At 41.8% G+C, this 57671-nt stretch carries 49 protein-coding genes (1 of these 49 running past the window's edge); 21 read left to right on the forward strand and 28 right to left on the reverse strand.

Translation table 11 applies throughout. The features are described 5' to 3' along the window. Window positions 1-258: 258 nt before the first annotated feature. Together FE392_RS11850 and dkgB are read left to right on the forward strand one after the other, a co-directional pair. Entirely contained in the window at window positions 259-573 is a 315-nt protein-coding gene (locus FE392_RS11850; RefSeq protein ID WP_319930434.1) for an MFS transporter, read from the forward strand. Window positions 574-749: 176 nt separating this feature from the next. Next, window positions 750-1556 carry a 2,5-didehydrogluconate reductase DkgB gene (gene dkgB, locus FE392_RS11855; RefSeq protein WP_319930435.1) on the forward strand — a complete coding sequence of 269 codons (807 nt, stop codon included), beginning with the start codon at window positions 750-752 and terminating at the stop codon, window positions 1554-1556. A gap of 81 nt (window positions 1557-1637) precedes the next feature. Here dkgB and pntB read toward each other — a convergent pair whose 3' ends face one another. Next, on the reverse strand, window positions 1638-3026 hold the full coding sequence (gene pntB, locus FE392_RS11860) for a Re/Si-specific NAD(P)(+) transhydrogenase subunit beta (RefSeq protein ID WP_319930436.1): 1389 nt from the start codon (window positions 3024-3026) through the stop codon (window positions 1638-1640). A gap of 10 nt (window positions 3027-3036) precedes the next feature. Beyond that, on the reverse strand, window positions 3037-4569 hold the full coding sequence (gene pntA, locus FE392_RS11865; protein WP_319930437.1) for a Re/Si-specific NAD(P)(+) transhydrogenase subunit alpha: 1533 nt from the start codon (window positions 4567-4569) through the stop codon (window positions 3037-3039). 637 nt (window positions 4570-5206) lie between these two features. Here pntA and ydgH point away from each other — a divergent pair. The 6 genes from ydgH to FE392_RS11895 all read left to right on the forward strand — a co-directional run bounded on the left by ydgH (window position 5207) and on the right by FE392_RS11895 (window position 14008). Next, window positions 5207-6160 (forward strand): DUF1471 family protein YdgH, encoded by a 954-nt coding sequence (gene ydgH / locus FE392_RS11870; protein WP_319930438.1) that lies wholly within the window; start codon window positions 5207-5209, stop codon window positions 6158-6160. 320 nt (window positions 6161-6480) lie between these two features. Next, entirely contained in the window at window positions 6481-7872 is a 1392-nt protein-coding gene (locus FE392_RS11875; RefSeq protein WP_319930439.1) for a basic amino acid/polyamine antiporter, read from the forward strand. 1017 nt (window positions 7873-8889) lie between these two features. Beyond that, window positions 8890-9420, forward strand: a complete 531-nt coding sequence (locus FE392_RS11880) for a fimbrial protein (protein WP_319930440.1) — start codon at window positions 8890-8892, stop codon at window positions 9418-9420. Window positions 9421-9587: 167 nt separating this feature from the next. Then, the gene (locus tag FE392_RS11885; protein WP_319930441.1) at window positions 9588-10274 is read left to right on the forward strand and encodes a fimbrial biogenesis chaperone; all 687 of its coding nucleotides are present in this window, start codon (window positions 9588-9590) and stop codon (window positions 10272-10274) included. Between the two features lie 86 nt (window positions 10275-10360). Then, the gene (locus FE392_RS11890; protein WP_319930442.1) at window positions 10361-12946 is read left to right on the forward strand and encodes a fimbria/pilus outer membrane usher protein; all 2586 of its coding nucleotides are present in this window, start codon (window positions 10361-10363) and stop codon (window positions 12944-12946) included. Between the two features lie 60 nt (window positions 12947-13006). After that, a complete protein-coding gene (locus FE392_RS11895) occupies window positions 13007-14008 on the forward strand; it encodes a fimbrial protein (protein WP_319930443.1) in 1002 nt (333 codons plus the stop codon). A gap of 273 nt (window positions 14009-14281) precedes the next feature. Here FE392_RS11895 and FE392_RS11900 read toward each other — a convergent pair whose 3' ends face one another. Both FE392_RS11900 and FE392_RS11905 read right to left on the reverse strand, forming a co-directional pair. Next, window positions 14282-15658: an NAD(P)/FAD-dependent oxidoreductase gene (locus FE392_RS11900; RefSeq protein WP_319930444.1), complete on the reverse strand. Its 1377-nt coding sequence runs from the start codon at window positions 15656-15658 to the stop codon at window positions 14282-14284. 363 nt (window positions 15659-16021) lie between these two features. Then, window positions 16022-16861, reverse strand: coding sequence for a hypothetical protein (locus tag FE392_RS11905; RefSeq protein WP_319930445.1), 840 nt, complete (start codon window positions 16859-16861; stop codon window positions 16022-16024). A gap of 565 nt (window positions 16862-17426) precedes the next feature. Here FE392_RS11905 and FE392_RS11910 point away from each other — a divergent pair. The 3 genes from FE392_RS11910 (at window position 17427) to FE392_RS11920 (ending at window position 19908) form a co-directional block, all read left to right on the forward strand. Next, window positions 17427-17864 (forward strand): GNAT family N-acetyltransferase, encoded by a 438-nt coding sequence (locus tag FE392_RS11910; protein ID WP_319930446.1) that lies wholly within the window; start codon window positions 17427-17429, stop codon window positions 17862-17864. 291 nt (window positions 17865-18155) lie between these two features. Continuing rightward, window positions 18156-19145, forward strand: coding sequence for a GlxA family transcriptional regulator (locus tag FE392_RS11915; protein WP_319930447.1), 990 nt, complete (start codon window positions 18156-18158; stop codon window positions 19143-19145). A 28-nt stretch (window positions 19146-19173) separates the two neighbouring features. After that, window positions 19174-19908, forward strand: coding sequence for a DJ-1/PfpI family protein (locus FE392_RS11920; protein ID WP_319930448.1), 735 nt, complete (start codon window positions 19174-19176; stop codon window positions 19906-19908). A gap of 102 nt (window positions 19909-20010) precedes the next feature. On the opposite strand, the gene hrpA is transcribed toward FE392_RS11920, so the two are convergent. Next, a complete protein-coding gene (gene hrpA / locus FE392_RS11925; protein WP_439153483.1) occupies window positions 20011-23931 on the reverse strand; it encodes an ATP-dependent RNA helicase HrpA in 3921 nt (1306 codons plus the stop codon). A gap of 303 nt (window positions 23932-24234) precedes the next feature. Between hrpA and FE392_RS11930 the strand changes: the two genes are divergently transcribed. Then, window positions 24235-24873, forward strand: a complete 639-nt coding sequence (locus FE392_RS11930) for an FMN-dependent NADH-azoreductase (protein ID WP_319930449.1) — start codon at window positions 24235-24237, stop codon at window positions 24871-24873. Between the two features lie 57 nt (window positions 24874-24930). Here the strand turns inward: FE392_RS11930 and FE392_RS11935 are convergent, their stop codons facing one another. Genes FE392_RS11935 through FE392_RS11945 form a run of 3 tightly spaced genes read right to left on the reverse strand, consistent with a single transcriptional unit; the run spans window position 24931 to window position 28152 of the window. Next, complete coding sequence (locus FE392_RS11935) at window positions 24931-25251, reverse strand: YdbL family probable chaperone protein (RefSeq protein ID WP_319930450.1); 321 nt, start codon at window positions 25249-25251, stop codon at window positions 24931-24933. Window positions 25252-25261: 10 nt separating this feature from the next. Beyond that, on the reverse strand, window positions 25262-25447 hold the full coding sequence (locus tag FE392_RS11940) for a YnbE family lipoprotein (protein WP_319930498.1): 186 nt from the start codon (window positions 25445-25447) through the stop codon (window positions 25262-25264). 35 nt (window positions 25448-25482) lie between these two features. Then, window positions 25483-28152 carry a YdbH family protein gene (locus FE392_RS11945; RefSeq protein WP_319930451.1) on the reverse strand — a complete coding sequence of 890 codons (2670 nt, stop codon included), beginning with the start codon at window positions 28150-28152 and terminating at the stop codon, window positions 25483-25485. A 227-nt stretch (window positions 28153-28379) separates the two neighbouring features. Here FE392_RS11945 and FE392_RS11950 point away from each other — a divergent pair, with 227 nt between their 5' ends. Both FE392_RS11950 and FE392_RS11955 read left to right on the forward strand, forming a co-directional pair. After that, complete coding sequence (locus FE392_RS11950) at window positions 28380-29375, forward strand: 2-hydroxyacid dehydrogenase (RefSeq protein WP_319930452.1); 996 nt, start codon at window positions 28380-28382, stop codon at window positions 29373-29375. A gap of 24 nt (window positions 29376-29399) precedes the next feature. Continuing rightward, the gene (locus FE392_RS11955; RefSeq protein WP_319930453.1) at window positions 29400-29840 is read left to right on the forward strand and encodes an META domain-containing protein; all 441 of its coding nucleotides are present in this window, start codon (window positions 29400-29402) and stop codon (window positions 29838-29840) included. Window positions 29841-30487: 647 nt separating this feature from the next. On the opposite strand, the gene FE392_RS11960 is transcribed toward FE392_RS11955, so the two are convergent. From FE392_RS11960 to FE392_RS11990, 7 genes are all read right to left on the reverse strand, one after another. Then, window positions 30488-30799, reverse strand: a complete 312-nt coding sequence (locus FE392_RS11960) for a DUF2622 domain-containing protein (protein WP_319930454.1) — start codon at window positions 30797-30799, stop codon at window positions 30488-30490. Between the two features lie 180 nt (window positions 30800-30979). After that, complete coding sequence (locus tag FE392_RS11965; protein WP_319930455.1) at window positions 30980-31213, reverse strand: hypothetical protein; 234 nt, start codon at window positions 31211-31213, stop codon at window positions 30980-30982. 189 nt (window positions 31214-31402) lie between these two features. Further along, window positions 31403-31903: a DUF2569 domain-containing protein gene (locus tag FE392_RS11970; protein WP_319930456.1), complete on the reverse strand. Its 501-nt coding sequence runs from the start codon at window positions 31901-31903 to the stop codon at window positions 31403-31405. Window positions 31904-32109: 206 nt separating this feature from the next. Beyond that, window positions 32110-32547, reverse strand: a complete 438-nt coding sequence (gene ycgN / locus FE392_RS11975) for a cysteine cluster protein YcgN (protein ID WP_319930499.1) — start codon at window positions 32545-32547, stop codon at window positions 32110-32112. 18 nt (window positions 32548-32565) lie between these two features. Further along, on the reverse strand, window positions 32566-33222 hold the full coding sequence (locus FE392_RS11980; RefSeq protein WP_319930457.1) for a fumarylacetoacetate hydrolase family protein: 657 nt from the start codon (window positions 33220-33222) through the stop codon (window positions 32566-32568). Window positions 33223-33317: 95 nt separating this feature from the next. Then, window positions 33318-34403, reverse strand: coding sequence for a lytic murein transglycosylase (locus FE392_RS11985; RefSeq protein WP_319930458.1), 1086 nt, complete (start codon window positions 34401-34403; stop codon window positions 33318-33320). 47 nt (window positions 34404-34450) lie between these two features. Next, entirely contained in the window at window positions 34451-34720 is a 270-nt protein-coding gene (locus FE392_RS11990) for a YcgL domain-containing protein (protein WP_319930459.1), read from the reverse strand. Between the two features lie 157 nt (window positions 34721-34877). Between FE392_RS11990 and minC the strand changes: the two genes are divergently transcribed. Genes minC through minE form a run of 3 tightly spaced genes read left to right on the forward strand, consistent with a single transcriptional unit; the run spans window position 34878 to window position 36670 of the window. After that, complete coding sequence (gene minC / locus FE392_RS11995) at window positions 34878-35561, forward strand: septum site-determining protein MinC (RefSeq protein WP_319930460.1); 684 nt, start codon at window positions 34878-34880, stop codon at window positions 35559-35561. A gap of 23 nt (window positions 35562-35584) precedes the next feature. Next, a complete protein-coding gene (minD, locus tag FE392_RS12000; protein WP_319930461.1) occupies window positions 35585-36397 on the forward strand; it encodes a septum site-determining protein MinD in 813 nt (270 codons plus the stop codon). A 3-nt stretch (window positions 36398-36400) separates the two neighbouring features. Then, window positions 36401-36670, forward strand: coding sequence for a cell division topological specificity factor MinE (gene minE, locus FE392_RS12005; RefSeq protein WP_092508601.1), 270 nt, complete (start codon window positions 36401-36403; stop codon window positions 36668-36670). 157 nt (window positions 36671-36827) lie between these two features. Here the strand turns inward: minE and rnd are convergent, their stop codons facing one another. The 5 genes from rnd to yoaA form a co-directional block, all read right to left on the reverse strand. After that, complete coding sequence (rnd, locus tag FE392_RS12010) at window positions 36828-37979, reverse strand: ribonuclease D (RefSeq protein ID WP_319930462.1); 1152 nt, start codon at window positions 37977-37979, stop codon at window positions 36828-36830. Between the two features lie 261 nt (window positions 37980-38240). After that, window positions 38241-39950, reverse strand: coding sequence for a long-chain-fatty-acid--CoA ligase FadD (gene fadD, locus FE392_RS12015; RefSeq protein ID WP_319930463.1), 1710 nt, complete (start codon window positions 39948-39950; stop codon window positions 38241-38243). A 471-nt stretch (window positions 39951-40421) separates the two neighbouring features. Next, complete coding sequence (locus tag FE392_RS12020) at window positions 40422-41003, reverse strand: Slp family lipoprotein (protein WP_319930464.1); 582 nt, start codon at window positions 41001-41003, stop codon at window positions 40422-40424. Between the two features lie 278 nt (window positions 41004-41281). Then, window positions 41282-41977 (reverse strand): tRNA (adenosine(37)-N6)-threonylcarbamoyltransferase complex dimerization subunit type 1 TsaB, encoded by a 696-nt coding sequence (tsaB, locus tag FE392_RS12025; RefSeq protein ID WP_319930465.1) that lies wholly within the window; start codon window positions 41975-41977, stop codon window positions 41282-41284. Window positions 41978-42040: 63 nt separating this feature from the next. Further along, window positions 42041-43957, reverse strand: a complete 1917-nt coding sequence (gene yoaA, locus FE392_RS12030; RefSeq protein WP_319930466.1) for a DNA repair helicase YoaA — start codon at window positions 43955-43957, stop codon at window positions 42041-42043. Between the two features lie 302 nt (window positions 43958-44259). On the opposite strand from yoaA, the gene FE392_RS12035 reads away from it, so the two are divergent. After that, entirely contained in the window at window positions 44260-44604 is a 345-nt protein-coding gene (locus FE392_RS12035; protein ID WP_319930467.1) for a RidA family protein, read from the forward strand. Between the two features lie 159 nt (window positions 44605-44763). Here FE392_RS12035 and FE392_RS12040 read toward each other — a convergent pair whose 3' ends face one another. The 6 genes from FE392_RS12040 to zwf form a co-directional block, all read right to left on the reverse strand. Beyond that, entirely contained in the window at window positions 44764-45771 is a 1008-nt protein-coding gene (locus FE392_RS12040) for a radical SAM family protein (RefSeq protein WP_319930468.1), read from the reverse strand. Window position 45772: 1 nt separating this feature from the next. Continuing rightward, window positions 45773-46618 carry a TauD/TfdA dioxygenase family protein gene (locus tag FE392_RS12045; RefSeq protein ID WP_319930469.1) on the reverse strand — a complete coding sequence of 282 codons (846 nt, stop codon included), beginning with the start codon at window positions 46616-46618 and terminating at the stop codon, window positions 45773-45775. Window positions 46619-47388: 770 nt separating this feature from the next. After that, entirely contained in the window at window positions 47389-47721 is a 333-nt protein-coding gene (gene mdtI / locus FE392_RS12050; protein WP_319930470.1) for a multidrug/spermidine efflux SMR transporter subunit MdtI, read from the reverse strand. Next, the gene (gene mdtJ / locus FE392_RS12055) at window positions 47705-48121 is read right to left on the reverse strand and encodes a multidrug/spermidine efflux SMR transporter subunit MdtJ (RefSeq protein ID WP_319930471.1); all 417 of its coding nucleotides are present in this window, start codon (window positions 48119-48121) and stop codon (window positions 47705-47707) included. Before mdtJ ends, mdtI begins: the two co-directional genes overlap by 17 nt. A gap of 481 nt (window positions 48122-48602) precedes the next feature. Beyond that, window positions 48603-49403, reverse strand: a complete 801-nt coding sequence (locus FE392_RS12060; RefSeq protein ID WP_319930472.1) for a hypothetical protein — start codon at window positions 49401-49403, stop codon at window positions 48603-48605. A gap of 190 nt (window positions 49404-49593) precedes the next feature. Beyond that, window positions 49594-51069, reverse strand: coding sequence for a glucose-6-phosphate dehydrogenase (zwf, locus tag FE392_RS12065; RefSeq protein ID WP_319930473.1), 1476 nt, complete (start codon window positions 51067-51069; stop codon window positions 49594-49596). Window positions 51070-51471: 402 nt separating this feature from the next. Between zwf and FE392_RS12070 the strand changes: the two genes are divergently transcribed. Then, window positions 51472-52320, forward strand: a complete 849-nt coding sequence (locus FE392_RS12070) for a MurR/RpiR family transcriptional regulator (protein ID WP_319930474.1) — start codon at window positions 51472-51474, stop codon at window positions 52318-52320. A 284-nt stretch (window positions 52321-52604) separates the two neighbouring features. Further along, window positions 52605-54047 carry a pyruvate kinase gene (gene pyk, locus FE392_RS12075; RefSeq protein ID WP_319930475.1) on the forward strand — a complete coding sequence of 481 codons (1443 nt, stop codon included), beginning with the start codon at window positions 52605-52607 and terminating at the stop codon, window positions 54045-54047. A 300-nt stretch (window positions 54048-54347) separates the two neighbouring features. Here the strand turns inward: pyk and FE392_RS12080 are convergent, their stop codons facing one another. Together FE392_RS12080 and FE392_RS12085 are read right to left on the reverse strand one after the other, a co-directional pair. Further along, on the reverse strand, window positions 54348-55751 hold the full coding sequence (locus FE392_RS12080) for a coniferyl aldehyde dehydrogenase (protein WP_319930476.1): 1404 nt from the start codon (window positions 55749-55751) through the stop codon (window positions 54348-54350). Next, window positions 55748-56557, reverse strand: coding sequence for a lysoplasmalogenase (locus FE392_RS12085; protein ID WP_319930477.1), 810 nt, complete (start codon window positions 56555-56557; stop codon window positions 55748-55750). The genes FE392_RS12080 and FE392_RS12085 overlap by 4 nt, the downstream gene beginning before the upstream one ends. Before the next feature lie 609 nt (window positions 56558-57166). Here FE392_RS12085 and FE392_RS12090 point away from each other — a divergent pair. Beyond that, window positions 57167-57671 carry the 5' portion of a thiamine pyrophosphate-dependent enzyme gene (locus tag FE392_RS12090; RefSeq protein ID WP_319930478.1) on the forward strand. The gene runs 1223 nt beyond the window's last position, so only the first 505 of its 1728 coding nucleotides appear in the window; its start codon is at window positions 57167-57169; the stop codon falls past the right edge of the window.

Raw genomic sequence — 57671 nt, forward strand, 5'->3', positions numbered from 1 at the left:
CTGAATTGGGCGCAAACCCCCAAGAAAGAAATAATCGTTAACAGTATTCATGCGAGTAATTCATCCCGTTACTCGCATTGATCCTAACTTTAATTTAGGAGCCTGACTGATATTGGTGCCTGTCAAATATTGCAACAAAATAAATAACAAAGATAAAAATTTGAATATATTTTTTTTAGCTTGTTAATAGTTCCAAGCATAAATTTTTCACATACTGAAAACTTTTATCATCGCCTTATTTCATTATCTTGTAACGGATTGGGGCAAGGAATTGCCATTCCACTTGCATTCAATACAATTTTAGGTTCAGTGAAAGATGATATGGCCGGTATGGCATCTGGTGCTCTGAGTACTCTACAAATTGTAGGTACATCAACCGGTGTCACTATTGTTGGGACTATTTTGTTTTCAGTTTTATCTACATCAAGTGCTGATAACACCACTGAGCAGGCTTATGGTTATGCTCTGGCCATAGCAACTATCTATAACTCATTAGCGTCTTTGATAAGCCTGTTTTTATTTTCATATGCAACACGAGCAGCGACGTCCCCAAATGGGTTACAGAGAATGTGACAGAAAAAGTTGATAAAAACGTTTGATGCCAGTTTTCGTTCCGCTGAGCGTCAGATCTCATTAATTATTACCCTATTAATATATACTGATAAATTCGGCTCACTTTTATTTCAGTGAAAAATTGCCTAACACGTCTATTTTTCAGTAAGTTATTAAATAGAGATTATAGAGGACTTATGAGTATACCTTCATTTGGGGTTGGCACTTTTAGATTGTCAGGACAAACAGTTATTGATTCTGTCACTAACGCATTGGAATGCGGTTACAGAGCTATCGATACTGCACAAGTCTATGATAATGAATCTGAAGTGGGATTAGCCGTTTCACAAAGCCATATTGACAGAGAAGAGTTGTTTTTAACAACGAAAATTTGGGTTGATAATTATTCGAAAGATAAACTTATTCCCTCTTTAAAAGAGAGTCTGGACAAACTAAAAACAGATTATGTCGATTTAACTCTCATTCACTGGCCTGTTCCTGACGGAGAGGTTTCTCTTCGGGAATATATGGAAAGTTTGTTGGAAGCAAAGGAGCAAGGCTTAACTAAGCAGATAGGGATCTCTAATTTCAATATTGAATTAACAAAGCAAGCCATTGATGTCGTTGGCAATAATGTTATAGCGACCAATCAAATTGAATTAAGTCCGTATTTACAAAATCGTAAGTTGGTGGATTTTCTCAAATCCCAGAATATTCATGTAACTTCATATATGACACTTGCCTATGGAAAGGTCTTACAAGATCCCGTTTTAATTGCCATTGCGGATAAACATAATTCGACAGCTGCACAAGTTGCATTAGCCTGGGCGCTTAAATTAGGTTATTCGGTGATCCCGTCATCGACAAAACGGGAAAATCTCGCCAGTAATCTTCTGGCGCAAACGCTTAATCTTGATAATGACGATATGTCGGCGATTTACAATCTCGAAAAGAATGGGCGTATTGTCAGCCCGGATAAATTATCCCCTATCTGGGATGAGTGATTTTTATGTAAGAAGAGCTTTATGTAATAACATAAAGCTCTCAGTAAGTTAAGTGATACGATTTTAAATAATATAGCTAAATTATAAAGCCCGAAGGATTGAATCTACGCTCTCTTTAGCATCACCAAACAGCATTTGGGTGTTCTCTTTAAAAAAGAGCGGGTTTTGTACCCCGGCATAACCCGTATTCATAGAGCGCTTAAAGACAATCACATTTTGAGATTTCCAAACTTCCAATACAGGCATACCGGCAATTGGGCTGGAAGGATCGTCTTGGGCGGCAGGGTTTACGGTATCGTTGGCACCAATGACTAAAACGGTGTCTGTTTCAGAAAAATCATCGTTGATTTCATCCATCTCCAAAACAATATCGTAAGGTACTTTTGCTTCGGCCAGCAATACGTTCATATGGCCCGGCAAACGTCCAGCGACGGGGTGAATGCCGAAACGAACATTAACGCCCTTCTCCCGCAATTTCGCCGTAATGTCATGCACCGGGTATTGCGCTTGAGCGACAGCCATACCATAACCCGGAGTAATGATCACTGAGCTGGAATTTCTTAACAGTTCAGCGACGTCTTCCGCCGTTGTTTCGCGATATTCTCCCATCTCTTGTTCGTCACCGGATGAAACGCCATCTGTTCCAAAACCGCCGGCAATAACACTGATGAAAGAGCGATTCATCGCTTTACACATAATATAAGAAAGAATTGCCCCTGAAGAACCCACTAACGCCCCGGTTACAATCAGCAAATCGTTACTCAGCATGAAACCTGCGGCGGCGGCGGCCCAACCTGAATACGAGTTCAGCATCGAAATCACGACGGGCATATCTGCTCCCCCAATTGAGGCCACCAGATGCCAACCAAAAGCGAGTGCAATCAGGGTCATAAGCAATATTGTGAAAACTTGCAGGCCAACACTTTCTGATCTGATAAAGGTAATCATCAGGATCAGGGAAACGATCAACGCCGCCAGATTAAGTTTATGCCGGTGTGGTAGCATCAGTGGCTTGGAGGAAAGTTTCCCGCGCAATTTACCAAATGCTACGACTGAACCAGTAAATGTCACCGCACCAATGAATACACCGAGGAAAACTTCCGTCAGATGGATATTCTCCATGACCGGGGTGGCAAAAACATCATGGGTAATAAAGCTATTGAACCCTACCAATACTGCGGCCAAACCAACAAAACTGTGCAAAATGGCAACCAATTCCGGCATCTGGGTCATTTCGACTTTTTTAGCGAGACGAATGCCAATGACGGCACCGATGACCATCGCCAAGATAATCCAGCCAATTTTACCTGCGTCAGGGCCAAGAATTGTCGCAATCAACGCAATCGCCATCCCGACAATACCGAAAATGTTACCTCGTTTGGCGCTTTCATGGCGGGAAAGCCCGGCGAGACTGAAAATGAATAAAATGGCGGCAACAATGTATGCCGCTATGACTACTCCGTTCGACATAAGTTACCCCTTACCCTTTACGAAACATTTTCAGCATACGTTGAGTGACCGTAAAGCCACCGAAAATATTAATGCTGGCGATCAAAATGGCAATAAATGAGAAGAAACTTACCCATCCCCCTTCACCAATTTGCAATACCGCACCGACCACGATAATGCCTGAAATTGCATTGGTGACAGACATTAATGGTGTATGCAATGAGTGGCTGACATTCCAGACAACGTAGTAACCTACGATGCAAGACAAGGCAAATACGGTGAAATGGGATAAGAACTCCTTCGGTGCCACATCTGCCAACCAACCATACAGAATGATGGCCAAGGCCAGTAATCCATATTTCAGCCACGGAGATTTTGGGGATTCAACCGGTTTATCTTCTTTTTTCAGCGGCGCAGGTTTAACTACAGGCTGAGCTGAAACTTGAATGGGTGGCGCGGGCCAGGTAATTTCTCCTTGTTTCACAACCGTAACGCCGCGAATGACAACATCTTCGAAATCTATAGTGATTTCGCCGTTTTTCTCTTTGCAGAGTAATTTCAGCAAATTAACTAGGTTTGTCCCGTAAAGCTGTGATGATTGAGTGGGGAGACGGCTGGGTAAATCGGTATAGCCAATAATTTTGACACCATTGGATGTCACGACAAGTTGGTCAGCCTGTGTGTATTCGCAATTCCCGCCATTTTGTGCGGCCAAATCGACAACCACACTGCCGGGCTTCATGGAATCAACCATTTCTTTAGTGATAAGTTTCGGTGCGGGTTTGCCCGGGATAAGTGCCGTGGTAACGATGATATCGACATCTTTTGCCTGCGCGGCAAACAACTCCATTTCTGCTTTAATAAAGGCTTCGGACATTACTTTGGCATAGCCATCGCCGCTGCCGGCTTCTTCTTTAAAATCTAATTCTAAAAATTCAGCGCCCATACTTTGTACTTGTTCTTTAACTTCCGGACGCGTATCAAAAGCACGAACGATGGCGCCAAGGCTGCCCGCCGCTCCAACTGCCGCCAGGCCAGCGACACCAGCGCCAATAATCATCACCTTCGCTGGTGGTATTTTACCTGCTGCTGTGATTTGCCCAGTGAAAAAACGGCCAAATTCATGGGCTGCTTCAACAATGGCACGGTAACCTGCAATATTCGCCATTGAGCTGAGAGCATCTAAAGATTGTGCCCGAGAGATCCGAGGCACTGAATCCATCGCCAAAACAGTTATCTGACGTTCTGATAATTTTGCGAGTAATTCTGGATTTTGTGCCGGCCAGATAAAACTAACTAGTGTGGCTCCTGCTTTCATTAAAGCTATTTCATTATCTTCAGGAGCATTGACTTTAAAAATAATGTCTGATTGCCAAACTTGATGATGTTCTGCAATTTCAGCCCCGGCTTTTTGATAAGCGGCATCATCAAAACTGGCGAGTTTCCCAGCTCCCGCTTCTACTGAAACAGTAAACCCCAACTTACGCAACTGCTCCACAGTTGATGGTGTGGCAGCAACGCGAGCTTCATTTAAGAGCCGCTCTTTTGGTACACCAATATGCATAATGTTTCCTTCTCTAAGAATGAAATATATTGCCGATTATTACCTGTTGAAGCCTCTTTAACGATTAGTTTGATGTTATTGCTGGTATCAGCAAAATCTATCAAAAAAATGGTAACGCTATAAAATACTACTTTGGAATACTATCAACTTATAAATACTGTCAACCTCAAAATACTACCCATGTGAAAATATTATCAATGATGTAATTAGCTTTGAAGTAGCCAACAAAACAACAAAATCAGAACCTACCTATCAATATCACGATTGGTACATTTGCAGAATAGATATTACTGCGTCTTGAGACAAAAAACGTACTTGGCTCAATCCACCGCCCTTTTTCACTTATCCTTGCGTTGTGCACAATGATCTCCTTCAAATGTAAGTGATATATTTAAAGATAAGGTGGTTTACACCCTAATAGTATCTGTTGGAAAAAGAAGGATTTTCGCCAACACAAAAATACCAGTACCCGCAATTAGGCACGCATTGTGAATTGACTATGACATACAAGAATCATCAAAGTATTTGGACATTTTTAAAATTACATATAATAATTGCGCCCTATGTGAGATAGAACCATAACAATGTTCAGCACGTTATAAATATTTTAATGCGCAAGAAGGCGAAAGGATTTTTTATGAAGCTGAAGACAACGATCATCGCTACCACGGTGTTCTCATTAATGTCGATTACTGCTGCACATGCGGCCAAAGAATTAACTCCAGAACAAGCCGCTGAGCTCAAACCTTTCGAGCGAATCGCAGTTACTGGACGTTTCAATGCAATCTATGAAGCTGCTGATGCTGTTTCCCGTCAGGCCGATAAAAAAGGCGCTGAAAGCTTTTATATCCAGAGCCTGGACGATCTCAATGGGCGTGGTAATTTGCGCGTTGTAGCCGATTTGTATCATAAAGATGCAGAGAAAGCAGATAAAACAAAAAATTATCGTGTCTATCGTGGCATTAAAGAATTACCTAAAACTGAAGCAGTCACTTTAGAGCCTTTTGATACTGTCACTATCAGAGGTTATTACCCAACCGATCCTGATCTGAAAGAAGCCATTGCCAAAGCTGCCAAGAAGAAAGATGCCGCATCTTTCTTTATCGTTCGTGACATTACACCAAATAATGGTGGGAACCAGATAGTCACAGCATATGTTTATAAAGAAGATGCACCGAAGCGCAAAATTCAATCCGAAGATGCCGTAATCCCTGCTGATTCCGATGCTGGCCGTCAGGCTCTGGCACAAGGTGGGGAAGAAGCCAAAAAAGTAGAAATACCGGGTGTCGCCTCTTCCACTTCAACCAGCAATGCGATCGGTCGCTTTTTTGAAACCCAGACATCAAAAGGCGGGCGTTACACTGTAACCTTGCCTAATGGTACAAAAATCCAAGAGCTGAACAAAGCATCTGCTGCTCAAATGGTTCCATTTGATTCCGTCACTTTCTCTGGCTATTACACGACAGCTCCTGAAGTTTCTTATCAGGTCGCCAAACGTGCTGCAGAAAAAGGGGCCAAGTATTATCATGTTACGAGAGAATGGCAATCCAATGGTGGTAATGTCACCATCAGTGCTGATTTATTCAAATAATCAGCAGATAAACCCTTGAGTTATCAAAGAGGCACAAATCACTCATTTGTGCCTCTTTTCATTGGAGGATTCAACTTCCTGCACTAATTCATTTTCTTACACCCTTAGATAATATTATGCATAAAATTTATGTTTTTTTGCATAGTCACCCATTGCATACACCGCACTCACTCCGTAGAATTCCCCTGTTTTTAGATTTATCTACTAAATCTTTTCTGCAATCCATAGCATGGATGCAATAAATGTCCAATATGTGTTCGATATTCAGAACAAGTGTTCTGGCTAATCGTGTCGATTATATTATTTTTAGGAACGTATCTTTGGAAAAGAAATTAGGCCTCACTTCTCTGACAGCACTGGTGCTCAGCTCGATGGTTGGTGCGGGTGTGTTCAGCTTGCCACAGAACATGGCTCAGGTTGGCAGTCCTGCTGCTCTTATGATTGGTTGGGGAATAACAGGCATAGGTATTCTCTTTTTAGCCACTTCTTTGCTTTTACTTTCGCGTCTTCGTCCTGATTTAGACAGCGGCATTTTTACTTATGCCCGGGAAGGGTTTGGGGAGTTAGTTGGATTCTGTTCGGCGTGGGGATATTGGTTCTGTGCCATTATTGCCAACGTTTCTTATTTAGTTATTGTGTTCTCAGCATTGAGTTTTTTCACTGATACTGAACATTCTGTGATTTTCGGTGATGGTAATACGTGGCAATCGTTGATTGGTGAATCAATTTTACTTTGGTTTGTCCATTGGTTGGTGCTCCGTGGTGTTCAGACAGCCGCAGGAGTTAACCAGTTGGCTACAATGGCAAAATTATTGCCACTCGGTATTTTTATTGTTCTGGCAATTATCGCCTTTAAAATGGATGTGTTCTCTTTTGACTTTACCGGCGTTGAAATGGGTGTTCCCGTTTGGCAGCAGGTTAAGGATACGATGCTAATCACTTTGTGGGTTTTCATCGGTGTTGAAGGAGCGGTTGTTGTTTCCGCACGAGCCAAAAAACGCAAAGATATTGGCCTTGCCACTGTGTTGGCTGTTATTTCCGCATTAAGTGTTTATATACTCGTTACCCTGCTCTCGCTAGGTTTAGTCACCAGACCTGAATTAGCGGCCATGCGCAATCCTTCAATGGCTAATCTTATGGTCGACTTGATGGGTTCCGCAGGTGAAGTTGTCATTATTGGTGGGTTAATCATTTCCGTCTGTGGGGCTTATTTAAGTTGGACAATCATGGCAGCAGAGGTGCCATTTATTGCCGCCTTGCACGGTACATTTCCCAAAGTATTCAACCAGCAAAACAGCAAAAAAGCCCCGGTTTCATCTCTCTGGATCACAAACGGAGCTGTTCAGCTCTCTTTGATTGTCATCTGGATAAGCGGCAGTAATTACAATACATTGCTTGCGATTGCTTCAGAGATGATTCTTGTGCCCTACTTTCTTGTTGGTGCATTTTTAGTAAAAGTGGCATTTGAACGTACCAGCCGAGCTTTATTGTCTATCGCTGTGGGCGCCTGTATTTATGGGTTATGGCTGATTTATGCTTCAGGATTAACGAATTTGCTCCTTTCAGTTGTGCTGTACGCTCCAGGGTTGTTGGTTTTTCTATATGCCCGTAGGCAAAATGATGAAAAAACACCGCTTAATATAATGGAAAAGTCAGCTATCGTGATTTTAATTATTACAGCAATTCCTTCCACATGGGTCTTAATGCACTGATTGAGGCTTGTTCTATCGTATTTCGTAGATACAAATTATTCTAACCATTCTATTCAGAAGTCAATATTCAAGAGGAGAACTTCCATTCTCCTCTTATTTTTTGTTCGAAATACGCTGAAAAACTAACTCAAACCGGTTAGTGTTTTTATCTGGTATATCAAAAAAAAGTAGATATTTGCACCGGAACTTAAACACCCTATCACACATTTACCTGATTTTTTTCCATGTAATGGATTTTTTAAATTCAGATTATGGAGCTATTTTTTGTACTTTCATGGTGCAGGATCTTGAGTTTTTGTTTGTTGTTACATGTATGTGTTTTGTTGGTATAAATAAGTATGTTGTAACTAATAAAGGAGAAATCTGAACATATCACACCCAATACATAAGCATTTATTCTGCTTTTATTTGGTTTTACTTTTTATTAAAAATAAATAACGTTATTAGCCACAAAAATTGTAAGAGATATTATTAATAACAAGTTAACTTTATATAGATAAAGCCGCTGAGTATTTGACTTAGGGTCTGTAGCAAAGGCTAACTTAGATGAAATGTTCAATGTAAAAACCAGAAGAACAAGAACCGATCACAAATGCATAATATTTACTTAAAAATGTAGCAAAAAAGACAAATTAAAGAAATATATGTATTTATTTGCATATTTATTTTTATAGAAAATCGTCAATTAATAGTTAATCTTATAAAACAGAATAAAAGTTCATTTTACGTTCAAAAAACACACTGTTTTATGAATAACAATACTAATAATGTTTACTTTACAGATAAAAAATTCAAAGAATGTGTTTAGTCGAGTTATTATTTTGAACTTTGTTAATTACTCGCTACTATATTCTTCGCCTTACCTGTATATAAAGGAACATCAATTGTTGTTTCTTTGTTATTTTAACGATGTAAGTTCGCAAAAATGACTTGCTGTATTTATGTACGGCTTTAACGCTAATTCAATAAACTATTTCTCTGACGTATAAGTACGCCAGAGATGGAACGTATTAAAAAATGAAAACCAAACTAATTATTTCATCTTTATTTGTTTCATCTGTATTAATGTCTACCGCTCATGCTGCTGATGGACAAGTTAAATTCACAGGGAAAGTTACAGCTTCTGCATGTAAAGTAGACTCTGGTTCACTCGATCAAACTGTGAATCTGGGAACTATTAGTGCAAGTTCCTTCAATGGTATTCACAGTACCTCTGCCCCTACGCGTTTTAGTATTAAATTAACTGACTGCCCGACGGAATATAAAGAAGCTCAGGTTAAATTTGATGGGCAAACAGACAGAAGTAACAGCAGATTATTAGCTTTAACCAGTAAAACAGGTGCGGCAGTTGCCAGAGGTGTTGCAATTGCACTTTATGAAGACAATGGTAGCTCTTTAATAAACATGGCTGAAAGCTCACGCCCTCAGAGTTTGAGTGGTCAGAAAACTGATGAATTGAGTTTTGTTGCTAAATACATTGCTACTACGACTAAAGTAGAGCCAGGTGCTGGTGATGCAGTAGCTAACTTTACTATTACCTATAACTAAGCTCACTAATTACAAAAAAATCCTAACGCCAAAAGGAACCAATGGCAAGGATGCCAAAGCAATACAGTTCGTTTTAGCTGGTTGAAAAAACACATTTATCAATGACTTTTTGATTACATTTATTTATTAATAAATATAAAAAATAATTTTTATTTGGAGTTATCACTTTGAAATACTTTCGCGTTTTTATTTTTATTTTCATCTGCATCTTCGGCATTAATACTTCTTTTGCGGGAGTCGTAATTGGCGGCACTCGTGTTATTTATATCAGTAATCAAAAAGAAGCATCTATTTCCATTAGCAATCCAGAGACAGATATTTCTTATCTCATCCAATCTTGGGTTCAAGACGAACACGATGAGACTAAAACGCCTTTTATTATTACTCCCCCACTTTTTAAATTAACAAGTGGAAATGAGAATATTTTACGAATTGTCAAAACTGGAAATAATTTACCTGAGGATAGGGAATCTTTATTCTGGCTCAATGTTAAATCCATCCCTTCTACGACTAAGTCAGAGCAAAATCAACTGCAAATTACAGTAAAATCACGCTTTAAGCTCTTCTATCGCCCCGCCGAGTTAGCTGAAGGTGCTGCAACTGCCTATAAGGCTCTGAAATTTAAAACCGACGGACACAAGTTGATTGCCGAAAATCCGACACCTTACTACGTCTCTTTTACTGAATTATCTGCCGGCAATGGCACAAAAAATTATGAAATAAAATCCCCTGGCATGATCTCGCCATTTGGGAAATTAAGCTGGGGTGTACCGAGTAAAAGCATCAGCCAAGTCACTTGGAAAACCATTAATGATTTTGGCGGTGTGACGTCAGAAGAAAAACAGACATTTTGAGAAATAACCTCTACCACTTATATACCCAATAAATTTCAAGGGGCTCCCTGAAAGATAGCGGGTATATTAAAAATTAGAAAATTATCATGGATAACTACCGTCATTATCTTCAACAAAATTTTTCTGATTATTGGGTGTTGTTTATCAAGCTACGCTTGCACGGCCTCTATTCTGTAAAAATAAATTATTGCCGGGCGTTCTTTTGTGCATTGTTCATTATTTGTTTTTTGGCTTATACCAATAAAGCTTACACTGAAGAGTATTTCAATATTAATGCCTTGGAAACCCATTCAGGTTTACCAGAGGATATTGATTTATCTCTTTTTACTCAAGATGAACAACAGCCACCCGGCCGCTATTGGGTAGATATCTATCTCAATCGGGAGAAAGTAGATACCGGGAATATCGATTTTATTATTGTAAACCACAAATTATCGCCAAGATTTAAGGTACAAAAACTTAAAGAAATGGGCGTTAATATCGAATCGCTTCCTTTGCTGCGTGATTTACCTCAGGATTCGGAACTTGATGATATTGGCCAATATATTTCAGCGGCATCATCTTCCTTTGATTTCAAACATCAACGACTAGATCTCAGCATTCCGCAAGCAGCATTGAATCGTCAGGCCAGAGATTATGTCCCTCCGCATTTATGGGAGCAGGGTCTGACCTCCTTAATGGTCAATTATAATTATAGCGGTTCCATGACCTGGCAAGACTCTCAACCAGGTACAACAAAAAATCATTTTCTTAATGTCAGGACAGGTGCCAACTGGGATGCATGGCGTTTACGGAATCATTCTACTTACAGCAGTCAGGATAAAAAATGGCAACATTTCAATACTTATCTGCAACGCGATATTCATGCATTGAAAAGCCAGCTAACATTCGGGGATAGTTACACCCCTTCCCCCATTTTTGATGGCTTTCAGTTTCGCGGAATGCAGTTGGTTTCTGATGACAGTATGCTGCCTGACAGCCAGAAAGGGTTTGCGCCGACGATCAGAGGTATTGCACAAAGTAATGCTCAGGTCATCATTAAGCAAAATGGTTACACTATTTATGAATCTTATGTTTCCCCCGGGCCTTTTATTATCAATGACCTTTATCCAACAACGTCTACCGGCGATCTGGAAGTTATTGTCAAAGAAGCTGATGGGAAAGAGCACCGTTCTGTGCAAGCATTTTCGACTGTACCCATTATGCTCCGGGAAAACAGCCTACGGCATTCGTTGGCCTTGGGAAAATACAAATCCAATTCCCCTCACGGTAAAGAACCTTATTTTATGCAGGGGACGCTGATATACGGCATTTCCAATGATGTCACGGCATATGGCGGGGCGACAATATCGAAGGATTATCAATCCATTGCGTTGGGCGCTGGTTATAACCTCTATGATTGGGGTTCAATTTCTTTTGATGCGACTTATGCCAAAACCAATTCAATATCTAACGGCAACTATTATGGTCAATCCTATCGTTTCCAATATGCCAAAGATATCTCTCAGACGGGGACTAATCTCTCCCTTGCCGGATATCGTTATTCAACGCAAGATTTTTACGATTTTAAAGAAGCAAATGAATTGGTGAATGCCAATGGCAAAGACCTCAGCAACGGCAGCAATAAGCGCAGTAAATTGCAGCTTTACATCAACCAACCGTTAAGGGATTGGGGTTCTGTTTATTTATCAGCTTTACAGCAAGATTATTGGCACCAAAAAGGTTATGAAAAAAATATCAGTGCAGGCTACAGCTCGAATTACAATTCAATCAACTATAGCCTGAGCTATTCCTACAATGCTTTCCCGAGTGCGAATCGTAATGAGCAGATTGTATCTTTGAGCGTTCAAATCCCTCTTGACCGATGGTTAAAAAACAGCTGGGTGAGCTACAACATGACAAGTAGTAAAAACAGTGACATGTCTCACCAAGTCAGCTTAAACGGGACGGCTCTTGAGGATAACAAACTGACTTATGGTATTCAGCAAAATTACACCAGCCACGATAAAGATGTTGGCGGAAATATTACTGCGGAATACAAAGGTGCCTATAGTCAGGTCAACGCTGGCTACAGTTACAATAACTATTTCAAGCAACTGACTTATGGTTTAAATGGCGGCATAGTTGTCCACCCTTATGGTGTCACTCTTTCACAATCTTTGGGGGATACACTGGTATTAGTGCGGGCGAACGGCGCTAAAGGAATTAAAGTACAAAACCATACCGGCATTAAGACGGACTGGAAAGGTCATGCCATTGTACCTTATGTCAGCAGCTACCGGAAAAACCGTATTGCTCTGGATACTCATTCAATGGGCAATGATGTTGATATTGATATCAATACCCAAACTATTTTCCCAACCCGTGGCTCACTGACTTTGGCCAATTTTCAGACGCGCATTGGTCACCGTGTGTTATTGACCTTGTCTCACAAAGGCAAAGAAGTTCCGTTTGGTGCAACTGCAACGTTAGAACAACATGATGAAAAAGATGAACCCAATAGCGCGATTGTCAGCAATGACGGGCAGGCATATCTCAGCGGTATACCTGATTCAGGTCAAATATGGGTGAAATGGGGCCAAAAAGGAACTCAGGAATGCCGGGTAAATTACCAACTTCCAGATAAAACACCTGAATCGGGGTTATACACGTTAAACGCGGCTTGTGAATAAAAAAAATCGAAAATTTATTTCATATCAAATTATCTCATTGAAATACTATGGAAATTATTTATGACCAGTAGATTCAAGTTATTATTGCTGAGTGTGTTTATCCTCGGCATGATAAGCAGTTTTGCCACTCAGGCAGGAAATCATTGCAGGTATGCTCCTGGTTTTACGGCCAAAACAACAGGCGTCTCTTTTGGTGATATTGTGATCCCAAGGAATTATCCCATCGGGACAACTATCAAAGAAATTTACCTTGATGAAGTGGATGTACAAGGTTATCTCGCCTTCTGTGATTATCAGACCTCAGCCACATGGGATGAACCCGCACTTAATCGAGCACATTATAACTATGACGCAATTTATGAATCTGGCATACCCGGCGTTGGTATCCGTATCAATACTTGGGGGCCTGGTTTTGGTATCGATTGGTTACCCAGAAAGGCATATCCTGCACAATATTGCTACCCAGTTGATGGGTTTTACCGCAAAGTGCCCTATTGCGGTAAAACATTTGGCTATTTAACGGTGCAACTAATAAAAATTGCCCCGACAACTGGCTCAGGCATGATGGAAAATAGGCTGCTTACCAGAGCTAGATTAGGCCATGATATTACTATGCATACTTTTTATCTGACCAATACCCGTATCATTACTCAAGGCTGTTCCCTTACACAAAGCACGACCTTCGTTAATATGGGTGAAGTCAAAACCAGTGATTTTCGTGGTGTTAATAGCACAGCAGGATTAAAGAATTTCAATTTGGATGTAGATTGTGACGCCAATCTGCATGTTGGTGTTGAATTGGACGGGCGCCCAGCAAAAAATTACTCCAATAACATTTGGGCGTTGGATTACAGTAGTGACAACGTCACGGCAACGGGTATTGGTTTACAGATTTTGTTATTCAATAAACCATTAGATATGCGTGAACCTATTCTGCTCCGCCCTAGCCGCGCCGTAAGACATTTCTCTATTCCATTACAGGCGCGTTATATTCAAACTGATGCGCGTATTACCCCCGGTAAGGCTGATGCAACCGCCACCGTTATCCTTACTTATCAATAGGTTATATAATTTACCCTTAACCCTGCTAAATTTAGCGGGGTTAAGGAAATATTACCTTAGAATGCGAAACTCCATTACTAATCTCGATCGATTCAAAATTCAGGAAAAATCGCATGGTAAGCTTATGGCATGGCGCTGGCTCTCGCCAGTACTGGTATTGCCTATCCCGTTTTCAAAAACCGCAAGACACTCAATTGCGATAAGGAACTAATGCCATCGTGAAAGCGATTTGCGCCAAAAGCGACAATCACTATCATCGCGCCAGAGGACTCCTTACACCTCCGAATTCTCAGTGGCGGCTTTACGCGCTTTGCGGTCTGTCCATCCGTCATACAGCCTGGTCGCCATGAAAGCAGCTTTGAGAGCACACCACTGAAATGGCTCAGGCAGCGTGGAAGGGATCTTGTGATCCAACGCTGTAAGAAGTGCGCTTTCAGCACCGTCAATTCTCTCGGCAAGAAGCTGCCCGATGAGCGAATGGGTGGCAAGCCCATGACCTGAACAGCCAGCCACATAGAAGATGTTTTGCTGCTTCCCACTTGTGCCAATCACAGGCAGCAGGTCATATGCCCCGCTGACGTAGCCACTCCAGCAGTGTTGGATACCAAGGCCTCGTAGGTTGGGATAGCGCTCACGCAACGTCTGTGCCAATGCAGCATAAGCTCTGTTATCCGGCACGTTGGGGGTCTTTGAACCGTAGACGTAATTCAATTTTTTGACAGTCAACACCATCGTGTTGTGTGCCGTCAGACGATGGCTTTCCATGGTTATGTGCGGCGTGATGATACCCTCCCGGCCGTGCCAACCGAGCGATGCTAATTGCTTCGGGGACAGTGGCTGGGTTTCAATCGCCGAGACTCGTATCGGCGCAATCTTGTCACGCAACAACCCCAATTGTGGCGTAAAAGCATTGGTCGTCAGCACCATGATTGGCGCGCTTGCACTGCCGCGAGCGGTCTTGCAGGTGATGGTCGGCCCCTCGCTGTAGGAGAGGAGCGGCGTTTTTTCGTACAGCCTCACCCCTACCTGGATTGCTGCACGGCGCAAACCGCTTACATATTTCCCCGGATTGAGCGTACCTCCGCGCTGCTCGCTACCAAACAGAAAGGCAGGAGGAATCCCTCGGGCACGCATCTCGGTTTGGTCTACAAAGCGAGTAACTGAACCCAGTTCAAGTCCGATCTCCATACTTCGACGCAGCCACTTTTCCTGCGAGGGATGCACGGCAGCCCGGATGATGCCGGAAGGGTTGTAATCGCACTTGATGCCCAATTCGATCAGACGCCTCTCGACGTAACACACAGCCTCGTCGTAGAAGCTGATGAACTTCCTTGCGTGTTCAAGACCGACGCGCTTGACGAACATTTCGAACTCAATCCCCATGCTGCCAAGCAGATAGCCAGCATTACGCCCGCTGGCACCGAAGCCACCAAACTCCTGTTCCAACACTATGACTTTCGCACCACGAGCGGTCAGTTCAAGGGCCGTGGACAGGCCGGCAAAACCTGCCCCGACCACGATGACATCAGCATTAACAGTGCCTTCCAGTTCTGGTTGTAGATCGCTGGGCTGCTCTACCCAGCCACCAAGAAGGCGAAACCGCATAGATCCGGGATTGCTGCTGGTCACTTCTTCATTTCTACGCTTCATTTGCTCCCTCCCCCTCATTGCTTCACAGTGCGTTCAATTTTAAGAAAAGCCAGTTTAGAAAATATGGCAAAACAGAGCTTAGGCTTTACGTGCTCAGGAAATTGCAATGCTTAAACAGAGTTGAGGTTAATCATGGATGAATAGGAACGTATTCAGCATATTGTTTGTTCATTGAGCCGCAAGACGGCCAATCAGAGTACTGTGCCCAGAAAGCGGTCAAATACTATATCGGCGTTGTCTGCCCTGCGTGAGTATGGCCGGTTAGTTGAATGTATTTATGTTGCTTGAATACGTGGACAGTCAAACACTGAGACAATTTGTGCAACAGGCATTGAATCGTCGGAGGAGAAGCTTATCATCAGCTTATTTTTTTACAGCCCCACCTACTGTTAGCTCTTTCTTTTCAAGAGCTGGACAGGTGTCACAATAATTTTTGGAGGACTTATATAATTGGTTATTTTTACAAAATATGCCATTGGCAGATGCTAAATTATTACAACACATTCTGATTGGTTCACACGTGACATCATCACACATTGTAAGTTTCGTGGCGTCTATTACCAGTTGATTCACCATATCGGGAATGACAATATTACTGATTTTCCCTTGGTCTCTATAATTAGGGTTAAGAACCGTGCCTAACATTTCATATGAGTTAACATTTTCAATCTCACCACATTTATCATAATCAGCGGTGATTCTATATAATGTAGCAGATTCTATTTGTTGCGTATTAATAGCCCGTATAGCAGCCCACTCTTGCTCTTCTCCGAACTCATTACGTACATTAGAATAAATACTTCTGCTTGTTTTATTTCTAGCGTTTTGCATACCATAATTAAGTGATTCATTAATAGAATGAAAGTTCCCGCTGGGTCTTATACGATAAACCCAAAACATTCTACTTCTATTAGTATCTTCATCTTTACCTGCCCTGCTAGCTCCAAAATATTGTGCGATGCTTAATTCACTACTTGTGGATATATATGCTGAATCACCCTTAATTTCAATTACATGATTTATTACATCAGTGTTTGTTCCTTTGCTGCTAAATCCTTCTGAGAAAATAGTTGCTACATCCCTAACATCTCCTCTATAAACTATATCTGGAGGAGTAATGGCATAAGCTAAATTTATTGATGCAATAAGAAAATTAAGTAAAAGATAATTTATAAAGTCCTTAATGTTAATTTTTGCAATCATGAAATCACCATTTACTTTTTGAAGATTGAGATTGAAATAGCACCATTTGAACCTGTGAGCTTGCCCTTTTCTTCGATGAAATCATCGAAAATGGGTTCGCTTGGAGACAAATTGAATTTTTTGTAGCTGATGGTAAGGGTGTTTAGCTATGATTAAATAAGTATGTTGTAACTAATGCAAGGCATTTTAGAATAGCCATTCTATCAATAGAATCAGTGGATTAATTTCTTTGCACCCTCATCATAACGGCAATCATGATATCACCTCACAATGTTTGCATTTAAACTATATTGACATAAATAGTATACACAAAAATAAATAAACAATTTTAAACAAAGAAAAAACAAATCGCACATAAATGACCAGTAAACAGAAGTAAAATGAAAGTAAGTTGAAACTATATAAAGTATAGGTATTAACATTTCGCCAAGGTCAGTTTTAGTTTTCGATTACATCCGATTATCGAGAGTTTATTATTTGAATTAACACTTAACTCAAACTAATATAGCTATGTTTTTGATAGTATTGCCTCGTTTTCCCTGTAAAAAACATATTGGAGCGGTGCATGGTAATTACCTTAACTGATGTAAACAAAAACAATTATGAAGCTGTTTGTGACCTGACAGTCGCGGAAGATCAATTTGATTATGTTGCAGAAAATACATACTCCATTGTTCAATCCAAGTTTTACCCCTCCTATCAAACACGTGCAATTTGTTTAAATGGGGAACCTGTCGGTTTTTTCATGTGGGTGCCAGATGATAACCACGAAATAATGATTTGGCGGTTTATGGTGGATAAAAACCATCAAAACAAAGGAATTGGCCGAAAAGCACTCTCGCTGGCGCTTGATGAAATCAGGCGAACAGATCAGTTGAAAACAATCGCAATCAGTTATGCTCCGGATAATCTCGTTGCGAAAAATCTTTATGCCAGTTTTGGATTCATTGAGGTTGGCATAGATGAAGAAATTGATGAAATGATAGCAGTTATCAAGATCTAAGAATATTCATAATATCGATCTCGATTTGATGGTTCAGTGCTATTGTTTTTTGACTAAGGCACTAAATCATCATGTTGTTAAAAATCCCTCACAAAGGTTAAATAGCCCTACCCTAAAAGCAAAAAAATTGTCATTCTCAGCAAACAACTGCACCAACCCACTGGATGACCATAAATTAATGTCATTATATTCCGTGTCATCTAGCAGTAATCTTTATACGCCCATTAGAATTGTCCATTTTTGGCTTTAATTTGTCTAAAAAAGCATTCCATAAATCAGCATGATTCTCTTATGAATAAAAAACACATTGTTATAATTGCTATGCCAGATTGTTTATCTACAGATTTAGTCGCTCCAAGCGATGTATTTAGTGTAGCTAACGATATTTTAGCAAAACAATATGGCCAGTCTGAAAAGACATCAAGCTATAAAATTACTTTTGCCTCTGCGACACAAGACTTGGAACTAAAAACAGATAATGGATTGGTGATTAGATGCCAAACCTCTATCTATGATCTTCATGGGCCGATTGATACTTTAATCGTGGCGGGATTTTCATCCCATGTACCATGGAATAGTTACCCTGATTTATCTCATTGGCTCAAATCTAAAGCTGCTGATATACGCCGTATTGCTTCCGTTTGTGTAGGTGCTTTTGCATTGGCTGAAGCAGGGTTATTAGAAGGAAAAAAAGCAACAACACATTGGAATGCCTGTAAAGAGTTACAAAATTCCTATTCAAAAATTGAAGTTTTGCATGATGCCATTTTTGTCAAAGATGGCTCTACTTACACCTCCGCAGGTGTATCGTGCGGTGTTGATCTAGCGTTAGCATTGGTTGAAGAGGATTTTGGTCAGCGTATTTCATTAAAAATCGCCCAATTATTTGTTTTATATTTAAAACGATCAGGTGGTCAATCACAATTCAGCTTCTTACTTCAGCAACAATTTTCTGATAAAGAACCCATTAGCATACTGCAAGAATGGATCACGAATAATCTACATAAAGAATTAAAGACCGCTATTTTAGCGGAAAAGGTTGCCATGAGTGAACGCAATTTTGTACGCGTATTTCAGAGCGAGGTAGGTGTAACCCCTGCGAAGTATGTTGAAAAAATGCGTATTGAATATGCAAAACAGTTACTGTCTGAAACAAATTTAACTTTAGACAAGATTGCAATGAAATGTGGTTTTACCAATAAGGATATTATGGGAAGAGCATTTAAAAGGAATTTAAAAATAACACCAAATTATTATCGCCTGCATTTTGAATTGTCTTAATTATGAGTTTTAATTTAAGGTTATTAAAATGAAAACCCGCATTAAAAGCATCATCAAAAATACGATTGTTTTACCTCTTATTTTATTGGCTCCTATACCTTCTCTTACATCATCTTACGAGTTAAAATCACTCCATCAAAACCCGCCTGAAGTATTAACCTTAGGAATGGTCGTCTATGATGAATTTGAACTATTGGATGTTTTTGGTCCTTTAGAAATGTTCGGATTGTTGCGTGATAAAGTCAACATTGTGCTAATCGCTGAGAAATTAGGAAGTGCAAGAAGCAGTGCTGGGCCATCGGTTACAATTAATAAAACCTTTGAACAAGTGGGAAATCTCGATATTTTACTGGTGCCAGGCGGAGAAGGCAGCCTTGAAGAGATCAATAACAAGGCGTTACTTGATAAAATAAAAACACTTTCTGAAAAATCGACTTATGTTGGTACTATCTGTACAGGATCAGCTCTGTTAGCGAAAACAGATTTGCTTAATGGCAAAAAAGCCACAAGCAATAAAGAATCTTTTCAGTGGGTTACAGAGCAAAATAGAGCGGTAGATTGGGTAAGAGAAGCAAGGTGGGTAGAGGATGGGAAATACTTCACTTCTTCTGGAGTCTCTGCCGGTACAGATATGTCGCTGGCGATGATAGCCAAGATTTATGGCATCGATACTGCGGTTTCTTTTGCAAAAATGGCTGAATATGAATGGAACGATAATCCTCATCACGACATTTTCGCAAAGAAATATGGGTTAATAGATTAGTGCCCATATTATAACGATATTCTTAAAACTCGATGATTAATTTAATCAAGCATTAATTAATAGGGCTGTAAGTAATTTATTTACTACAGCCCTATTATCATATTAAGACGCTATATTTTCCATAGCCTGAAAAATACGCTTGTCAGATATTGGATAAGCCGTACCCAATTGCTGGGCAAACAGGCTAACCCGGAGTTCTTCAATCATCCAGCGAATTTCTTTTACTTCCGGTAGTTGCTTTTGCTGAACAGACAGTTTTGCCAACCATTGTTGCCATTGACGTTGAATATGTTCAATCCGGCTCATGTGCGCCCGATCTTTGTTAGGATCAACCGCCAGTTTTTCCAATCGGCGTTCAATGCCATTTAAATAGCGCAAAACATCCACCAGCCGCTTCCAACCATGAGATGTCACAAAGCCATTAAAGACCAGACCTGATATTTGCTCTTTAATATCGGATAAGGCAAGTGCGAGGGCAATATCCACCCGCCCTTTCAGACGCTTGTTGATATTAAAGACAGCCGTCAGGATCTGTTCTACCTGTTTGGCAACTTCCACTACCGCGTCATTCAAATCAGCACGCACTTTATTTTGCAAGTCAGAAAATGCCTGCTCATTCCATGCCGGCCCACCATGTTCTGCTATCAGTTTATCCACACCACAGGAAATGCAATCGTCGATCAAATCCAACACTTTGCCATAAGGATTGAAGTACAGCCCCAGCTTAGATTTGTTCGGTAATTTCTCATGCAGATATTTTATCGGCGATGGTATATTCAACAGCAACAGCCGGCGCGTGCCTTCCCACATTGCATTTTGCTGTTCAATTTCAGTTTCGAACAGTTTAATGCCGATACAGTCCTTTTCATCCACCAAGGCCGGGAATGCTTTGACGGAATAACCACCGCGCTTTTGCTCATAGCGCTCAGGCAATTCACCAAAGCTCCAGATGTGCAAGCCACTTTGTTCAATACCATCATCTGCAACCGCTGAAAGAGTTTCTTGAACTTTTCCTTTCAGTTTCAGCTTCAAAGCGGATAAATCTTTGCCTTCAGCCAACAATCTGTTTTTCTCGCCCGCCCTTTCTTCATCAAGAATACGGAATGTCATCTTTAAATGATCAGGTACTTGTTCCAACTGCCAGTCTTCACGTGACACCGTCACGCCAGTCATGCGGCGGAGTTCCCTTTCAAGGCTCTCCAATAACGCGCCTTGTGGTTGACTGACCCGTTCCAGAAATGCTTGTGCATAGTTAGGTGCAGGTACAAAATTACGACGTATCGGTTTTGGCAATGATTTGATTAATGCGACAATTAATTCATGGCGAATTCCCGGAATTTGCCAGTCGAATCCTTCATCTCTAACCTGATTCAATACCGGCAAAGGAATATGAACTGTCACGCCATCGGCATCAGTTCCCGGCTCAAATTGGTAACTTAAACGAAATTTCAAATTATCTTGATGCCAATAATTCGGATAATCCAACGCGCTGACTTTATTGGCATCCCCTTTGATCAACATGCTCTTTTCAAAGTTAAGCAATTCTGGTTGTTCTTTGCTTGCAACTTTCCACCAGCGATCAAAATGACGGGATGATACGACATCCTTGCCGATTCTTTGGTCATAAAAACTGAACAAGGTTTCATCGTCCACCAAAATATCCCGCCGACGAGATTTATGTTCCAGTTCTTCTACTTCTTCACGCAATTTTAGGTTAGCGCGGAAGAAAGAGTGGCGAGTCTGCCAGTCCCCTTCGACCAATGCGTGGCGGATGAACAGTTCGCGACATAACATGGGATCTTTTTGGCTGTAGTTCACCAACCGCCCTGCGACAATAGGCAGGCCATACAGTGTGACTTTTTCCGTGGCCATTACAGCACCCTGCGATTTTTGCCAATGTGGTTCACTGTAATGATGTTTAATTAAATGAGTTGCCAGTGGTTCAATCCATTCAGGTTCTATACGCGCGGCAATCCGCCCCCACAACCGACTGGTTTCAACCAATTCCGCCACCATTCCCCATTTTGGCGGCTTCTTGAATAATCCCGAGCCAGGAAAAATAGAAAACCGGGCATTGCGTGCGCCTGTGTATTCCTGTTTATCCGTATCTTTCTGACCAATATGGGATAAAAGCCCTGTCAGCAAGGCAACATGGATACTGCGGTAATCCGCTTCTTGGCTATTGATTGGTAAGCCAATCTCTTTCACTACTTGCCGCAGTTGTGTATAAACATCCTGCCATTCTCTGACGCGAAGATAGTTCAGGTAATCCTGACGACACAGCTTGCGGAACTGGGAACTGGAAAGTTCTTCTTGCTGCTCCTGCAAGAAATCCCACAATTTCAGGAATGCAATAAAATCAGAATCCTTATCAGCAAAACGGCGGTGCTTTTCATCAGAAGCCTGTTGTTTTTCCAGCGGCCTTTCCCGTGGATCCTGAATGGATAGTGCCGAGGCGATGACCATGACTTCTCGAACGCAACCATGCGCTTTGGCTTCCAGAACCATGCGGGCTAAACGCGGATCGATAGGCAGTTGTGCCAATTGCCGCCCCATTACTGTCAGTCGATAAATACCTTCCGACGAGGTTTCCGGATCAATCGCCCCTAACTCTTCCAACAACCGGACACCATCTTGAATGTTACGTTTGTCCGGCGCTTCAACAAATGGAAATGCACTGACATCCCCTAATCCAATAGAAGTCATCTGCAAAATGACAGAAGCCAAATTGGTACGCAGAATTTCAGGATCTGTAAATTCCGGCCGTGATAAATAGTCATCTTCCGAATAAAGACGAATGCAAATACCGTCTGAAACTCGCCCGCAACGCCCTTTGCGCTGGTTGGCCGATGCTTGTGAAATAGGCTCTATCGGTAAACGCTGTACTTTGGTTCGATAGCTGTATCGGCTTATACGCGCAAAACCCGTATCAATCACATATTTGATGCCCGGTACAGTCAGCGATGTTTCTGCTACGTTCGTTGCCAGAATAATACGCCGGCCAACATGCGGCTGGAATATTCGATTCTGTTCACTGTTGGATAACCGTGCAAATAGCGGCAAGATTTCGGTATGCAGAAAGTTTTGTTTATTGAGCGCATCCGCGGTGTCACGAATTTCCCGTTCGCCACTCATAAAGACCAGTATGTCACCGGCACTTTCCCGCCCCAGTTCCTCCACCGCATCAATGATGGCTTCAAGTTGATCCCGGTCACCGTCACTATCATCACTCGCCACAGGCCGGTAACGGACTTCCACCGGATAAGTACGCCCGGAGACTTCAATAATGGGGGCTTTATTAAAATGACGGGAGAAACGTTCAGGGTCAATGGTGGCTGACGTGATGATAACCTTCAGATCAGGGCGTTTCGGCAACAACTGCCGTAAATAGCCAAGGATAAAGTCAATATTCAAGCTTCGTTCATGGGCTTCATCGATAATCAACGTATCATATTGCAGCAGTAAGCGGTCTTGTTGCAATTCCGCCAACAAAATGCCATCAGTCATCAGTTTGACTAAAGTGTTGTCGCTAACCTGATCACTAAAACGGACTTTGTAACCCACCGTAGAACCAAGCGGAGTTTCCAACTCATCAGCAATGCGGTTGGCAACTGAACGTGCCGCTAAGCGGCGGGGTTGGGTATGGCCGATTAACCCTTTGACTCCCCTTCCCAATTCAAGGCAGATTTTCGGGATTTGGGTGGTTTTCCCCGATCCGGTTTCCCCGGCAATGATAACAACTTGGTTATCCCGAATAGCTTTATAGATGTCGTCTTTCTTTTGGCTGACCGGCAAATTTTCAGGATATTTAATTGATGGACAAGCAGCTTGGCGATTAATGACTTTCTGTTTTGCAACCGCAATATCCGTAGAAATGGATTGAGCAACTGCCTGCTGGGATGCTTGGTTCTTAATTTTTGCTGCGCCATGCAGGCGTTTTCTCAAGCGGAACTGATCGCGCAGCGATATGTGATCAAGTTCAGCGAATAATTTAGCGATAGGTGCGGTCAAGGGTAATTCCACAGTGATAAATCCTTGTGACGTTTTTAACTGAGTAGCGCTGTCTATGCAGGCTCAGAGGATAATTGCTCTTACGGCTTAATGCTTAAAAGTGTAACATATTTTATGTAATTCAATGTAATTCATATACAATCCCCTCTTAGCTAATTTATGGCTTTGCACGCTAGCTAGGTAGTTGTTCAATAAATTTGAACTCCAATCTCGAAATAATGAACTATTAGAGTTTCGGTTTACCACTTAACATAGCACCACTCCACAATAATAAACAAAGTTACAATTTGCCCTTTGTTATATAAGGAACTGAAAATGAGTAAAGTGCTCGTATTGAAATCAAGTATTCTGGCACAAGCATCCCAAAGCAGTAAAATGGCGGATTATTTCGTCGGAGAATGGCTGTCTCATCATCCTGATAGCCAAGTGACAGAGCGCGATCTGGCTAAGAACCCTGTTCCGGTACTGGATAGCGAAATATTCAATGCGTTACGCCAAATCAGTACAGAATTATCAGAACAGCAAAAAGCAGCTCTGGCTTTGTCAGATGAGATGGTTGCAGAGCTAAAAACACACGATATCATCGTGATCACGGCACCAATGTATAACTTTACGATCCCCACACATCTAAAAAACTATTTTGATTTGGTAGCTCGTGCAGGATTGACTTTCCAATATACCGAGAAAGGCCCTGAAGGTTTACTGAAAGGTAAACGAGCAATTATTTTAGCCAGCAATGGTGGTTTCCATAAAGACAGCCCAAGGGATACCATCACGCCATACCTCCGTGTTTTTCTCGGGTTTATCGGTATTACTGATGTGGAATTCGTATATGCAGAAGGTCTGTCACTAAATGAAGAATCGGCCAAACAAGCCCACCTGACGGCCAATAAATCGATGGATAATGTCATTCAGAAAATGGCCCAGGCACAACCCGAAGAAGCTGCCGCCTAAGCATACTAAAAGCAAACCTGAGAACATCCCCAAAAATAAGCGCGCTGTGTGGCGCACTTATTTTTTCACCCAATTGCCGTTGATACCACGAACATATTCCCCTGCCGCCGCCCGGCTTACCAATTTTTCACCTGCGATTTTCGCAACTTGATCGGCTGTCATATTATTTTGAGCTGCGATTTCAGCGTATCTTTTTTCTCGTTCATTGTTAATTTTTTGAACCACAGACTGCGCATCCTGAGTATTTTTTACAGGTGCCAGATAGCCGCTGAATGTCTCTCCGACCAACCCTTGTTGTTTTGCTTCACTCAACGTCACGCCTATGGCAAAAGAGCTGAATAGCAGACTCAATACAAATACTATTCCTGCTTTTTTCATATCCCCTCTCTTAGAATAAGTCAGAGTTATTTTTGAGCATATCCTCAACTTGCCTATCAACTTTAATATGGATCTCATGCTCAATCTTTACATTCATATTGATGTTGATGGGTTTATCCGGTGTCGCCATTTCCAGCCTGACACACCCCATCAACATCAGGCTGCTCAATATCATGCTCCCCAGCATCATTCGCATCCTGACATCCTGCAACCTGCACCCAATTTCTGTTATCATTTGTCACTCCCGCCCATTACAGATATATTTTTCTGTAACCATTCTTCCAGATTACTGCCAAAACGCAGGCTGTGCCATAATTGAAAAATATTCTCCTCATGGCGATAATTGAGCCGGACTTCGCGCCGCCTATCCACCACAGGGTTAACCCCACTAATTTCCGAATTCAATCGCAACACACCCAAGTTATCCAGCGTAACATAGGCCTTTGAATGGCTTATTTCCAAATAACGCAACCAATCCATTGCCAAACCTGCGGATAAGTCATTTTTCCCGATGGAGTCTACGGTATCTTTATCCAGTCTTAAGGTTAAGTCCCCTTCATTGGATATCCATCCTTTTTTGATAATCCAGTTGTTATCATTCAATAACACAGGCAATTCGCCGCTGATATGGCCTGACATTGCCATTTGCTTGACTTTCAAGACACCAAATAATTTACTCAAATTCAGTTTATTGAACCGCAAGACGGCTGCCTCTTTTTGCGGCAGTTGCAATTCACCCATCTCCAATTTGCCATCCAATAGATCAACATTCACATTACTCAATCTCAATGGGTTAGCATCGGTTGGCGGATAAAAACCCTGCAAATCAGCCGTCACATTCTGCATGGCAAATAAGCTCTGAGCTAATTTAATGCGCAACTGAACAGAAGATGTCACCCCCAGTTGCCAAGTATGCTCCTGCAAGCGCCACGGCAAAACGAAATCCAAACCATCAACTTCTCCATTTTTTAGCCACATGCCTGCATTTTTCACAACCCAATGCCCACCGGCACGCAAACCTTGCCCTTTCGCTATTGAAAAAGCGGCCTGAGCGTAAATATTTCCGCCACGCAATGTAATCCCCAAATCCGGCGGTATCAAAGATTGGAAAGCCAACAACGATTGTCGCGGCCAACGAGCTTCTCCCCTCAAACGCTCACCATCCCAGCGCCCATACAATGGGATGGGGCCAATGCCTTTAGCATACAGTTTGCCATTTAACATGAAGTTTTCAGGTGATTGCCCAACCAATGAGGCTTTAAAATCAAAGGGGGGCAAAAATCCCCCGGAACGGAATTCAGTTCTCTTCGCTGACAATTGCAATGACAATTGCAAATCCCCCTCTGACGCGGGACGATTTACGGGCCTTTGCCAAACGAGGGGCTGAACTAACGTTAAACGCGGATCGATAATTTTCACCATGCCATGTTGAATACGATCAAACCCCGTGCTTAATTTATTCACCGTTATCCGTGATTGAGTCCAATCGCCTGTGCCCGCAATATCCCATTTTGCTTGTAGCGGAGGCAGATTCCCATTCCCCCAATAACGCCATTTCCAATTTCCGTGATCGGGAATGAAATTTTCTGCATAACCATCCAGATGTATTTTGAATGCTCCCCAATAATTGTCTTGCGCTTGCACAATGGCCTGAAGCCGCCCCGTGAACCCATCACGAGTCAATTGAGTTCCTGCCAGTGGCAAACGGGCTTCTTTGACAAAAAAAGTTTCACTCACTTTTCCCCATGCTCTAAATAAAGCGCCTGACCGAAACGTGATTTTAGGCGCAGCCAGCGATCCCGTCACAACAGCAGGCAATGACATGGTCATAAGCATGGAATTTCTGTTCATTTGCCCGGTTAGCTGGAATGGAATATGGGCATCGGTAATATTGATGGAAGTTGGCGGTATTGAAAGGACGACGTTGCCTTTACCTTGTTCGTTTTGCGTAACCAGATTCATCCGCCCGCTGACAGTCATTCCTGACAACCCTTTTTTCCATTGTTCGAAACGCATATTTATCCCGCCAGACAGTGGTTGCCCTGCGTTCAGCCATTGCCATTTACCATTCGTTATCTGAAATTGAGATTCATCAAACGACCAAGGTAGCTCCGCCAGCATGTGTTTTTTCTGTTCTTCTGTGACGGTAAGTTGCCCGGTTTGCCCTTTCCATTTCAATGCCAATTGCAGTGGCTCAGGATATTGGCTCAACGATAAATAGGCGCTGACTTGCCCCTGTTCAGGCCAGCTTTCAACATCCAAAGGCAATTCGATATCACCTTTCAGATTCATCTCTTGCTCAGGCAATTTCACAAAAACCTGCTGAATAGTCAGCGTTTTTTTATCTGTTATGTTCGCACTGAGTTTTAGCTGTTCCCCTTGATAAGAAAAGGTTTGTTTCTGAGGTGAAGAGCTGAATTGAAATTTGCCGGCAAATTGCTGCCACGGCATTAATGTGAAACGATCAACCGTCACATTAATCGCAGGTACAGAAGAGATTATTTCCTGAATCGATAAAGGTGCAGACTGTTTTTCTGCCGGCAGTGCTGCCAATAATTGCGTCAAACACTGGTTTTGAACGTCAATGCCATCTGCATGAATCTCCCAATCATGGCCTTGATTATTTTTGCGAGATGCATTTTCACGATACAGATACGCCGCGGACAGACCTGATATGCCCATCAATTCACACTCTTTTGCTCTTAATGACAGGTGATCCAGCCATATCCCCTGTTTTTTCCATTCAGGCTGGCTTAGCGAGAGAGTAACCCCCTGTGGCAACCAATAACTGGCTAACCAAGGTACCCAACGTGGAAGTGTAAACCACCCCACCAAAACCAATAACACCAGCAATATCAACACCACTGCGAACACTTTCAATAGCTTGGTCATCAAATCCATATCTCATCTTTTCAACCTAAGAGCAACTTCCTGTTATGATAGTCTCATATCAGGCTCTGAGCCGATTTATTATACTGGCTATTATGAAGAATGGCTTATTCGAGTATAGCGAGATATAACGCTTAGAGTCTTCAATAGAAATCATTATTGCTCACAGACTTGCAGCAAGATGAGTTCAAGGAACGATTCGAATGATTTCACAGTTACTGTAGGGTGGAGATGTTGTTATGAAATTGGTTGTTTACAGTACAAAGCAATATGATCGTAAGCATTTTGAAATGCTCAACCAAAAACTTGGCCTTGACTATCACATCGAGTTTTTTGACTTTCCCCTGAGCGCACAAACAGCCAAGAATGCGATTGGAGCAGATGCGGTTTGTATTTTTGTCAACGATGACGGCGGGCCGGAAGTTCTGCAAGAATTATCAGAGATGGGTATCAAGATCTTGGCATTGCGTTGCGCAGGCTTCAACAATGTTGATCTCGATACAGCCAAAGAGTTAGGCATTAAAATTGTCCGAGTGCCCGCTTACTCACCTGAATCAGTTGCTGAGCATACCGTTGGGCTGATGCTGTGCTTGAATCGGCGTATTCACCGTGCTTATCAACGTACCCGAGACGCTAACTTTTCTCTTGAGGGGCTGACAGGTTTCAATATGTACAAACGTACAGCGGGCATTATTGGTACGGGAAAAATCGGCCTTGCCACCCTACGGATTTTGAAAGGATTCGGGATGCGTTTGTTGGCTCATGACCCATACCCAAATCCAGAAGCCTTGGATATGGGAGTAGAATATGTTGATTTAGATACGCTATATGCTGAATCAGATATTATTTCCCTGCATTGTCCCATGACGCCAGAAAATCACCATCTACTGGATGAAACTGCATTCAGTAAAATGAAAGATGGTGTGATGGTCATCAATACTAGCCGAGGTGCCCTCATTGATTCCATTGCTGCCATAAATGCATTGAAACAGCAAAAAATTGGTGCCTTGGGCATGGATGTTTATGAAAACGAACGCGAACTATTTTTCGAAGATAAATCAAATGATGTGATCCAAGATGATATTTTCCGCCGCTTGTCTTCCTGTCATAATGTGCTGTTTACAGGCCATCAAGCATTTTTGACAGAAGAAGCGTTAACCAGCATTAGCGAAACTACTTTACAAAATATCCAACAACTTACCTCCGGGAAAGATTGCCCGAACCTCGTTGGATAATGTCAACAAACATCAGGAGATCAAATGAAAAAAGCGATTCCATTAGTGGTCGCCACTTTACTACTTACAGCGTGTCAGTCTCAAGAAGTTAACGCCACAGGAAATGTCACAATCAAAGACTTACAAAATCATCATTTTGCTCTGGTCAGTGTCAATAGTGAGGATGTTTCAAATAAAAACGATAGCAAACTCTCCATTACATTTGGTAAAGACATGCACATATCCGGTGCTATGTGCAACAATTTCATGGGAGTAGGCAAATTAAGAAATAGCATTCTGACTGTAAACAACTTGGCCAGCACCCAGATGTCTTGTGTTAACAATAAGCTTAATCAGTGGGATAGAGTCATCAGTAATGTACTGACTAAAGGAGCAAAAGTCAGTTTACAAGGCAAGCAGCTCATCTTAGTGCAAGGCCAAAACACGTTGATTTATGCTTTACGGGATAGGGAATTTGCTCAATAAGTTAACGCGCAACTCATTCAGATTCAGTCTCATACGTTATTTTTTCTGTTTTAAAAACTATACGCTCACATAATTTTTCGATTACCCAGTATAACGCTGGGTAATCTGATAAACGGAAAAACATGGCAGCAGTTATTGTAAAATAATTAGTTGGAGCATGGTTTTTATGAGAGAAACCTCGCCTTAGCGAGGTTATAAGATTTTTTTCATATAGTTGTTTATTATGACAACATAATACCAATAGCCAGTGTTACCATAATCCAAACCCCTACAAACGTTATATAGCTCATCAATCTGTTATTCATTTTTTCACCTTCCCTTATTATCAAACAAATATCCATAGCTGCACGGTAGTGGCTTTGATTGTCTGAAATAAAAATCTTTTCGACAGTACCTTATATATATTGGGTAAGCAGCATGTGCGCTATTTTAATATTTATTACAATGAGCATAAAAACGGCTGGGTTGTTTTAGGAACAAGACAATTCCTGAGCGATAAGCCAGAAATTAAAGAAGATGAAATATATTAGAAGGAGAGCTGTTTTTATCAGAAAAAACTACAAATATGATAAAAACAGGCTCCAACGATCCCATATTGAATGTTTTAGCTGCCGCCCATTAGCGTTCGAATGGCCTTTTTCCGGGCCTTAATCCCCTGAGCCAGCTTCTGTATGTTGTTTTTCGGGATAAAGCGCTGCACTCCAGTTACTGTAAGTACAAACAAATATGGAAGGATCTTTGTTTGAAAATGGTGTCGCCATGGATTTAATTTTTTCGGTTAACTGCATAGATTCCATTGTGGAACTGCCGATATAAGTCCCACTGGGAAGGCGGTGCCATTTCCCATTAGGAAAGCGAATAGATTGGCTGAATTGATTCGCCGTCATCCTTTTATGCAATTTGTCATAACCATCAGAACCTGTACCATACAGTTCTATGCGAACCAAATAACTTGCCATCTCTCTTTCCTTGTATCGACTATTGAACAAACAAGTTATCAGTTTTTCTTTACTATTTAAAGCCAGAAAAGAAAGAAAAAAACCGATATTAATGGCTATTTCTTCTAATGCCTATTGAAGAAAACTGTAAAGCCGATAGGCACTAAAAGCCCGCTTTAACGGGCTAGTTAATGGGATCTTTTATGATAGGTTATATATTCTGACAATCGAAATACTTGTTACACTGCTACCATTACTATGTTCATGAGCTTCAGACAGTGCGGTATTAATTACCTGCTCTAAAAAACCATTAACCACACCATCACTCCAATCAAAATCGAAAGAAATCTGTGAACTCACCAAAACGGTATTATCATTACCAAGGCCATTAAATGAATAAATTTTAGTGATCCATTGCTTGTTATTTTCTGTCATCCTGCCAACAAAATATGCAACCTATCAAATATTAATCAAGCCGTACTCTCCAGTATTGATGAGCCACTTTTATTGCATTCAATTACATTGTAAGAGCGGCTTAATTCTCAATTAATAACAGCATAAATAATTACAACCCGCAATTTCCTGCGGGTTGTAACTTATATTTTCTGCTGCCTTGTATACAATTCAGTTCACAAAGGTTTTCTTAACTCGCACAGAAACCATAAAATAAGGTATCCATATAGCAGCAGTAATAACCTGCTGTAAAACAGGAACGATAAGAGTATAGTCGATTGAATGCCCCAACCCATCAACAACTAGGTAAACAGTAATACTTTGAATAACAATATTCAATAAGCGTAATAATATATAAAAACGAGGGGTTTGCTTTGATTTGTTAAAAAATAGAGTGGCAGTATGAATAGTTAATAAAAATAAGAGGATATTACCTATAAGAGTGAATATGACTGTCTGCTGCAATGTAGCATAATATGAAACACTAGGTATTGTATAAACCGCCACCCCAATCTGAAATATTAAGATGATTAGTGATAATATTAAACCTATCGCAGGCAGATAAAGCCACCCCCCTATTTTCTTAAAAGACGCCTCCGCACATTCTTCGCAATATTCTGTGTATTGAGGTATTTCTTTTTTACCACACTGAGTACAAAACCATTTATCCATATTGGTAGACCTTTCCCATTTCTGTTTATATTAATTGACTGATTCTGTCGCCAATAGCTGTCTGGCAATAACCGCAATTTTACGGGTTATTTAGCAATCAACACGAGCATGAGGCACGGTGAGATTTGGCATTGGCTTGAGAAGACATCCCCAAGCCTATTACACATGATATAAAATCCCTTTTATATCAATGAGTGAAATAACGACTACTCTGGCTTATTCAAAATATGATCTTCCCACTTCACCACATCGACTTCACGTACAGCAATATGTCTGACTGAAATGCGCTCTGCATGCATGGCGGATTTAGAACCACTGACTAATGGGTGCCACGGTAACAATTTTTTTCCTTCACCAATCAAACGATAAGCACAGGTTTGTGGCAACCATTCAAAAGTGAACATATTATCACGGGTTAATTTGATGCAATCCGGTTCGTAATCGAAGCGGTCTTCATAATTCTTGCATTGGCAGGTTTTAATGTTCAATTGATTGCAGGCAACGTTGGTGAAATAAATTTCATCTGTGTCTTCATCCATCAACTTATGCAGGCAGCACTGGCCGCAGCCATCACATAATGCTTCCCACTCTTGATCTGTCATTTGTTCCAGGGTTTTTACCTGCCAGAAAGGTTGAGACATAATTTCTGTCATTCCTCATGGTTAAATCACTCTGGTTATCAAAATATGCTCATTGAGAGCGATGTTTAGTAAATCACCAGATTGTAGTGCCCCTACGCCTTCAGGTGTACCCGTTAAAATGATATCGCCTGCGCGCAGGGTGAAAAAACGTGACATATAGCTAATCAATGGAATGATAGGCGTTCGCATGTCACTCGTATTGCCGTTTTGCCGCAATTCGCCGTTAACTGTTAAAGACAACTGAGCGTTTTGGGGATCGCCAAAAGCATTAACAGGAATAAAACCCGATATCGGGCATGAACCGTCAAATGCTTTGCTTTTTTCCCATGGCTGCCCCGATTGTTTAAATTCTCGTTGCAAATCACGAAGTGTCAAATCCAGTGCGACCGCAAAACCCGCGATAGCCTTGCTGACGCGCTCCTCATTGGCATTCTTGAGGGAGGAACCAATCAAGACGGCCAATTCAATTTCATGGTGCACTGAACCTAATTCTTGTGGGATTGAAACCGGCTGGCTGAGATCACAAAGTGCCGTTTCAGGCTTGATGAATATTACTGGCTCTTCGGTAGATTGAGAGCCCATTTCTTTCATGTGCTTAGCATAATTGCTACCGACACAAACAACTTTATTGGCAGGAAATTCCAACAATACTCCCTGCCAATCCCGATGCTGATACATAATATTCTCCCCCGACGATTCCAATATACTGAGCCCAATCCACAAGTTTACAGCTATTATAGATTCAAAATTTGATTTCCATTGTGCCTTGATCGTTACTGGGCAAGGAAATGAACGCCTTGTGTGATCCCGTCAGCCATCATACCAACACTGAGCGCAAAATAGTAAGAGCGATTCCAGTGCATGATAGTACGGAAATTTTGTGTCACCCAAAATGCGCGCCCCTTTGAATCATCCGGGATGACAATCCAGCTTTTGGTGTTGGCTGGTAAATTAGCAAAATGCGGCGATGAAATCCCCAGTGCCTGCCATTGAGATAAGGTTTTCCCTTGCTCAGTTTTAACACCTTCTAAAGCAGTATCAAAACCCTCAGGCAATGAAATTGCATATCCCCACGGCAACCCTTTTTGCCACCCTTCCTTAGATAAGTAATTGGCGGTTGAGGCGAATACATCTTCCTTATTCTGCCAAATATCAATTTTTCCATCGCCGTCACCATCCGCACCATAGGTTAAATATGATGTCGGCATGAATTGGTTTTGCCCCATGGCACCTGCCCAAGAGCCTTTTAATGTTTGATCTTCAGCAATATATTGGTTTTCCATTATTTCTAACGCAGCCAATACCTGCTTAATGAAAAACGCTTCCCGCCGCCCTTCAAAGGCCAGTGTGGACAATGCCGATATGACATTTTCTTTGCCCTGAATTTTGCCAAAGCCGCTTTCCAGGCCCCATAAGGCAACAATATAGGCTTCCGGTACGCCGTATCGATTGCTGATTTTTTCTAATTGCGGAAGATGGTTTTTATATTGGGTAACACCTTGCTCGATTTTCCATGCGGGCAAGACACGGTTTAAATAACCATCCAGAGTCACTTTTTTCTCTGGTTGGTTACGGTCAGCCTTAATCACGCGTGGAATAAAGCGGATATCGGAAAATGCTCGATCCAACGTTTTTTCACTGAATCCTTGCTTACGGGCTTGCTGTTTCAGCAAGGCAACATAAGCAGGAAATTGTGCCGGTTCACGAACTCCCAACGGAAAGTGCTGTTCCAGCTTTTTGGTGTCTATTTGCGCTTGCCTGATTTGCTCAGATGGGCTGTACATCTGGTTGCTATTTGATGTACTGCAACCTGTCAGCAGAGTTGCTGTCAATAAGGTCACTCTAGTGATTAATTTCATAAATCAGCTCCTCAGCTTAGAATCAAGCAATTGCCAACCATCATTTATTATTTGATTGACGCCAGATGCTCATCGATTAAATTTTCCACAGGCGGCGGTACTTGCAAGTAAAATCCTTGCTCATTTAACGCTGTCTTTACTTTTTCAATATCCGCATTGGCTAATTTTTTTCTGTTTGATAATGAAATCATCATTGAATACTGCGGTTTACCAAAAGTTTTTAATAATTCTTCTGGAACGCGTGAAAAATCATCTTTTTTCTCAATATAAAGATAAGTTTGGTCACGTTTAGGGCTTCGGTAGATTACACAAATCATTGTCATAAACTCTTTTAAATTAACTCTGCGACTTGCTTGAATAATTCACTAACTATAACATGCTTATTATATTTAAGAATATCGTCTTCCTAAGACCGATCTAGGAAATGTTTTAAAATTATCTTGGGAAACTTAACCTTGCTGAGTCAGAATATCGATGTCACAGTCGCCAATTGAGCTAAAAGGCAGTAATTTTACGCTTTCGGTCGTTCATCTGTATGATGATCAGCCGGAAATCATTCACCGAGCCATACAGGAGAAAATGGAACAGGCACCCGAGTTTTTGAAGAATGCACCAGTCGTTATCAATATATCTGCCCTTCCTATTGAGGCAGATCTTCTTGCACTTCACCGGGCGATTGAATCCGTCGGATTACGGGTTGTTGGTATCAGCGGTTGTCAAAATGAAGAACAACGAAAAATTGTTTTAAAATCGGCTCTTCCTTTATTGAAAGAGGGAAAACGGCTTAAAACATCCATTCAAGAAAATAAACCAACTGAACCTATTTTCAAAAAAACTCGTATAATTAATACACCTGTTCGCTCAGGGCAACGAATTTATGCACCAGACAGTGACCTTATTGTGACAAATAATGTTAGCGCTGGTGCAGAATTAATCGCTGATGGAAATATTCATATTTACGGTGTGCTACGCGGACGAGTATTGGCAGGCGCATCTGGCGATCGAGAAAGCCAGATTTTCTGCACCCATTTAAATGCTGAACTCACCTCTATTGCCGGTCAATATTGGCTCAGCGAACAAATCCCAGAAAATTTTGTTGGTAAATCCGCAAAATTACGTCTGGTGAACAATGAATTAACTATTGAAACCTTAGTCTAGCCCTTATAACAAGGAATCGCTTCATGGCACGCATTATTGTTGTTACATCTGGTAAAGGTGGCGTTGGCAAAACCACTTCAAGCGCGGCCATTGCTACCGGTCTCGCCCAAAGAGGAAAAAAAACTGTCGTTATCGATTTTGATATCGGCCTGCGTAACCTCGATTTAATCATGGGCTGTGAACGCCGAGTGGTCTTTGACTTCGTGAACGTGATTCAAGGTGATGCCACTTTGAATCAAGCACTTATCAAAGATAAACGCACAGAAAATCTCTATATTCTGCCTGCATCTCAAACTCGTGATAAAGATGCCCTCACCCGTGAGGGCGTTGAGATTATTCTGAATGAATTAACTCAACAAGGGTTTGATTTCATTATTTGCGATTCACCGGCAGGAATTGAGAGCGGTGCATTAATGGCACTCTACTTTGCCGATGAAGCAATTATTACAACAAACCCGGAAGTTTCATCTGTCCGTGACTCTGATCGCATCTTAGGTATTCTGGCATCGAAATCGCGCCGCGCAGAACAAAGCGAAGAACCTATCAAAGAACATCTTCTGCTGACGCGCTATAATCCAGGACGTGTGAACCGTGGCGATATGCTTAGCATGGAAGATGTACTGGAAATTCTGTGTATTCCTTTGCTTGGTGTCATTCCGGAAGATCAATCCGTTCTCCGTTCATCCAACCAAGGAGAACCCGTGATTCTGGATAAAGAATCCGATGCCGGTAAAGCATACGAAGATACTATCGCACGTTTACTCGGTGAAGAGCGGCCTTTCCGTTTCATCGAAGAAGAGAAAAAGGGCTTTTTAAAACGCCTGTTTGGGGGGTAACGCATGGCTTTGTTAGATTTCTTCCTGTCGAGAAAAAAACCGACAGCCAATATTGCCAAGGAGCGGCTGCAAATCATCGTGGCAGAGCGGCGCCGTGGTGACTCCGAGCCTGCTTATTTGCCAGAAATGAAACGGGATATTTTGGCTGTAATCTGTAAGTATGTACAAATTCATCCAGACATGCTTTCTGTACAGTTTGAGCAAAAAAACGATGACATCTCTGTGCTGGAACTTAATGTAACATTACCTGAGGTTGAGGAATCGCCAAAATAGCGGCATCAAATTGTGCTATTTAATTTAAGGTTGTGATTTTTCAGGGATAATAAATCGGGATGCTAAAACATCCCGATTTATTCTGTTTTATCAGGAACCCGGTAATGACATTCGGGATTCATTAATCATGCCACACCCACTTTCTCAGGCTGCTTTTTTAATAGGCTGCCAAAATTTCCGCAATGGGTTCAGCCAGCAACTTCCCACGCCAACCCCGAAGTAGTTCCGGTTGATTTTCCGATGATTTCAGTTTCCAATGCCAAGAAAGCAATTGGTTGATTTGCCTGCGTGACGCCAGCAATTCTGTGCTGAACTGATGGTTTTCCCCTACTTGGGCAATCAATGACTTTATTTCTTTAAATGCCTTGCGATATCCCGGGTAATCTACCAGATTCATAATCTGAGCCGGACATTCTTCATCTGGAATATCCCGAGTTTCTGCAACCATCGCCAGCAAACGGCGACCGTGGCAACGAATCTCCTGCCCACTTAGCCCCAGGGCATCCAGTTCTCCCAAAGATGTCGGCATATAACGGGCCACTTGCCATAAATTTTCTTCACGGATCACGAAATTGATTGCTAGATCACGCTCCCGAGCCTGATTTAACCGCCAGCCAGCCAATTTTTTCAAGCAAGCCAATTGCTTTGGGCGTAATTGCCATGCATTGCTAATGTCTTTATAAGCACATTCCGGCATCAATATTTCTTTACGTCGTTCAGAAATCAAATCACTTTCATCTTTTGCCGCCTCCAGATACCCCGTCTGCTCAGTTTTTGCTAACAGAATATCGGCAAGCGGCAATAAATAATAAACATCTGCCGCAGCATATTTGCACTGTTTCTCACTCAATGGGCGAGCCAGCCAATCGGTACGGGATTCACTCTTGTCCAATTCTACATGCAAGTATTCAGAAACCAGTGTTGCGAAACCGCATGATATCGGATGCCCAATAAATGCAGACAATACTTGAGTATCAATCAAAGGTGTTGGCAGACATTGAAAACTGTTCCCAAAAACTTCCAAGTCTTCACTGCCAGCATGAATAAGTTTTAAGACATTCGGATCAGTCAGTAGATCCTTGAAGGGCTGCCATTGCGAGATTTCGAGGGGATCAATCAGAGAAAGATTTTCACCATCAAACAGTTGTATCAACCCCAATTGCGGGTAATACGTACGTATACGTACAAATTCGGTATCGAGTGCAATTCTTGCATGTTTTTTTGCCTGTTCACAGATTGTCTGTAATTGGGCATCGCTAGTAATCAACTGATAATTATAATCAGAAGATGAAATATCCTTTAAATACATTACGTTACGCAGCCATTGAAGCTAAAAATATAGTATATGTACACGATTATGTACAAACAATAAAAATTTCTAAACATCCATCATTCGGATAGTTGTTTCTTATAGTATTAGACATAGTTTCCACTTACCACAACTTTAACCAATTCAGGACAGGAGATATTGAGAATGCATTTAAGGTAGGCAATATGAATTGGGAATGAAGTGCATAATAACGCCGGGTGAAACCGGCGTTATTAATATCAAAGACAGAGGGGTATATGCTCAATTTGCGGCAATATTCTCTGCTTTTTCTGCTTTTTCTGCTTTTGCTAACTCTTCATTGCGTAATTCCTTGCGAAGAATTTTACCCACATTGGTCTTGGGTAATTCATCACGGAATTCAATCAATTTTGGTACTTTGTATCCCGTCAGATAACGACGGCAATGTGCCTTAAGTTCATCGGCAGTTAAGCTCGGGTCTTTACGTACCACAAATATTTTAACCATCTCTCCTGAGTTTTCGCTCGGAACGCCGATGGCTGCCGATTCCAATACCTTAGGATGGGACGCAACAACATCTTCAACTTCATTTGGATAGACATTAAAACCGGAAACCAGAATCATATCTTTTTTCCGATCGACAATGTGGAAAAAGCCTTTCTCATCTATATTGGCAATATCCCCGGTAGCCAGCCAGCCGTCTTGCAATATCTCTGCCGTGGCATCAGGGCGATTCCAGTAACCTTTCATCACCTGTGGCCCACGAACCCACATTTCACCGGCTTCTCCCAAAGGAACTTCATTGCCATCACTTCCAACCAGTTTGATTTCTGTCGACGCCACGGGCAAACCGATGCTGCCGCTATATTGTGTCAAGTTATGAGGATTGGCGGAAACCAAAGGAGCACACTCTGTTAGCCCATAGCCTTCCAGCAAATGGCAGCCAGTCATATTTTGCCACTTCTCAGCAACCGCTCTTTGTACGGCCATACCGCCACCAACAGATAAGCGCAATGAAGAAAAATCAACCTTCTTGAATTCGGGATTATTCAACCAGGCATTAAATAGCGTATTAACCCCTGATAGCGCAGTGAAGCGATAACGCGAGATCTCTTTAAGAGTTCCATTCACATCACGAGGGTTGGTAATTAGCAGATTCTGTCCGCCCAGTTCAATAAATAACAGGCAGTTTATCGTCAGGGCAAAAATATGGTAAAGAGGCAATGCCGTGATTATTAACTCTTCCCCCGGTTTCATTAATGGAGAGTAATTGCCTTTGGCCTGCTCAAGGTTTGCCAGCATATTGCGATGAGTCAGCATCGCGCCTTTCGCCACACCAGTCGTGCCGCCGGTATATTGCAGAAAAGCGAGATCCTCACTTTTCACATCAGGTTTGACGTACTGCATCCGGTAGCCTTTCTGCATAGCGCTACGGAATGAAATGGCATCTGGCAGGTGGTATTTCGGCACAAGCCGTTTAACATATTTAACAACGAAATCAACAAGCGTTCCTTTCGGGCGGGAAAGCTGATCACCCATTCGAGTCAGGATAACGTGTTTAACTTTTGTTTTGAATACGATTTTTTCTAAGGTATGCGCGAAGTTAGAAACGATAATAATAGCTGAAGTTCCACTATCATTGAGCTGATGCTCTAATTCACGAGGGGTATAGAGCGGATTGACATTGACAGCGATCATTCCTGCCCGCAAAATTCCAAATAAAGCAACGGGATACTGCAATAAATTTGGCATCATCAATGCCACGCGATCCCCTTTTTTCAGCCCTAGCCCATTTTGTAGATAGGCGGCAAAGGCACGGCTACGTTCTTCCAGTTTGCGGAAGGTCATTACCTCGCCCATATTGATGAATGCGACTTGATCAGCATAATTTGCCACAGCATTTTCAAACATTTCAATCAACGACGAATAACGGTCGGGATCGATTTCTGCCGGAACATCTGCCGGATAGTGTTTTAGCCAGACTTTTTCCAAGTTGAATACTCCTGAAATCTAATTGCGGTGTAACCACTGACCATAAAAAAACCAGAACTATATATTTAACAAATTATTAACTCAGCGTACCAGTTTGAAAAGCGACAATGTTCAGGTTGGCGATACACATCACTATTTTATTATCATTAATTACTGCAAAAAATAAGGCAGCTTCTGCCGCCTGCCTATTTTTATGTTAACAATCAATAAATTACATAAATTATTGACACTTCTATTTATAATTCATTGATTATACACCTATTTACTAGTTTTTGACTTAAAGTCTCTTAATTATTCCAAATAGTTATAACAATAATACTTCATTGAAAGATAATTATTAAGAGTAATAAGGCTAAAAAAATAAAACTCGCACATAAAATAGCCTCATCGGAAATGAGGCTATTGGAAATGGTATTTTCGATTTTATGGAAGGAAACGCGACTTAGCCAACAACTCCTCTACCCTGTCGATTTATTCAGTCAATATCGTTTCAACTGATGCTGGCCGGGATGATGGATAACCATGCCAATCCATATACGGATAACCATAATAACCCCATGATTCAATACCTGCCGAAGGCGGGAATATAACCCTCTGAGACTCATGCCAACGTTTAAAACCCGTGACATTCAACACGACATAATCATACGGGCTATTACCTACGTTTCCTTTCTCGATGCCGATAATCGGCCCCACAACAGTGACATAGCGATCTTTAAAATCACTCGGTTCTAAAAAGCGATCCACGTTGGCATAAATTCTCCCCAAAGACGCAGACTCTAAACGTGGTGAGGCGTTAGCTGCCAATGGCATAGCAGAAATTTCCAACCGGGTTTGGTCTTTTTCATTCAGTACCCCGAGCACTTTTCCGCCAAACCGCCCTTCATGCCCAATGTATATTTCAGGTGCGTTTTTAACAGAAAATAGATTCTCTACAGGTGGCTTGGCGGTTCCTTTAATCGCATCAGGAACCGATACACAACCTACAAGCATCACCGTTCCCAACAGCATCACCGCTTGCCACATTCTTCGATAGTGAGTTCTAGTGAGCATAATTCCTCCAACTCAGGAAACCATATAAAAGATTTTATACGACAACGTTAGCTTTCAAGTCACAGAGAAGCAGCAAAGGAACACATCCCCAATGGCATGAGTGACGCTATGCAACCGGGGAAATGATGGAAGTAAACGCAGCCAAGATCAATACGTTCGGTTTACAACAACGCACGATTTACGACAGCGTACAACTTAAAAGGTGAGAAGCGTATATTTCATGGACACCACTTCTTGTCACAAGTTGCATGAATTTTAGTGCACCGGGCAAAAGACCTTCAACGGCCCGGAAGTTTTTTCCATGTCACTTCATTACGCAGGTAGACCGGTTCAGCATGTTCAACTGCCGTTGCTTCCCCTGCTTCCCACATTTGAACTGCCAGTGGCAGCATATCCTCTGCGTGAGGTAAAGTGATGCCGCTGGTTATCAATGCCAAGCCGCTATCCAGCAATTGTGGATATGCTTCCCATCCTGTTCCTGCAATTGCCCATTCACCAGACAGAGTACTTATTATTGCCTGTGCCTGTTCAGGTTTCAAAACTGCTTCTGTTTCATTTCCCTGCCATTCACCCAAATCATTGCGGGTGTACTGCCCCCAATATATTTCTCCCATACGTGCATCAATCGCAACTAAAACCTGGGTTGCCCCTTTCAGGCGAAATGCGCCCTGCGCCATTGTTTTTAAGGAAGAGACACCAATCATCGGTAATTCTGCGCCCAATGCCAGACCCTGAGCGATGCCAATCCCAATCCGCACGCCGGTAAAACTGCCGGGGCCACGACCAAATGCCAATGCATCCAGTTGTTGCAGGCTTATATTTCCTTTCGACAAAACATCTTGCACCATAGGCAAGATACGCTGAGTGTGCTCTCGTGGAGAAATTTCAAATTGTGCCTCAACGGCACCATCATTCAAAAGTGCAACAGAACAGGCTTCAGTTGCAGTATCAATAGCTAAAATCCGCGTGGACATGCCTTAACTCCGGCAAGAATAGAATTCGAAACAAAGGGCTATACTATCATAGCCCCACTGATTTTACTCTGACTGTGATGGACGTGATTTCAGAAACATAGCCGCTTTTGCTAAATCACGGGTGCGGGGAGCCGGCGGCAAACTATTGAGAAAGACTTCACCATAGGGGCGCATTACCAACCGATTATCGCAAATCACTACAACACCATAATCATCAATATCGCGGATCAAACGCCCAACCCCCTGTTTCAGGCTGAGCACGGCATCGGGAAGTTGCACTTCATTAAAAGCATCGCCGCCTTTTAACTGGCAATCTTCAATGCGCGCCTTGAGCAACGGATCATCCGGGGCAGTGAATGGTAGTTTATCAATAATGACACAAGACAAGGCATCACCACGCACATCCACTCCCTCCCAAAAACTCCCTGTTGCGACCAAAATTGCGTTACCTGCCGCAATAAACTGTGATAATAGTTTCCCCTTGCTCGTTTCCCCCTGCACCAAAACGGGCAATGTCATGCTGGCCCTGAACTCTTCTGCCAGATTGCGCATCATTTGATGGGAAGTACACAAGAAAAAACAACGCCCTTTATTGCTTTCAATCAGAGGCTTCAACATCCGGGCCAACCATTTAGCCCCACCATTCTGATTTGGTGACGGTAAATGGCGCGGCACGCACAACAACATTTGGCGTTCATAATCAAAGGGGCTGGGCAATAATAACGTTTGAGCGTGTTTTAAACCTAAACGTTCCGTGAAATGATCGAGTTGTTCATTGACCGATAAGGTTGCAGATGTAAAAACCCAACAACCTGACTGTTCACGGATCATGTCACTGAATTTATCAGAGACGGATAAAGGAGTCAGCGCCAATAAAAAGTGACGGCCATAGCTTTCAAACCAATAACTATAATTGGGTATTGTGACATCAATCAGACGCTTCAGGCGGTTGCGATAGAGTGTCGCCCGTTCAAAAGCGACGTCCAGCATGGTTGAACGCCCCAAAGAAAGTTTCATGACGTCATAACAAAGCTCCAGGGCATCATCCAGCCTCACAAGCATCCGCTGAACCTGCTGTTGTTGCAAAACCTCGCGCAGATTGCCCCGATAACTGTTTTCACCCAATGACAGGCGGAAATCCTGCACACTTTGGCTAAGCCGATCGGCACTTTTTTGCAATTGGGCCTGATCACGCAATTCAACCCGGTAAGCCAAGATGATATCCCGTGATAAATCGAGCAATTGGCGGCTGCTTAATTGTTGCCCAAAATATTGGCTGGCAATATCAGGAAGCTGATGTGCTTCATCAAATACGACAACTTCAGCTTGCGGAATTAATTCCCCAAACCCCGTATCCTTAACAACCATATCCGCCATAAACAGATGGTGATTGACGATAACCACATCGGCTTCCATTGCCTTTCGGCGCGCTTTCAACACGAAACATTCATGGTAACTCGGGCAATCACTGCCAAGGCAATTATCATTAGTGCTCGTCACCAACGGCCAAACGGAACTATCTTCCGCAACCTGATGGCAATTGCTGATATCACCTTCTTCCGTTTGAACTGACCAAGATTTCAGTTTGATGACTTCTGCCAGTATTTCAGCATCTAGCTGGGAATTGCCGATGGACTGCTGTTCGAGACGTTCAATACATAAGTAATTTGAACGCCCTTTCAACAAAGCTAAATTACCCTCGAAACCCAAGGCATTTACAATGGTAGGAAGATCACGATTATAAAGTTGATCCTGCAACGCTTTAGAGCCAGTAGAAACAATCACCTTCTTGCCAGAACGCAGGGCTGGCACCAGATAAGCAAATGTTTTACCCGTACCTGTTCCTGCTTCCACAACCAACTGCTGCTTATTCTCGATTGCAATGGTAATCGCCGAAGACATTTTTCTTTGGGCTTCACGCGGCTTAAATCCCGCTATAGCCTTGGCTAGCACGCCATTTTTCGCAAAATCGTCTGACACAAACTGTCTCTTTCAATGAAATGATTTTAATGATCAGATAACTACTATCCATAAATGATAACTCATTTGGCATTAGGATGCTGCGCCAACTTCCTGAAATGCTGCTGAGTCACTTCTTATGTCAATGCAATTTTCCTTTAACTTTCCAGCCCTACTTGAATTGGAATATAATCTTTCCCCCAAGAATACACAGGCAGATAAACTATCCCATCTGATTTGGAAATGTAGCCAAATTATGTCAGTACTGAGTTGCAACAAACATCCGGCTCAGCTAAAAACTGTATAAATTAACAGGAGATTTAATGACTATCAAACGTATTGATCCAGATACCCGTTGGTCTGAAGCAGTCGTTCACAATGGCACGATTTATTATACTAGCGTACCAGAGAAACTGGATGGCGATATTACAGAACAAACAGCCGATACATTGGCAGCCATTGATACTCTGTTGCATCGACTGGGTTCAGATAAAAGCAAGATCTTGGACGCTACCATTTTTTTGGCAGACAAAACGGATTTTGCGGGCATGAATGCCGCTTGGGATACATGGGTCGTTGCAGGAAGTGCACCTGTTCGTTGTACCGTTCAGGCTGAACTGATGAACCCACAATATAAAGTAGAAATCAAAATTATCGCGGCCTTATAAATATGGATTATAAGGCCGGCATAGCAGCGAATGGGCCTGCTATCCGTTTTATACGATCCTCCTTTCCTGCGAAAAAAGCCTGAGAGTGTTTCTCTCAGGCTTCATTGATAACCCCAATACATTGCAAATGGCCTCTCAAAGATGCTGGATTAAACACACTCATTGAGAGTAATTCGAGCTGACATGACGATGCGTATCAGATAATCCGCACATTTTGGGGCTGGCAAGAGGTAAATCGGATAACATAACCTCTTGATGTGTTTTAACCGGATCGATAAATAATTGGCAAATGTCATCCAAATTCAGTTTAGAAAGATAGCCGCTGTCAATGCCCTGATAATCTTCCGGAACAGTAGTTGTGGTAGGAAAAACCAGTTGATCGGGATAGAGGCGCCCGCTCCAAATTGAATCACCGTTATCCAATGGCCTAACCATTTCAGTATCAACAACCTGAGTAATGCTGGCGTCTTTGGGGAATCTCAAGCTATTTTCGGCCGCAGGATAATCATGCTTTACCATCCAATCGACAATATTTTGCTGTCGTTCCATCAAGGTAATATCTTTAAAAAACGCAGTCAGCACAATGGGAATAACAACCCCCCCAGCCTCCCGGAAATTTTTAATAAAGTCGAGCCGCTGTTTTAATTGTTCATTGGTATCCAATGCACTAATTGAAACCCGCATTTCTGCATTAACGTCAGTTAAGCGTTGAGTAATATTACAAGCCATCTTCTTAAAGGATTTAGTGATAAATATCATCAGTAAACCCTCTTGCCGGGCTAACTCGGCCATTCGGGTTGATACCGGCCAATTCCATGATGGATCACTATTCCATCCACATCTGATATATTTTTGTGAATCAGGCAATGCCCGGAGATCGCCGACAAAAATTTCTTCGTCTAATTCATTCTCTATCCGTTTACCAAAATCGATACCATATTCCCAACTGGAAATAGCAGAAAAACACATACCATAACAAGCCATACTTTCCGGTAAACAACCAGTAACTACATCTGTAGTTAAACTATTAAAGGGTAAATCCCCGGCAACCCCTGCCCTAATTAACATAGGTTCAGCAGGCTTTAGTTCTCGCCCTTCAGTATATTTTCTATTGCTTTCTCTAATAAGGCGAGTAATGGATTTCTCTTGCTCTTTTGTCAGTTTCATATTAATTTCCTCCAACAATCCAGCCTGGTATTTCGGATTGATAAGATACGTCAGGGTATATTTTTAACCCTTTAATAAATCTGTCACCTGTAAAGCATTCACGCCGATGCAATAATTGGCTATTGTCATAAAGCAATAAATCTTCTTCCTCCCATTGATGTGAATAGATGTTATCTGGAGCAAGAATTTTTTCTAAAACATTTTCTTTGAGTGTGCTTGAATTTGGAAAAACTTCATTGTTATCTATAAATTCAATGGTATTTTCGCTGACATAGACATATTTTTGTTTTGTTTTTTTATTTTCAAGAATTACAGGATGGGCGACCGTAACATGAGGAACATTGTCATGTGTGGATGCAGGCTGACGTGTTGAATGTAAGTTACTTAATAAGGAGAATTCATCATGGGAAAAATTAAGACTATTGACGGCTGTTGAGGCAAAAGATGTATTTCCACCGCTAAATTTTACAACTTCACTATATAATATGCTGATTGATGCAGGGTTAACACGAAACTCTTGATCTGAATGCCAAAAATCAGTGCTATTACCTGCAAAACCCAATGGATTCCCATCGCTGTCACGGAGATTCGTCAGGTAGGCTATATACTTTCTAACATCAGATAACGATATTTTTCTTGCTGGCTCTTCAAGTTTTCCACTACCTATTTTTTGGGCAAAATTGACTAATTCCTCATCATTCATTTTCTGTTTTCTAAATATTAACAATCCATATTTCGATAAAAGATATTTTATTTCCATACATTCTGATAATGATAATTTGGAAATAGCTTTACTAGTTACATATATACCAAAGTGTTTCTTAATAGGTTTAATATCTAGTAACATAAACAACCTCATAAATCAGGCAAATTTATTTTCTAAAAAACATATCCAATGTCGATTATTTCTATAACCGATACTCTTTTATTAATATGTGTTTTTGGCATGCATCTGAAATACTATTAAATACAGTTATTAAATTTTGCCTGTATTACCTTCAGTAGGTTCAAGCATAAAAAAATAAAACAAACCATTATCTCATAATCAAAGTTTAGTTGGATTATTTTAAATACTGATTAAAATTTTATTTTTTACTCTTTAGCCCAATAAAATACGCATCAACAAAGTTACGCATCAATTATACCTACATCGATCTATTCATGATTTTTTATTATCATCAATAAATCGAAATGTTCAAGAAAATCATTTCTATATGAATAATAGGATCTAGGAATGCTTCCTTGTGGATTAGTAATAGAAAAATTTATTAATGAGAATTAAAAATATCAGTTTTATTAAAGTTAATTGAACTTCTGTTCAATGCTCAGTAGCTAAAAATTTAAATAACTAAATAATACGAATATCAAAAAGATATCATTGATAATTACAATTGAGCAACAAAAAAAGGATTCTTTTTAGCTAAAAAGAATAATCCATTGTTTTATATAAAAATTATTGTGTTTATTATAAGATAGATTTGTCGGTAGCTGGCAGACTGAAATATATTTTTCCGTAATTCTTAGCCGATTGGGCAGTGATCAAGCTCATTGATTACCAAGCAGGATGGCATTGAATGAAATCATGTTGCTCACTCAATGCCATTTTATAGACTGAATTTAAGCCATTTTAATCATAACCATGCCGATGAGCAGCAGCACGATACCGCCCCACCCCTTAAAATTCAGCCTCTGGTTGAACATAATCCAGCCCGCTGCCACTGTTGCAAGAATCCCGAACGCTCCCCATAAGGCATAAGCAGTGGAAAGTTCAATTCCTTTCACAGCCTGAGCCAAAGCACTGAACGCGCCCAACACAGAAACCAAAGATAAAATACCTATCCAAAAACGCTGAAAACCGTTAGATAATTTCAATAAAATATTTGCTACGATTTCCAAGAAAACAGCCAAAAGCAAAAATGCAGCATGCCACCATTCAAATTGAGTCAACATATTCTGCCTCCTTCATTTGCTGATTTACGGCGTTTTTAGCCGTCTTTTTTGGAGAACCATTTGAGGAATTGCCCGGATTTTTTTTCGCTCCCATTTTGATCAGGATAATTCCGGCTATCAGCAGTGCCAATCCACCAATTTTTATTGCTGACAGGGATTCGTTGAACCACAGTACACTAAAAGCAGTAATAAACAGGATACCAATACCTTCCCATAATGCATAAGCCACGCCCAATGCCACTTTTTTCACGGCTATTGCCAGCAAAATGTAAGAAGTTGTAATCATGGTGTACATCACGATCATCCCCGTAAAACCACCCGAAACACTGGCTTGTTTCATTGACAGAGTCCCTATGACTTCTGCCACAATTGCCAGTACAAGAAATATCCAATAAATCATTATTCTTCTCCTGAACATACAAATAAGCATGCCAAGACATTCAAGCAATAGATGCCAACACGGCAGACACGCATGCAACGGCGCGATACCAAGATCGAATTGGCGTTTCAGACAAATATTTTGGCAAATAGAAATTTATCGGTGAAAAACCGATTAGCAGGAGAAGACCCTAAAGGGCACCGCACCAGTAGTGCTCACTGGATAAGGTAGCTGAAAGGAAGAGAACATGGGTACAACGTTGAATTTTGTTACTGTGTTGAATGTTGACGCTTTTGGCGCTATTCATAATATTTTATTCTTTCATCACACGACTTTCACTGTGCGATATACTACGAACCCTCATATTAATGGTATATGTGATTGATTAGTCTGTTTTTATAGCATATCCAAAAAATAAACACAAATAGTTGACAGATTTTTAGATTACTCAGCTAATTTTCAAACAAAATACCATTTTTCAATTAGATACAACAAAAAATATCTAACCGAAGCTATTTACAAACAGTTTACGGGGTAGTATATGAGCTGCCGCACCAAACTCTAATACAGATTGTTTCATGGGACGATAATGCCCACTTCTGTTATTCCATCGAATTAATTTACCTTGGTTGAAAAAAAGCTCACCTGCCAGCATTACAGGGTATTTTGTATAATCGATATCTTCATCATTTGGGAGAGGTTGACTGGCATCACGGCGACACCAAAAAATTCTGCCCTTAACTACCGATGAATGGCCAATAGCACCAACCCCAGAAGTACATACAACTACCTGAGGCATATCAGAATATATAGTATATACGTACCGTCCGTCTGGAACATGGGACTCCATTGATTCCATACATTTCATCACATAGTTATGACTCTCATCATCTTCTAGCGCCTTTCTATTTTGTTTATGCATTTTAAATTTAAAACAAGACAACAATCCCGTATTTGGCTCAGGTTCGGGGCGTTCAATTATGCCAATACGTTCAAGTACATAAATTTGATCTAAGCCTACATGTGGTTGTTGCGGCTGAGGCTGGCGTGCTTTGGGATTTGGTTTATGAACGGTATTATATGAATCCAAGCAGTTGTAATTGATTAATTTGGCCCTATTTTCATAGACTGTGCGCAGGCTTGTTAATGCATTTTCTGGTGCAGAGTCATCATGTCTTTTTATACTTCTGGAAATCCACTGATCGCGGACATCCTCATCACTGCCCCGAGTGCGGTTCATTAGCTCACGTCTTGATGCTCTTTGAGCGTGCCAAGTCCCTTTATCACCATTATTGTTGCCCATATTTTATTCCCATCCATATCCACTAAATTTAGACCAACAAATTAGTAACATAATGAAATTATTTTTGACGTGATGAACTTCAAAGAAATTAGGATTTAGGATTGGCTTAACTGAAATCTGGCCGCAAAACACGGCCAGATTAAGGTAACGCTATAAAGCGGAAAAACAATACAGCAGAGAAGATCGCCCGTTATTCAAACTCATTCCATGAACGCCCATCACGAGTAATCAGAGCGATGGACGCCACAGGCCCCCAAGTTCCGGCCTGATAGGGTTTCGGTGGTTCATTATCCGCAGCCCAAGCTTCCATGATGGAATCTACCCATTTCCATGCTTCTTCTACTTCATCACGGCGGACAAACAACGCCTGAATGCCACGCATCGCTTCCAACAACAATCTTTCATACGCATCCGCAAGATGTGTTTGATTAAATGTTTCCGAAAAACTCAGATCCAATTTAGTTGTCTGCAAACGGTGTTTGTGCTCCAACCCCGGGGCTTTGTTCAGCACGTCAATATCAATACCTTCATCTGGCTGCAAGCGGATCGTCAACTTATTTTGCGGCAATTGCTGGTAGGATTCAGCAAATAAATTCAAAGAAGGCTCTTTAAAATAAACGACAACTTCAGAACATTTAGCCGGTAAACGTTTTCCCGTCCTCAAGTAGAAAGGCACACCAGACCAGCGCCAATCATCAATATCGACACGGATTGATACAAAAGATTCTGTTTTGCTGCCTTTATTCGCGCCCTCTTCTTCCAGATAACCGGGCACTTTCATGCCATGCACGAAGCCCGCAGTATATTGCCCACGAACAGTTTTGTCCCGAATGTTGGTCTGATCTATCCGGCGCAATGAACGCAGTACTTTCACTTTTTCATCACGGATGCGATCCGCAGACAAATCAGCCGGTGGCGACATTGCAATCATTGTCAGAATTTGCAGAAGATGGTTCTGAACCATGTCACGCATCTGCCCAGCCTGATCGAAATATCCCCAGCGCCCTTCAATACCCACTTCTTCGGCAACAGTAATTTGCACATGATCAATCGTGCGATGATCCCAGTTATTGACAAAGAGTGAATTGGCAAAACGCAAAGCCAGCAAGTTCAATACAGTTTCTTTGCCTAAATAATGGTCAATGCGGTAAATTTGATTTTCAGCGAAGTATTTTGCAACTTCATCATTGATGGCCCTGGAGGAAGCAAGATCGGTGCCCAGTGGTTTTTCCATCACAACACGATTGGGTTCTTTATTCAGCCCCGCAGCACCCAACCCATGACATACTGAACCAAACGTACTTGGCGGCATGGCAAAATAGTGAATGGCCGGCAACTTGCTCTTGTTAAGTATTTTTGCCAGTTGGTTGAAATGTTCCGTCTCATTGACATCCAAATTGCAAAATTCCAGGCGTGCACTGAGTTTCTGCCACAATTCTGGATCCAATTTCTCGGACATAAATGTAGTCAACGCTTCTTCAACAACTTTGGTATAGGCTTTTTTATCCCAGTCAGCACGGCCAACACCGATAATTCGGGTATCAGAGTGGATATAACCCGCTTTTTCTAACTGGTAAAGGGAAGGCATTAATTTCCGGCGCGCTAAGTCTCCTTTAGCCCCAAAAATTACCAAATCACAAGCCTGAGCTGTAGACGTCACCGCCATGTTGCATCTCCTCGATTACGGGATATTGTAATTTTTTTACAGAATCTGCGAGTAATGTACTCTTTTGGTTATATGCAGTAAACATTGATCATTCATGTATTCCTTTCATCTTAACATTGCAGCTTTGACATTCATCGTCGTTTTGTATTTATACTGACCATAACCCAAATATATCTGTCAGCACATACAACGAAATAGTGGTGATTTATTGAAAGTTTACAACGTTTAAGAATTAATCTTACTAAGTTGAAAGTTAGACACTTGTCATATTTTAATGAAAATTCTCCAATTATTCCGTTTTAGGCACTGCCAGCTTTCAATAACAAGTAGTATATTTTCACAAAAATGACATAGATTTCTCCTGTTAATGAAATCGTTAAAACCGAGGTTGAACTGCGTTTTATGAACACACTGGAACGGCTCCAAAATAGTCTTGATGTTTTGAGTAAGTCAGAAAAAAAGGTTGCGCAGGTTATCCTTGAATCCCCCCAGACAGCTATTCATTCAAGCATCGCCACTTTGGCTAAAATGGCGAATGTGAGTGAACCTACGGTTAATCGTTTTTGTCGCCGATTAGAAACTAAAGGTTTTCCCGATTTTAAATTGCATTTGGCACAAAGCCTTGCCAATGGAACGCCCTATGTAAATCGCAATGTGGAAGAAAGTGACAGCGTCACCTCTTATACCAATAAAATTTTTGAATCGGTCATGGCCAACCTAGATACGGTGAAAAATGATCTGGATATTGCAACGATTAACCGCGCAGTGGATTTACTGACCCAAGCCAAAAAGCTCTCGTTTTTTGGCTTGGGTGCTTCTGCCGCCGTGGCCCACGATGCCATGAACAAATTTTTTCGCTTTAATATCCCAGTCACCTATTTTGACGATATCGTGATGCAGAGAATGAGCTGCATGAACAGCAATGAAGGCGACGTTGTCGTATTGATTTCCCATACAGGGCGAACAAAAAGCCTCGTGGAGATCGCAAAACTGGCCCGTGAAAATGATGCAACTGTCATCGCTATTACTTCAACCGGTTCCCCACTGGCACATGAAGCCTCCCTTTCCATTTTGTTGGACGTTCCTGAAGACACCGATATTTATATGCCGATGGTATCCAGAATTGCTCAACTTACCATCATCGATGTACTGGCAACGGGCTTTACACTGCGCCGAGGCTCAAAATTCAGAGATAACTTGAAAAAAGTCAAGGAAGCGTTACGTAATTCGCGGTTTGATAAGCATGAATAAGCCAGAAAATAGGCTGTGTTTTTGTTCACTATTTATCAACTCTCCGGGCTGATATCATATATATCCAATGGATTTCAAATTGCATCATGGCAGCAAAAGAAGCCCCGGCTAGTATGACTCGGGCTGAATAAACGCAGCCAGCAAACAAAAAAGCAACTTGAAAGACGAAAGGTATAGAGGCACCCAACTGCATCATTTAGCAGTGTAGGGTTGATAATAACAAAATTAAGTGGTTATCCTACGGTAATCAAAAACTCATACTTCACAGGTCAACGGAGTAATGCATGTCCAGACGGCTCAGAAGAACAAAAATTGTCACTACACTTGGCCCGGCTACAGATCGTGACAACAATTTAGAAAAGATTATCAGCGCGGGAGCCAACGTCGTCCGCCTCAATTTCTCCCACGGCACAGCGGAAGATCATATCCAACGTGCGAATAAAGTTCGTGAAATTGCTGCTCGCTTAGGCTGCCACGTTGCCATTCTCGGTGATCTTCAAGGGCCCAAAATACGCGTATCCACATTTAAGGAAGGAAAAATTTTCCTGAATATCGGGGATAAATTTCTGCTGGATGCCAATCTGGGTAAAGGAGAAGGTGATAAAGAAAAAGTCGGTATCGACTATAAAGGTCTACCATCTGATGTTATGACCGGTGATATCCTGTTATTGGATGACGGGCGGGTTCAGTTAAAAGTTCTGGATGTTCAGGGCATGAAAGTCTTCACGGAAGTTACTGTAGGAGGCCCTCTTTCCAACAACAAAGGCATTAATAAATTAGGTGGCGGGTTATCGGCCGAAGCGCTGACTGAAAAAGATAAAGAAGATATTCTGACTGCCGCCAAAATCAGTGTTGACTATCTTGCTGTTTCTTTTCCCCGTTCCGGCGAAGATCTGAATTATGCCCGCCGTCTTGCGCGTGATGCGGGTTGTGATGCTCAAATCGTTGCCAAAATTGAACGGGCTGAAGCCGTCAGCAATGATGAAATTATTGACGAAATTATTCTCGCTTCCGATGTTGTCATGGTTGCCCGTGGCGATTTGGGCGTTGAAATTGGTGATCCCGAGTTAGTCGGTGTACAGAAAAAACTGATCCAACGTGCCCGACAACTGAATCGAGTCGTGATTACAGCCACACAGATGATGGAATCCATGATAACCAACCCAATGCCGACCCGCGCTGAAGTGATGGATGTCGCCAATGCGGTTCTGGATGGTACTGATGCCGTCATGCTTTCTGCCGAAACTGCGGCAGGCCAATATCCGGCGGAAACGGTTGCAGCAATGGCGCGAGTTTGCCTGGGTGCAGAAAAAATGCCAAGCATCAATGTGTCCAAGCATCGTCTGGATATTACATTTGACAGCGTTGAAGAAGCAATTTCAATGTCCACTATGTATGCCGCCAACCACCTGAAAGGTGTCAAAGCCATTATTGCCATGACAGAATCTGGCCGTACAGCCCGCATGATGTCCCGCATCAGCTCCGGCTTGCCTATCTTCTCCATGTCACGTCATGAATCAACCTTGAATCGTACCGCACTTTACCGTGGAGTGACTCCCGTTTATTGCAGCCTGCACACTGATGGTATTGCCGCAGCAAGCGAAGCAGTGAATCGCCTGCGGGATAAAGGCTATCTGACCTCTGGAGATGTTGTTTTGGTGACCCAAGGTGACCAAATGGGAACAATTGGCAGTACCAATACCTGTCGGGTATTGGAAGTCGAATAACTCTCAAAAAATATGCGTAGGGCCCTGTTTATTGGCCCTACTTACATTTGATTTCTTTGCCCATGAACTTTCCGGTGATCCGCTGGTTTATTCTCCTATCGCGATTTTCCTGCCGTCAAAATTGCTAATTTATGTCTTACAAACTTTTGGAATGCACACACCACCCAACCCGCCAAAATCTATCGTTCTGCCATTAGCGGATTGCAAATTCCTAAAAAATAATAGGCTCATTCATTGCGTTATATAAAACATATGTAATGCTCCCACGTGAAGGAAAACGTTGTCTGAAATAGGGAATTTTTATCGTGTAAGAAAACGGATAATAATATTTGCAAGCTTCCCATAAGGGGGCCGCAACTTATCTGTTAGTGCTGGATTGTATTTACGTAAAATAGGCATCGCTTTGGAAAAGGTTTTGAAACCCTCATAGCCATGATAGCCTCCCATTCCACTCTGCCCTACACCTCCAAAGGGTAACTCTGTACATGCAAATTGATACAACGTGTCATTAATGCAGATACTGCCTGCGATGACACGCGATAAAGCTGCCTCTATGTGCTCATTGTTTTTACTGAAGCAATAAAAAGCCAATGGGCGATCACGGCGTACAATGTAATTGATGGCTTCATCATATGTTCGGTAGGTTTTAATCGGTAACAATGGGCCGAAGATCTCTTCCTGCATGATTGCGCTGTCATCCTCAGGGTTCAGGATTAAGCTAGGAATGAAAAAACCTTGCTCAAGCGCTTGTTTTGGATCAACAAACGGCATCAGCGCAATAACTTGATGACCGCGCCTGATCGCATCTTCAAGTAATTCAGTAATACGCTGATACTGGTTGTTATTGATAATGTGGGTATAGTCCGAAAAACTGGCTGATTGAGTATAGCGCTGTGAAACCTGTTCCTTCATTTCAGCAACAAACGATTCAATAACGCTTTCCGGCAATAATACGTAATCTGGTGCGATGCAGGTTTGTCCAGAATTGAAAAGTTTTCCGGTAATAATGCGGGCCGCCGCTTTTTTCAGATCGGCATCAGGGGCAATGAGTACCGGAGATTTGCCGCCAAGCTCCAGCGTAACGGGAGTAAGGTTTTGTGCAGCAGCGGCCATAACTTTTTTACCGTTAGCCTTGGAACCAGTGAAAAACAGGTGATCAAAGGGCAAAGCAGAAAATGCGGCCGCAATATCTGATCCTCCCTGAACAATACAGACCCGATTTTCCGGAAACACTTTGCCTAACAGTTTTTCTAGATAAGCATTGGCATGGGGCGTATGCTCTGACGGTTTGATGAAGACATGATTACCTGCGGCAATCGCTGCTATCAATGGCGTGAGAGTCAAATTAACCGGATAATTCCACGGAGCCATGATGCCAACAACACCAAGCGGAACATAACGTATTTCAGCGGTGGCTGGCCACAATTTCCATCCGGCCTTACGCCTTTGCGGTTTTATCCATTTTTTAAGATACCGCAGGTAAAAATCGATTTCTGCCAACACTGTTATTGCTTCTGCCAGCATGCTCTCGTGGTTGGAACGATGACCAAAATCACGGGAAATGGCTTCCATCATTTCATCCAGACTGGCTTTAAAATTTGCCCGCAAGCACAACAAATCTTTGCGCCGTTGATTTTCATCGGGGCGATTCTGCTCCCATGCTTGGCGCAGTGCATCAAACTTAATATTGATTAATTCTGTCATTGATCACGTCTCTGCACAGAGCTGGCAAAACACCATTGAGCGATATAATAAGTACCAAGTACTAACAGCGGGCTTAACGGCGTTTCAACGTAAAAACGCCCATAAGCGAGCAAGCTATCGCTGATAACAAAGAAAATACCGCCAAAAGCTGCACTATTTGACGTAGTATTTTTCGCAATGTGTTGTGTAACATCATATGGTGTTGCAGGTATTGGATTTTTAAATGGGTAAACAATTGCTCTGTTAACCGCCAGCCCAGCCATGAAAGCCAAAATTGCAGCATAGACGGAAACCGGAATTTTCATGCTGTTCGGTAGATACTCCCACAGTCTGATGAGTATTAATGCTGCTATACCCTCAAATATGACGAAAACAGCAGTTATAATGAAAATCGCACGAAGAAGAATAAATTCTGAGCTTAATTTTTTATTTCTAATAGCAGAAAGCGAAATATTATCGCAGCATAGAGCATAAATATAAGCACAATGAGTGAGCAAAAAACAAAATAGGCCGGCCAAAAAGTAGTCTTGCGGTAACATCAAACAAATATCACCCACTACGGCCAATGCCAGCCCAAACGCAATAGCGTTACGATAACGGATTGAGACAGGCGTACGACTCAATAAAACCCAAGGCACTAATAAGGCAGTCGCGGTTGGCTTAGTCAGATAGTGCAACCAGATCCAGGCGGGGTTAACAAAGTTGCTGAGTGAAATACCTGCAATGGCACAAACGGAGAAAAGTATATAAAACAATCCTATTTTGTTATGAAGTTTATGCTGAAGAGTACAATTATTTGGTGCCATATGCCTCACCCTATTTTCTGCCTCGCTGATTAACAGTAACAGGATTCCCCTTACCCTCAATCAATGGCTCCTTGATTATTCACTCCCCACTAATCAAGGCCGTATACAGAGGATTATTCACCCAACTGCCGCAAAACCAAACAAGTGCTAATCCGGCTGGCTGAGTTTGAAAGTTAGACTAGGACACAATTAATAATTGGGATCTTCATAACATTTATCCTGCTGCATAAGAGGTTCTATTTTTTTATTCCATATATCTTAATATACCGAAATCAACGGGAACTAATCCGCCTCTCTTTAATACCGCCATATTATTCCCATTCTACAACGCCAATCCTCTGGTTTAGCTGTGTTCCCAATGGCCCGAAGAAATCTTTTTAGCTGCTTTATCGCATAAATATCTCACAAATTTTTATGTTTTCTAAAACCTGTCCGGGAGTGAACAAGATGACTTTACGGCAAATGCAGCACTATGATTTATCCAATTAACATCATGATTTAAGGTTTTAATTTCTTATAGTTGCTGAACTTTGAGGATAAATGCGCTATAACCAATAGTTCAGCTGGTTCGCACTATACTTAATAAAAAATTAACTATAAGGATCTGCTATGTCTGAAAGATTGGTTGCATCGCTTATTATCGAACAGCTTGAAAAAGCTGGAGTACAACATTGTTATGGTGTGCCCGGAGATACGCTTAATTTCATCACGGATGCAATGAGCCGTAGCACAATTGATTGGGTTCATGTGCGTCACGAGGAAGTGGCCGGGTTTGCAGCTGGTGCGGAAGCTCTAATGACCAAGCGGCTCACCGCCTGTGCTGGCTCTTGTGGCCCAGGGGGGTTACATTTTATTAATGGGTTATTCGAGAGCCATCGCAATAAGGCTCCTGTTATTTTACTCGCAAGCCAAATCAGTAGTGAATCTCTGGGTAATGACTTCCCGCAAGAAGTGGATTTTCAATCTGTCTATCAAAGCTGCACTGTGTTTTGCGAACAGATCCTTACACCCGACCAAGCCCCAGCCGTGGTTAGGCGTGCCTGCCAAGCAGCACTGAATAAACAAGGTGTCGCCGTTGTCATCATCCCTGTTGATATCAGTAAAGCGAAAACCA

The sequence above is a fragment of the Xenorhabdus santafensis genome (assembly GCF_033949405.1).
GTDB classification, from domain to species: Bacteria; Pseudomonadota; Gammaproteobacteria; order Enterobacterales; family Enterobacteriaceae; genus Xenorhabdus; species Xenorhabdus santafensis.

Coding starts and splice junctions, on each gene's coding strand:
- dkgB (WP_319930435.1), top strand. CDS start 750: ATGAGTATACCTTCATTTGGGGTTGGCACTTTTAGATTGTCAGGACAA.
- pntB (WP_319930436.1), bottom strand. CDS start 3,026: ATGTCGAACGGAGTAGTCATAGCGGCATACATTGTTGCCGCCATTTTA.
- pntA (WP_319930437.1), bottom strand. CDS start 4,569: ATGCATATTGGTGTACCAAAAGAGCGGCTCTTAAATGAAGCTCGCGTT.
- ydgH (WP_319930438.1), top strand. CDS start 5,207: ATGAAGCTGAAGACAACGATCATCGCTACCACGGTGTTCTCATTAATG.
- FE392_RS11880 (WP_319930440.1), top strand. CDS start 8,890: ATGAAAACCAAACTAATTATTTCATCTTTATTTGTTTCATCTGTATTA.
- FE392_RS11890 (WP_319930442.1), top strand. CDS start 10,361: ATGGATAACTACCGTCATTATCTTCAACAAAATTTTTCTGATTATTGG.
- FE392_RS11895 (WP_319930443.1), top strand. CDS start 13,007: ATGACCAGTAGATTCAAGTTATTATTGCTGAGTGTGTTTATCCTCGGC.
- FE392_RS11900 (WP_319930444.1), bottom strand. CDS start 15,658: ATGAAGCGTAGAAATGAAGAAGTGACCAGCAGCAATCCCGGATCTATG.
- FE392_RS11905 (WP_319930445.1), bottom strand. CDS start 16,861: ATGATTGCAAAAATTAACATTAAGGACTTTATAAATTATCTTTTACTT.
- FE392_RS11910 (WP_319930446.1), top strand. CDS start 17,427: ATGGTAATTACCTTAACTGATGTAAACAAAAACAATTATGAAGCTGTT.
- FE392_RS11915 (WP_319930447.1), top strand. CDS start 18,156: ATGAATAAAAAACACATTGTTATAATTGCTATGCCAGATTGTTTATCT.
- FE392_RS11920 (WP_319930448.1), top strand. CDS start 19,174: ATGAAAACCCGCATTAAAAGCATCATCAAAAATACGATTGTTTTACCT.
- FE392_RS11930 (WP_319930449.1), top strand. CDS start 24,235: ATGAGTAAAGTGCTCGTATTGAAATCAAGTATTCTGGCACAAGCATCC.
- FE392_RS11935 (WP_319930450.1), bottom strand. CDS start 25,251: ATGAAAAAAGCAGGAATAGTATTTGTATTGAGTCTGCTATTCAGCTCT.
- FE392_RS11940 (WP_319930498.1), bottom strand. CDS start 25,447: ATGCGAATGATGCTGGGGAGCATGATATTGAGCAGCCTGATGTTGATG.
- FE392_RS11945 (WP_319930451.1), bottom strand. CDS start 28,152: ATGGATTTGATGACCAAGCTATTGAAAGTGTTCGCAGTGGTGTTGATA.
- FE392_RS11950 (WP_319930452.1), top strand. CDS start 28,380: ATGAAATTGGTTGTTTACAGTACAAAGCAATATGATCGTAAGCATTTT.
- FE392_RS11955 (WP_319930453.1), top strand. CDS start 29,400: ATGAAAAAAGCGATTCCATTAGTGGTCGCCACTTTACTACTTACAGCG.
- FE392_RS11960 (WP_319930454.1), bottom strand. CDS start 30,799: ATGGCAAGTTATTTGGTTCGCATAGAACTGTATGGTACAGGTTCTGAT.
- FE392_RS11965 (WP_319930455.1), bottom strand. CDS start 31,213: ATGACAGAAAATAACAAGCAATGGATCACTAAAATTTATTCATTTAAT.
- FE392_RS11970 (WP_319930456.1), bottom strand. CDS start 31,903: ATGGATAAATGGTTTTGTACTCAGTGTGGTAAAAAAGAAATACCTCAA.
- FE392_RS11980 (WP_319930457.1), bottom strand. CDS start 33,222: ATGTATCAGCATCGGGATTGGCAGGGAGTATTGTTGGAATTTCCTGCC.
- FE392_RS11985 (WP_319930458.1), bottom strand. CDS start 34,403: ATGAAATTAATCACTAGAGTGACCTTATTGACAGCAACTCTGCTGACA.
- FE392_RS11990 (WP_319930459.1), bottom strand. CDS start 34,720: ATGATTTGTGTAATCTACCGAAGCCCTAAACGTGACCAAACTTATCTT.
- minC (WP_319930460.1), top strand. CDS start 34,878: ATGTCACAGTCGCCAATTGAGCTAAAAGGCAGTAATTTTACGCTTTCG.
- minD (WP_319930461.1), top strand. CDS start 35,585: ATGGCACGCATTATTGTTGTTACATCTGGTAAAGGTGGCGTTGGCAAA.
- minE (WP_092508601.1), top strand. CDS start 36,401: ATGGCTTTGTTAGATTTCTTCCTGTCGAGAAAAAAACCGACAGCCAAT.
- rnd (WP_319930462.1), bottom strand. CDS start 37,979: ATGTATTTAAAGGATATTTCATCTTCTGATTATAATTATCAGTTGATT.
- FE392_RS12020 (WP_319930464.1), bottom strand. CDS start 41,003: ATGCTCACTAGAACTCACTATCGAAGAATGTGGCAAGCGGTGATGCTG.
- tsaB (WP_319930465.1), bottom strand. CDS start 41,977: ATGTCCACGCGGATTTTAGCTATTGATACTGCAACTGAAGCCTGTTCT.
- FE392_RS12035 (WP_319930467.1), top strand. CDS start 44,260: ATGACTATCAAACGTATTGATCCAGATACCCGTTGGTCTGAAGCAGTC.
- FE392_RS12040 (WP_319930468.1), bottom strand. CDS start 45,771: ATGAAACTGACAAAAGAGCAAGAGAAATCCATTACTCGCCTTATTAGA.
- FE392_RS12045 (WP_319930469.1), bottom strand. CDS start 46,618: ATGTTACTAGATATTAAACCTATTAAGAAACACTTTGGTATATATGTA.
- mdtI (WP_319930470.1), bottom strand. CDS start 47,721: ATGTTGACTCAATTTGAATGGTGGCATGCTGCATTTTTGCTTTTGGCT.
- mdtJ (WP_319930471.1), bottom strand. CDS start 48,121: ATGATTTATTGGATATTTCTTGTACTGGCAATTGTGGCAGAAGTCATA.
- FE392_RS12060 (WP_319930472.1), bottom strand. CDS start 49,403: ATGGGCAACAATAATGGTGATAAAGGGACTTGGCACGCTCAAAGAGCA.
- zwf (WP_319930473.1), bottom strand. CDS start 51,069: ATGGCGGTGACGTCTACAGCTCAGGCTTGTGATTTGGTAATTTTTGGG.
- FE392_RS12070 (WP_319930474.1), top strand. CDS start 51,472: ATGAACACACTGGAACGGCTCCAAAATAGTCTTGATGTTTTGAGTAAG.
- pyk (WP_319930475.1), top strand. CDS start 52,605: ATGTCCAGACGGCTCAGAAGAACAAAAATTGTCACTACACTTGGCCCG.
- FE392_RS12080 (WP_319930476.1), bottom strand. CDS start 55,751: ATGACAGAATTAATCAATATTAAGTTTGATGCACTGCGCCAAGCATGG.
- FE392_RS12085 (WP_319930477.1), bottom strand. CDS start 56,557: ATGGCACCAAATAATTGTACTCTTCAGCATAAACTTCATAACAAAATA.